At 34.6% G+C, this 57,671-nt stretch carries 50 protein-coding genes and 2 tRNA genes (2 of these 52 running past the window's edge); 22 read left to right on the top strand and 30 right to left on the bottom strand.

The genetic code is table 11. From position 1 onward, the window contains the following. Nucleotides 1-60, bottom strand: the 5' portion of a protein-coding gene (locus FOL89_RS11860) for a hypothetical protein (RefSeq protein ID WP_144283012.1). Its footprint begins 912 nt before the window's first position; the window shows 60 of its 972 coding nt (coding positions 1-60); it begins with the start codon at nt 58-60; its stop codon lies off the left edge, out of view. A 12-nt stretch (nt 61-72) separates the two neighbouring features. Next, entirely contained in the window at nt 73-1,338 is a 1,266-nt protein-coding gene (locus tag FOL89_RS11855; RefSeq protein WP_144283011.1) for a mechanosensitive ion channel family protein, read from the bottom strand. A 248-nt stretch (nt 1,339-1,586) separates the two neighbouring features. Here FOL89_RS11855 and FOL89_RS11850 point away from each other — a divergent pair, with 248 nt between their 5' ends. Next, a complete protein-coding gene (locus FOL89_RS11850) occupies nt 1,587-2,765 on the top strand; it encodes a carboxypeptidase regulatory-like domain-containing protein (RefSeq protein ID WP_144283010.1) in 1,179 nt (392 codons plus the stop codon). A gap of 72 nt (nt 2,766-2,837) precedes the next feature. On the opposite strand, the gene queG is transcribed toward FOL89_RS11850, so the two are convergent. Then, nucleotides 2,838-3,785: a tRNA epoxyqueuosine(34) reductase QueG gene (gene queG / locus FOL89_RS11845; RefSeq protein WP_144283009.1), complete on the bottom strand. Its 948-nt coding sequence runs from the start codon at nt 3,783-3,785 to the stop codon at nt 2,838-2,840. 110 nt (nt 3,786-3,895) lie between these two features. Here queG and FOL89_RS11840 point away from each other — a divergent pair, with 110 nt between their 5' ends. Together FOL89_RS11840 and FOL89_RS11835 are read left to right on the top strand one after the other, a co-directional pair. Continuing rightward, on the top strand, nt 3,896-4,174 hold the full coding sequence (locus tag FOL89_RS11840; RefSeq protein ID WP_144283008.1) for a rhodanese-like domain-containing protein: 279 nt from the start codon (nt 3,896-3,898) through the stop codon (nt 4,172-4,174). A gap of 43 nt (nt 4,175-4,217) precedes the next feature. After that, the gene (locus tag FOL89_RS11835) at nt 4,218-4,838 is read left to right on the top strand and encodes an HD domain-containing protein (RefSeq protein WP_144283007.1); all 621 of its coding nucleotides are present in this window, start codon (nt 4,218-4,220) and stop codon (nt 4,836-4,838) included. A gap of 9 nt (nt 4,839-4,847) precedes the next feature. Here the strand turns inward: FOL89_RS11835 and FOL89_RS11830 are convergent, their stop codons facing one another. Next, entirely contained in the window at nt 4,848-5,837 is a 990-nt protein-coding gene (locus tag FOL89_RS11830) for an NAD(P)H-dependent flavin oxidoreductase (protein ID WP_144283006.1), read from the bottom strand. Between the two features lie 161 nt (nt 5,838-5,998). On the opposite strand from FOL89_RS11830, the gene FOL89_RS11825 reads away from it, so the two are divergent. Continuing rightward, nucleotides 5,999-6,841: a prephenate dehydrogenase gene (locus FOL89_RS11825; RefSeq protein ID WP_144283005.1), complete on the top strand. Its 843-nt coding sequence runs from the start codon at nt 5,999-6,001 to the stop codon at nt 6,839-6,841. Here FOL89_RS11825 and FOL89_RS11820 read toward each other — a convergent pair whose 3' ends face one another. Both FOL89_RS11820 and FOL89_RS11815 read right to left on the bottom strand, forming a co-directional pair. Continuing rightward, nucleotides 6,842-7,048: a hypothetical protein gene (locus FOL89_RS11820; RefSeq protein WP_144283004.1), complete on the bottom strand. Its 207-nt coding sequence runs from the start codon at nt 7,046-7,048 to the stop codon at nt 6,842-6,844. Between the two features lie 121 nt (nt 7,049-7,169). Next, nucleotides 7,170-7,505: a hypothetical protein gene (locus tag FOL89_RS11815; RefSeq protein ID WP_144283003.1), complete on the bottom strand. Its 336-nt coding sequence runs from the start codon at nt 7,503-7,505 to the stop codon at nt 7,170-7,172. Between the two features lie 134 nt (nt 7,506-7,639). Here FOL89_RS11815 and FOL89_RS11810 point away from each other — a divergent pair, with 134 nt between their 5' ends. From FOL89_RS11810 to FOL89_RS11800, 3 genes are read left to right on the top strand one after another with little or no spacing between them, the layout of a single operon-like run. After that, a complete protein-coding gene (locus FOL89_RS11810; protein WP_144283002.1) occupies nt 7,640-7,906 on the top strand; it encodes a DUF2089 family protein in 267 nt (88 codons plus the stop codon). Nucleotides 7,907-7,911: 5 nt separating this feature from the next. Beyond that, complete coding sequence (locus tag FOL89_RS11805; protein WP_144283001.1) at nt 7,912-8,484, top strand: YIP1 family protein; 573 nt, start codon at nt 7,912-7,914, stop codon at nt 8,482-8,484. A gap of 58 nt (nt 8,485-8,542) precedes the next feature. Then, a complete protein-coding gene (locus FOL89_RS11800) occupies nt 8,543-10,189 on the top strand; it encodes a serine hydrolase domain-containing protein (protein WP_144283000.1) in 1,647 nt (548 codons plus the stop codon). A gap of 119 nt (nt 10,190-10,308) precedes the next feature. Here the strand turns inward: FOL89_RS11800 and FOL89_RS11795 are convergent, their stop codons facing one another. After that, a complete protein-coding gene (locus FOL89_RS11795; RefSeq protein WP_144282999.1) occupies nt 10,309-11,727 on the bottom strand; it encodes an L-serine ammonia-lyase in 1,419 nt (472 codons plus the stop codon). Between the two features lie 63 nt (nt 11,728-11,790). On the opposite strand from FOL89_RS11795, the gene FOL89_RS11790 reads away from it, so the two are divergent. Further along, entirely contained in the window at nt 11,791-11,979 is a 189-nt protein-coding gene (locus FOL89_RS11790) for a hypothetical protein (RefSeq protein WP_144282998.1), read from the top strand. Here FOL89_RS11790 and FOL89_RS11785 read toward each other — a convergent pair. The 6 genes from FOL89_RS11785 to FOL89_RS11760 form a co-directional block, all read right to left on the bottom strand. After that, nucleotides 11,952-13,298 carry an ammonium transporter gene (locus tag FOL89_RS11785; protein ID WP_144282997.1) on the bottom strand — a complete coding sequence of 449 codons (1,347 nt, stop codon included), beginning with the start codon at nt 13,296-13,298 and terminating at the stop codon, nt 11,952-11,954. The two genes, FOL89_RS11790 and FOL89_RS11785, sit on opposite strands and share 28 nt — an antisense overlap. An 86-nt stretch (nt 13,299-13,384) precedes the next feature. Continuing rightward, complete coding sequence (locus tag FOL89_RS11780; RefSeq protein WP_144282996.1) at nt 13,385-14,026, bottom strand: alpha/beta fold hydrolase; 642 nt, start codon at nt 14,024-14,026, stop codon at nt 13,385-13,387. Between the two features lie 83 nt (nt 14,027-14,109). Next, the gene (locus FOL89_RS11775; protein ID WP_144282995.1) at nt 14,110-14,721 is read right to left on the bottom strand and encodes a YceI family protein; all 612 of its coding nucleotides are present in this window, start codon (nt 14,719-14,721) and stop codon (nt 14,110-14,112) included. Nucleotides 14,722-14,799: 78 nt separating this feature from the next. Then, nucleotides 14,800-15,366 (bottom strand): YceI family protein, encoded by a 567-nt coding sequence (locus FOL89_RS11770; protein WP_144282994.1) that lies wholly within the window; start codon nt 15,364-15,366, stop codon nt 14,800-14,802. Nucleotides 15,367-15,469: 103 nt separating this feature from the next. Next, nucleotides 15,470-16,519: a glucokinase gene (locus FOL89_RS11765; protein ID WP_144282993.1), complete on the bottom strand. Its 1,050-nt coding sequence runs from the start codon at nt 16,517-16,519 to the stop codon at nt 15,470-15,472. A 113-nt stretch (nt 16,520-16,632) separates the two neighbouring features. Beyond that, nucleotides 16,633-17,205 carry a transporter gene (locus tag FOL89_RS11760; RefSeq protein ID WP_144282992.1) on the bottom strand — a complete coding sequence of 191 codons (573 nt, stop codon included), beginning with the start codon at nt 17,203-17,205 and terminating at the stop codon, nt 16,633-16,635. 234 nt (nt 17,206-17,439) lie between these two features. Here FOL89_RS11760 and FOL89_RS11755 point away from each other — a divergent pair, with 234 nt between their 5' ends. Together FOL89_RS11755 and FOL89_RS11750 are read left to right on the top strand one after the other, a co-directional pair. Beyond that, nucleotides 17,440-18,810 carry a DUF1800 domain-containing protein gene (locus FOL89_RS11755; protein WP_144282991.1) on the top strand — a complete coding sequence of 457 codons (1,371 nt, stop codon included), beginning with the start codon at nt 17,440-17,442 and terminating at the stop codon, nt 18,808-18,810. Nucleotides 18,811-18,857: 47 nt separating this feature from the next. Then, a complete protein-coding gene (locus FOL89_RS11750) occupies nt 18,858-20,048 on the top strand; it encodes a DUF1501 domain-containing protein (RefSeq protein ID WP_144282990.1) in 1,191 nt (396 codons plus the stop codon). A gap of 37 nt (nt 20,049-20,085) precedes the next feature. On the opposite strand, the gene FOL89_RS17765 is transcribed toward FOL89_RS11750, so the two are convergent. The 4 genes from FOL89_RS17765 to FOL89_RS11735 all read right to left on the bottom strand — a co-directional run bounded on the left by FOL89_RS17765 (nt 20,086) and on the right by FOL89_RS11735 (nt 25,719). Beyond that, nucleotides 20,086-20,214: a hypothetical protein gene (locus FOL89_RS17765; RefSeq protein ID WP_262710813.1), complete on the bottom strand. Its 129-nt coding sequence runs from the start codon at nt 20,212-20,214 to the stop codon at nt 20,086-20,088. A 57-nt stretch (nt 20,215-20,271) separates the two neighbouring features. Continuing rightward, nucleotides 20,272-21,279, bottom strand: a complete 1,008-nt coding sequence (locus FOL89_RS11745; RefSeq protein WP_144282989.1) for a helix-turn-helix transcriptional regulator — start codon at nt 21,277-21,279, stop codon at nt 20,272-20,274. A gap of 106 nt (nt 21,280-21,385) precedes the next feature. Further along, the gene (locus tag FOL89_RS11740) at nt 21,386-21,718 is read right to left on the bottom strand and encodes a HopJ type III effector protein (RefSeq protein ID WP_144282988.1); all 333 of its coding nucleotides are present in this window, start codon (nt 21,716-21,718) and stop codon (nt 21,386-21,388) included. Beyond that, nucleotides 21,715-25,719: an AAA domain-containing protein gene (locus tag FOL89_RS11735; RefSeq protein ID WP_185146973.1), complete on the bottom strand. Its 4,005-nt coding sequence runs from the start codon at nt 25,717-25,719 to the stop codon at nt 21,715-21,717. The genes FOL89_RS11740 and FOL89_RS11735 overlap by 4 nt, the downstream gene beginning before the upstream one ends. An 848-nt stretch (nt 25,720-26,567) precedes the next feature. Here FOL89_RS11735 and FOL89_RS17810 point away from each other — a divergent pair. The 5 genes from FOL89_RS17810 (at nt 26,568) to FOL89_RS11710 (ending at nt 34,487) form a co-directional block, all read left to right on the top strand. Further along, the gene (locus tag FOL89_RS17810) at nt 26,568-27,362 is read left to right on the top strand and encodes an RtcB family protein (RefSeq protein WP_394344718.1); all 795 of its coding nucleotides are present in this window, start codon (nt 26,568-26,570) and stop codon (nt 27,360-27,362) included. A gap of 87 nt (nt 27,363-27,449) precedes the next feature. Beyond that, nucleotides 27,450-31,331 carry a leucine-rich repeat domain-containing protein gene (locus FOL89_RS11725; RefSeq protein ID WP_144282986.1) on the top strand — a complete coding sequence of 1,294 codons (3,882 nt, stop codon included), beginning with the start codon at nt 27,450-27,452 and terminating at the stop codon, nt 31,329-31,331. Nucleotides 31,332-31,522: 191 nt separating this feature from the next. Continuing rightward, the gene (locus FOL89_RS11720; protein WP_144282985.1) at nt 31,523-32,245 is read left to right on the top strand and encodes a hypothetical protein; all 723 of its coding nucleotides are present in this window, start codon (nt 31,523-31,525) and stop codon (nt 32,243-32,245) included. 428 nt (nt 32,246-32,673) lie between these two features. Beyond that, entirely contained in the window at nt 32,674-33,423 is a 750-nt protein-coding gene (locus tag FOL89_RS11715; protein WP_144282984.1) for a nucleotidyltransferase domain-containing protein, read from the top strand. Nucleotides 33,424-33,428: 5 nt separating this feature from the next. Next, nucleotides 33,429-34,487 (top strand): DNA polymerase beta superfamily protein, encoded by a 1,059-nt coding sequence (locus tag FOL89_RS11710; protein ID WP_144282983.1) that lies wholly within the window; start codon nt 33,429-33,431, stop codon nt 34,485-34,487. A 49-nt stretch (nt 34,488-34,536) separates the two neighbouring features. Here the strand turns inward: FOL89_RS11710 and FOL89_RS11705 are convergent, their stop codons facing one another. From FOL89_RS11705 to FOL89_RS11685, 5 genes are all read right to left on the bottom strand, one after another. Next, a complete protein-coding gene (locus tag FOL89_RS11705; protein WP_144282982.1) occupies nt 34,537-34,977 on the bottom strand; it encodes a GreA/GreB family elongation factor in 441 nt (146 codons plus the stop codon). A 17-nt stretch (nt 34,978-34,994) separates the two neighbouring features. Then, the gene (locus FOL89_RS11700) at nt 34,995-36,341 is read right to left on the bottom strand and encodes an alpha-amylase family glycosyl hydrolase (RefSeq protein WP_144282981.1); all 1,347 of its coding nucleotides are present in this window, start codon (nt 36,339-36,341) and stop codon (nt 34,995-34,997) included. 97 nt (nt 36,342-36,438) lie between these two features. After that, on the bottom strand, nt 36,439-37,035 hold the full coding sequence (locus tag FOL89_RS11695; RefSeq protein ID WP_144282980.1) for an IS1096 element passenger TnpR family protein: 597 nt from the start codon (nt 37,033-37,035) through the stop codon (nt 36,439-36,441). Between the two features lie 131 nt (nt 37,036-37,166). Next, complete coding sequence (locus tag FOL89_RS11690; protein WP_144282979.1) at nt 37,167-38,198, bottom strand: sensor histidine kinase; 1,032 nt, start codon at nt 38,196-38,198, stop codon at nt 37,167-37,169. 46 nt (nt 38,199-38,244) lie between these two features. Then, nucleotides 38,245-38,922, bottom strand: coding sequence for a response regulator transcription factor (locus tag FOL89_RS11685; RefSeq protein ID WP_089741930.1), 678 nt, complete (start codon nt 38,920-38,922; stop codon nt 38,245-38,247). 188 nt (nt 38,923-39,110) lie between these two features. On the opposite strand from FOL89_RS11685, the gene FOL89_RS11680 reads away from it, so the two are divergent. After that, nucleotides 39,111-41,684 (top strand): TonB-dependent receptor domain-containing protein, encoded by a 2,574-nt coding sequence (locus FOL89_RS11680; protein WP_144282978.1) that lies wholly within the window; start codon nt 39,111-39,113, stop codon nt 41,682-41,684. A gap of 31 nt (nt 41,685-41,715) precedes the next feature. Then, the gene (locus FOL89_RS11675; RefSeq protein WP_144282977.1) at nt 41,716-42,873 is read left to right on the top strand and encodes a hypothetical protein; all 1,158 of its coding nucleotides are present in this window, start codon (nt 41,716-41,718) and stop codon (nt 42,871-42,873) included. Between the two features lie 154 nt (nt 42,874-43,027). Here the strand turns inward: FOL89_RS11675 and recA are convergent, their stop codons facing one another. The 6 genes from recA to FOL89_RS11645 form a co-directional block, all read right to left on the bottom strand. Next, nucleotides 43,028-44,029 (bottom strand): recombinase RecA, encoded by a 1,002-nt coding sequence (gene recA, locus FOL89_RS11670; protein ID WP_144282976.1) that lies wholly within the window; start codon nt 44,027-44,029, stop codon nt 43,028-43,030. A gap of 179 nt (nt 44,030-44,208) precedes the next feature. Then, on the bottom strand, nt 44,209-45,405 hold the full coding sequence (locus FOL89_RS11665) for an oxygenase MpaB family protein (protein WP_144282975.1): 1,197 nt from the start codon (nt 45,403-45,405) through the stop codon (nt 44,209-44,211). 78 nt (nt 45,406-45,483) lie between these two features. Continuing rightward, nucleotides 45,484-45,556, bottom strand: a tRNA-Phe gene (locus tag FOL89_RS11660). A 52-nt stretch (nt 45,557-45,608) separates the two neighbouring features. Further along, nucleotides 45,609-45,681, bottom strand: a tRNA-Phe gene (locus FOL89_RS11655). 90 nt (nt 45,682-45,771) lie between these two features. Beyond that, nucleotides 45,772-47,613, bottom strand: coding sequence for a lysophospholipid acyltransferase family protein (locus FOL89_RS11650; RefSeq protein ID WP_144282974.1), 1,842 nt, complete (start codon nt 47,611-47,613; stop codon nt 45,772-45,774). A 22-nt stretch (nt 47,614-47,635) separates the two neighbouring features. Beyond that, nucleotides 47,636-48,874 carry an aspartate kinase gene (locus FOL89_RS11645; RefSeq protein ID WP_144282973.1) on the bottom strand — a complete coding sequence of 413 codons (1,239 nt, stop codon included), beginning with the start codon at nt 48,872-48,874 and terminating at the stop codon, nt 47,636-47,638. Between the two features lie 314 nt (nt 48,875-49,188). Here FOL89_RS11645 and fbp point away from each other — a divergent pair, with 314 nt between their 5' ends. From fbp to FOL89_RS11625, 4 genes are all read left to right on the top strand, one after another. Further along, the gene (fbp, locus tag FOL89_RS11640; protein WP_144282972.1) at nt 49,189-50,205 is read left to right on the top strand and encodes a class 1 fructose-bisphosphatase; all 1,017 of its coding nucleotides are present in this window, start codon (nt 49,189-49,191) and stop codon (nt 50,203-50,205) included. Beyond that, nucleotides 50,205-51,224, top strand: a complete 1,020-nt coding sequence (locus FOL89_RS11635; RefSeq protein WP_144282971.1) for an o-succinylbenzoate synthase — start codon at nt 50,205-50,207, stop codon at nt 51,222-51,224. The genes fbp and FOL89_RS11635 overlap by 1 nt, the downstream gene beginning before the upstream one ends. A 232-nt stretch (nt 51,225-51,456) precedes the next feature. After that, the gene (locus FOL89_RS11630) at nt 51,457-53,130 is read left to right on the top strand and encodes a glutamine--tRNA ligase/YqeY domain fusion protein (RefSeq protein ID WP_144282970.1); all 1,674 of its coding nucleotides are present in this window, start codon (nt 51,457-51,459) and stop codon (nt 53,128-53,130) included. Between the two features lie 162 nt (nt 53,131-53,292). Continuing rightward, entirely contained in the window at nt 53,293-54,453 is a 1,161-nt protein-coding gene (locus tag FOL89_RS11625) for an MFS transporter (protein WP_144283070.1), read from the top strand. 67 nt (nt 54,454-54,520) lie between these two features. Here the strand turns inward: FOL89_RS11625 and FOL89_RS11620 are convergent, their stop codons facing one another. Beyond that, nucleotides 54,521-55,351, bottom strand: a complete 831-nt coding sequence (locus tag FOL89_RS11620; protein WP_144282969.1) for a CPBP family intramembrane glutamic endopeptidase — start codon at nt 55,349-55,351, stop codon at nt 54,521-54,523. A 156-nt stretch (nt 55,352-55,507) separates the two neighbouring features. Between FOL89_RS11620 and FOL89_RS11615 the strand changes: the two genes are divergently transcribed. Next, nucleotides 55,508-57,103, top strand: a complete 1,596-nt coding sequence (locus FOL89_RS11615; protein ID WP_144282968.1) for a peptide chain release factor 3 — start codon at nt 55,508-55,510, stop codon at nt 57,101-57,103. Nucleotides 57,104-57,190: 87 nt separating this feature from the next. Here the strand turns inward: FOL89_RS11615 and FOL89_RS11610 are convergent, their stop codons facing one another. Next, nucleotides 57,191-57,671, bottom strand: partial view of an OmpP1/FadL family transporter gene (locus tag FOL89_RS11610; RefSeq protein ID WP_144282967.1) — the 3' end only. It continues 947 nt past the right edge of the window; only the last 481 of its 1,428 coding nucleotides appear in the window; the start codon falls outside the window, past its right edge — the gene reads right to left on this strand; it ends in the stop codon at nt 57,191-57,193.

The raw sequence follows: 57,671 nt of genomic DNA, 5'->3' as shown, positions 1-57,671 counted from the left end.
CAATAAAATCATCATAAAATTTATTTTCTCGGCATTTTGAATGGAGGCAGTATTATTCATAATAATAAAAATCTAAACTTTAAGACCAATCTGCATAATCTGCAAATCAAACTCTTTGGAAGCTACCAGCAAATGATCAAAAATATCGGCCTGAATTTCTTCAAAATGTTCCCATTTTGAATCATTGGCAAAACAGTAAATTTCCAAAGGTAAACCTTGTGTTGTAATTTCAAGCTGTCTTACCATCAAATGACTGCTTTGATCAACATCTGGATTATTCTCAAGAAATTTCTGAGCGTAATATCTAAAAACACCAATATTAGTCAATTGTCTTCCATTGACAATTTTATCCCGATGTTCGATAGACTCTTTTTCCTTATTAATCTCTGATGTTTTTTTATTGAGATAATCTGAAATAAGATTGATTTCTTTTAGCCTTTCAATTTCCTGATCATTTAAAAATTTAAAAGATGTAATATTAAAAACGATAGATTTTTTTATTCTTCTGGTATTGGATTCAGACATTACCTGAAGATTTTTAATTTCCGTTGTAAGCAAATCATAAGTAGGAATTGAAGAAATGGTTTTATCGAAATTAGCAATTTTTGTAGTTAAAAGACTTATATCTAAAATATTTCCTTCAATATTATATTTCGGAATCCCAATCCAGTCGCCTACTTTCAAGCTTTTTGAAGTTGCCACGTGAATACCGGTAACAAATCCCAGAATTGTATCTCTGAATACCAAAACCAACACTGCGGTAATGGCTCCCAAGCTTCCGACGATGGTAGTTCCTTTAATTCCGAAAATCACACAGATGCCAACCACAGAAAAAACAAAAATTCCCAAAATTTTGATCGTCTCTGAAACCGCATTGATTGCCATTACTTTATAATAATCCTGCTTTATGGTAAAATAATATCTGAAGCCTGTAAGTGCTCTGTAAAGCATTCCTGCCAAAATAAACACCAATCCGAGATTGACCGATCTGATAATAAAAATGGTGGTCTGCCTCAATGCTCCTGCAAAAATAGATTCATGAATGCTTCCTATAAAGGCTAAAGCAATAAAATGCGCTACAGAATTGGTAATTCTTGACCGGTATATAGATTTAATAATCGGATATTTATTTTCATTGCTGAAAAATCTAAAAATATAATTAATGATAATTTTAAAAAGAAAATCAAGAAAAAGAAAAATGGCTATGAGAAGCCCAAGTTTTACAATTATATGGAATATCCAGGAAACACCATCTGGAGTAACTTTAGTAATATATACATAAAGCTGATCACTCATCTCCTGAAAAAAACTCTTGGTATCTTTTATTTCGTCTTTCATCCTAAAAATAATTTATCGAGATACAACACCCATAATCATACCTTTCATATAATAAAATGAAAAAAAATAATTCTGAATATTTCCCTATACAAAACTAATAAATTACAAGCCAGCAAACATCAGCAAACAAGCATTATTACTAACAAAAACTCAAAATAATTAACTTAATAGTAAAAAAATGATTGCAAAATTAACAACTTAACAAAAAATTAACTAATTTAGTACTCCTAACCTAAAAACTTCTATTTATGAAAAAACTCAATCTTCTTTTTCTACTAATTTTAATGTTGACGGTATCTTCATGTCGCTCGGAATCCGAGACAGCTGTAGAAACTGTTGTAGAAAATACAGTAAAGACCGGAAAAATATCAGGAAGAGTAATGTCACAAAATGCGAACAAACCCATTGGTGGTGCTTCTGTTTTTACTTTTGACGACAAATACAAAATCTATCATACTACTTCCGATGCAGACGGAAATTTTATATTGGATGCTCCTTCAGGAAACCATACTATTTACATTCAGACCGGTGATGGGAGTAATTTCCGCACAGAGATTTCTGCAACCATTAAAGAAAATGAGACTTTAAGCCTGAATGCCACTCAAACTAAGCTCAATCAGGTTGCTAAAATTGCTTATGTAAAAGGCAGCTACGATAAAATTGAAGATATCATTCAGAATCTCGGGTATACAGCAACAGAAATTACCAATGCAGATCTTGCCAATATGCTTATTATTGCACAGTATGATATTATTTTCCTTAACTGCGGATCCAGAAAATACAGCACCAATGCTTCTCTTTACCCGGTAATTGACAACAACTTAGCAATTTTTGTGGCAAACGGAGGAAGTATTTATGCTTCAGACTGGGATGTTTCCTATCTTGTAGGAGGGAATGATAATACCAATAATTGTGCACTTCCGGGAGGTTTTGTTCCTGATTCTAAACTTTGTTCTAAAAATACCGGTTCATCAGGAACGCTTGCAGCTTCAGTTAATAATACAGGATTGTCAACAGCTTTAGGTTTCAACAATCTGAATATTGATTATGATTTGGGAACATGGCAAAAAATCATTAATTATGATGCAAGTTATTGGGAAGTTCTGGTAAAAGATGCAGGAAATAACGATGCATTAATGTTAAGAACCAACCAATTTACAGCAACCGGACTTCCAAATACTCCCATTGGAAACGCTTCCAACTCCACATTTACTACAGTTTGCATAACGCTTCCTGGTAATATTCAGATCAGCGTTTCTGTTCCTCAAGCTGCTGTGCCTTATCTTGTAGCTTTAGGTGCTACAGTAGGTTCTTGCAACGGAACTACCAATAGCGGATATATTTATTATACTACTTTCCACAATCACGCTACCGGAAATATCGGTAATGCTGGTGTTATCTTGCAGTATGTAATTTTAAATCTTTAAAAAATTTAGAAAAATTCAGAATAATTACTAATAACCAAGAACCGGGAGAAATTTTCTTCCGGTTTTTTTGAGTTAAATTATCGGTTTTTCGAACTGAGTAAGAAAATTTATATTTCTTTTTAATCCTGAAAATTTGGTTCTTTTTACCGGAGATTTCCTGAATATTTCTGAAAACATATCTTGCGTCAGTTCTTCCCACTCACCTTTTCTGAAACTCCTAAGCTTATCGTTCGGTTTAAATTTATCCTGAAAATTCGGTCTTGAAAAACGATTCCATGGGCATACATCCTGACAAATATCGCAGCCAAACATCCAATCCTCCATTTTATTTCTAAAATGATCCGGAATTTCATTTTTCAGCTCAATGGTTGCATAAGAAATACATTTGCTTCCGTCTACAATCTTATCTGAAACAATTGCATCTGTAGGACACGCATCAATACATTTTCGGCAAGTTCCGCAATGATCTGTAGTCTCATAATCTGCAATTAATTCCAGATCACAGATAATTTCAGCCAGAAAATAAAATGAGCCGCTTTGCTTCGTAATCAGGTTAGCGTTTTTTCCTACCCATCCTATTCCCGATTTTTTTGCCCAGCTTCTTTCCATTACAGGCGCAGAATCTACAAAAACCCTGAACGAGAATTCACCGATTTCTTTCCGGAGTTCTGCAACCATGTCTCTCAGGATATCTTTTATCACTTCATGATAATCTTCTGCATAAGCATATTTGGATATTTTAAAATTGTCCAGAGACGGAATTTTTTCTTCTGGAAAATAATTGTAAGAAAGAGAAATAACAGACTTGGAACCTTCTACCAGCAGTCTTGGATCAAGTCTTTTGTCGAAATGATTTTCCATGTATTTCATTTCACCGTGATAATTGTTTTTAAGCCAGTTCTCGAGTTGTCTTGCATCTTCTTCCAAAAAATCGGCTTTTGAAATTCCACAATTCTGAAATCCAAAACTTTTGGCTTTGGTTTTTATGAGTTGTGAATATGTTTCGGCTTTTGAATTCATAGATTTCGCATTGCAAAACTAAGATTATTTTATAAATTTGTTTGAATTTGAATTTCATTAAATAATCAGTCATTCAAAATCATTAATTTTAATAAAAAAAATAAAGCATTATGTCATTAGCAGAGGTATTACAATCAGGAAATTATGAATTAATCGATGTTCGTGAACCTATGGAATTGGAAATGGACGGAAATATAGAAGGGGCAAAAAATATTCCGCTCGGAGAAGTAGAAGACAGAAAAGATGAGATTTTATCTATCGAAAAGCCTGTAGTCCTATTCTGCAGAAGCGGAAACAGAAGCGGAAAAGCTTTGGAATATCTGAATTCACAAGGTCTGAAAGAGGGATATAACGGCGGAGGCTGGGCAGAATTAAAATCTCAATTGTAAATATTAAAGGAACTTTGAGTTCCTTTTTTTGTAAAACAGTAATATGATTTTAGAACAAATATTTAAAAATCTTTGCTTCAATTATTCTGATGATCAGAAATTTATAAAAAATTCATGGACAGAGATTGACAAAAAGTATTCTGAAAAAACAAGATATTATCACAATCTACTGCATATCCAAAATCTTTTTGAAGAAATTGAGCAGGTGAAAGAAAATATAAAAAATTTTGAAATTGTTTCCTTTTCAGTTTTTTATCATGATATAATCTACAGTGCAACTTCAAAATCTAACGAAGAAAAAAGTGCAGATTATGCAGCAAAAAAACTGACTGGTTTAAACTTAAACAAAAATGATATTAAAACAGTCTGTAACCAGATTTTAGCAACAAAATCTCATCAAAAATCGGATGACTCAGATACTAATTATCTTTTGGATGCTGATTTGTCTATTCTTGGAAAAAACTTCCAAATCTACAGCCAATATATTCAACAAATAAGAAAAGAATATTCAATCTATCCCGACTTCGTGTACAAACCGGGGAGAAAGAAGGTTTTACAGCATTTTCTTGATTTGGAAAACATTTACAAAACAGAATTTTTCCGTGAAAAGTACGAAGCAACTGCAAGGAAAAACCTGATAGCTGAACTGGAAAATTTAAACTAAAAACCCTATTTACAAAACAGGATTTTTAATCTCATTAAACTCTTTCAGAAGATTTTCAAAAACTTTCTCAACGGGTAATATTTCATTAATCAAAGCGGAGACCTGCCCAATTTCCAGTTCACCATCTTCCATATCTCCCTCAAACATTCCTTTTTTTGCACGCGCTCTTCCTAAAGATGCCATTAATGCTTCTGCATTTCTTCCTGTATTGTAAATTTCTTCCAGCTCATTGAAAAACTTATTCTTCACCATTCTCACAGGAGCTAATTCTTTGAGCGTAAGGTGAGTATCCCCTTCGTTAAGTTCGGTAATTTTCTTTTTCCAATTGTCATGTGAACTTGCTTCCACGGTCGCTGCAAAACGGCTTCCAATCTGTACTCCGTCTGCTCCGAGAATCATGGCAGCTTTCATTTGAGAACCCAATGCAATACCTCCAGCTGCAATCAATGGTTTAGAAACATGTTTCCTTACATTGGGAATCAGACAAAGCGTAGTAGTTTCATCTCTTCCATTGTGTCCGCCAGCTTCAAATCCCTCTGCAACAATAGCATCCACACCCGCATCTTCACATTTTATGGCAAATTTTGTCGAAGAAACCACATGAGCTACCTTTATTCCTTCTTTCTGTAAAATTTCAGTGTATGTTTTAGGATTTCCGGCAGATGTAAAAACAATTTTTATTTTTTCCTCCAAAATAATATTGATAATCTCTTCAAGATTAGGATAAAGCATCGGAACATTCACGGCAAAAGGCAGATCTGTAGCTTTTTTATATTTCTGAATATTTTCACGTAAAATATCGGGATACATGCTTCCTGCACCAATCATTCCTAATCCTCCACAATTGGAAACCGCAGAAGCTAAACGCCATCCGGAATGCCAGATCATTCCACCCTGAATGATAGGATATTGTATTTTAAAAAGTTCGGTAAGCCTGTTTTTACTTTCCTGCCTATCGTGAAGCTTTTTAGCTGCATTAAAATCTATAAAATTACTCATAGCGTAAAAATATTAAAATTTTATTGATGTTAAAAAACAAAAAACTTTTTTGGCGGAGTTTATTTTTTTAATTTTAAATAATGAAATGGTCATGATCGGAAAATTCAGGCTTCAAGAAGAAATAAAATTTGACATGACAAATAAAACATAGACATTTATATATGAAAATAAGCATTATTGGCGTAGGATTGATTGGCGGTTCGATTGCATTAAAATTAAAACAGAAAAACAAAGTAGATTACATTTACGGAATAGACAACAATACTGAAAATCTCAACGAAGCCTTATCTTTAAATATTATTAACGAAAAAACTGATTTTGAAACAGGAATAAAAAATTCAGACCTGATTATTATTGCAATTCCTGTGGATTCGGCAAGAAAAATTTTGCCGGAAGTTTTAAGTTTAATTTCAGATCAACAAACGGTAATGGATGTTGGCTCTACTAAATCCGGAATCGTAAATTCGGTAAAAAATCATCCGAAAAGATCACGATTTGTAGCTTTCCACCCGATGTGGGGAACAGAAAATAACGGTCCGAAATCAGCCGTTGCAGAGAGTTTTTCAGGCAAAGCTGGCGTAATCTGTAACCGTGAAGAGTCTGCAGATGACGCTTTACAAATTGCAGAAAATATTGTGAAAGATCTTGATATGCACCCTATTTATATGAACGCAGAAGATCATGACGTACACACCGCCTATATTTCGCATATTTCACATATCACTTCTTATGCTTTGGCCAATACGGTTCTGGAAAAAGAAAAAGAAGAGGAGACCATTTTCCAACTGGCGAGTTCGGGTTTTTCGAGTACTGTTCGTCTGGCAAAATCCCATCCTGAAATGTGGGTTCCGATCTTCAAACAAAATAAAGAGAATGTCTTAGATGTTCTGAACGAACATATTTCCCAGCTTCGAAAATTCAAATCTGCTTTGGAAAAAGAAAATTTTGAATATCTGGAAGAACTGATCGTCAATGCTAACAGAATAAGGGAAATTTTAAAATAATTAAAACTTCATCAATACTCCTACTCCATTTTGGTCATTAAGTACATAATATACGGGAACAAATTTTTTTGAATCTGAATATCTGTAAGCTCTTACAGCTTTATTCATTTGAGAGTGTCCTGCAATTTTCATAATAATACCTGCTCCTGCTCCCAGCATACCTATAATTAAAGGTACAGAAGAACCTCTCCTTTTCTCTTCTGTCATACTTACCGTATTTGCAGAAGATAAATTTATAAGACCGCCCGTTACAAAGCAGGTAGCACCACCTACAACAAAGGCAGTACCTAAATTGTTGAGTGATTTTCCGCTTTTATATTGTGAGTTATTAATGCTTATCCAGAAAATCTTTAATATCTCTTTTATCTGTAAGTTTTATTTCTTTTGATTTTTCAGAAAGCTTCTCTATATCAGAAACTTGTGTGTGCAAAGATTGTTCTCCTTCCTCAATACTTTTTAGGGAATTTTCATACAAAAACTCCAAAACATTATTTTCAGCGTTTACATAGGTGATTTTTCCGTTTGCATATTTTAGATTTCTATATTCAATTTTTTCGTTGGTTTGAGTAATTAAGATTCCTTTATCAGAAGTTTTAGGAATAATGATTTGTGAATATGCTGCAATGGTTATTAATCCGAAAATGAAGGTTATTATTTTTTTCATCAATATTATTTTCAGCAAAAATATTAATAAAATGTGTTGTAGAAAATATTTTTTTGAAAATATATTTTTCAATTTTATTAAAATAAATATTAACATTATTAAAAATAATATTACATTTGTAAAAATATATTTTAATGAAGCTTCCAATATTTTGTCCCAGTTGCGACCATACTCTCAACGTAAGTCAGATGAAATGTCCTGACTGCGGAACTCATGTGAATGGAGATTACGAGCTTCCGGTTCTTTTGAAACTCAACAGAGATGAGCAGGATTTTATCCTTAATTTCTTTCTTTCCAGCGGGAGCATCAAAGAAATGGCAAAACAGGCTGCACTCTCTTATCCGACCATGAGAAATAAAATGGACGATCTTATTCAGAAAATTAATCAACTAAAAAAATAAAACTCATGAACTGGAAAATTCTTTTGAATCCCTTCTCAAAATTCAGTGAAGTACAGCTGCTTATTGCGGGGCTTATTTTTATGATGATAAATTTTGCAGTAACCTATTTTTTAGGATTTCAAATGGATAGTATTTTTCATTACGGATATATCGGGGAAAATGATCCTCTATTGAAAACGGTGTTTATCACTTTGAAAAGCTACCTAATCGCTATTGCTGTTCTTTTCGTTCTGGGAAAGATTTTTAACAAAAAGACAAGACTTATTGACATTATCAATACCGTAATTATTGCCCAAATTCCAGTTCTACTGCTTATTTTGATCGGAGAAATTCCATTTGTAGACCGGGCTATAATGACAATCGCAGAGCTTACAAAAGATAAAACTCCTCAAATTCCCATTTCGGATCTCATCATTCTTTGCTTTTTTGCATTCTTTGCGTTAATTACGATTGCCCACGGATTCGCTTTGCTTTTCAATGGTTTTAAAACCGCTACCAATATTAAAGATGTAAAAAAAATTTTACTTTTTGCTTTTGTAGTCATTATAACCATTACATTTTCTCAATTTTTAGTCTGAAAAATTTAGTATCCTGAAAATCAATCATTAACCCTTAAAAAAACTATAAAATCTACATATGAAAATAAAACTTTCAATATTTCTGGTGCTGCTCTGCTTCACATCATTTTTTTCACAGGAAATTATTGGTTCGTGGAAGGGTGAACTCAACTTTCAGGGTGCAAAACTTCCGTTGATCTTTAACATCAAAAAAGATAAAGATGGTTATAAATCTACTGCAGACAGCCCATTACAGCAAGTAAAAGACATTCCTGTCGACAAAACTGTTTTTGAAAAAAATAAGTTAACACTTGAGATTTCAGCTATCGGAGGAACTTACACAGGCACGCTGGAAGGAAAAAAAATTACGGGAACATTCAGTCAAAATGGTATATCGCTTCCGCTAATATTACAACCTTCAAGCGAAAAAGACAATTCTGTTGCGAAAAACGAAACTTTGCAGCTACCGCAAAATCTCAATGAGAGTATTAAAAGAATTGATGATTTCATTTCTTATCTTGAAAAAAACAATGCAGAAGCCGGAGAAGTTTCTTTATTCAAAAATGGTAAAGAAATTTACAAAAGAAATTTCGGACAGCAGAATCTTCCTTTCAGGTCTGGAAAATATTCTGCTTTTCAGATTGGTTCTGTGACCAAAACCATGACAGCTTCCATGATCTTTAAACTGATAGAAAAAAAACAGCTGAACCTGAATGATAAACTCTCAAAGTTTTTTCCGGAGGCTCCTAATGCAGAAAAAATTACCATCAGCCAGATGTTGAATCACACTTCAGGTCTGGGAGATTATGTGCAGGGAAAAGATGATATGATGTGGCTCATCAATAAATCTGATGATTCAAAAATAATGGCTCATATCAAAGAACAAGGTTCTATTTTTGAGCCGGGTACAGACAAAAGATATTCAAATACAGGATATTATCTTCTGGCTAAAATTTTAGAAAAGATCACCAAAAAAACCTATGCTGAAAATCTGAAAGAAACATTTGTGACCCCTTTACAATTAAATAATTTTTATACCGCAAGTCAAAATCCTACCAATGTTTATCTGCCTTATGATTTTAGTGGAAAATGGAACAGCAAAGAAGATTTTGATTTTAATAATGTAGTGGGCGTTGGAGATATTGCCACCGACCCTACAACTCTGAACATCATCATTAATCATCTTTTTGAAGGCAAAATTGTTTCCAAAACCTCACTTTCCGAAATGATGCCTAAAGGAAATGACAATTTTGGAAAAGGAATTATAACAGTTCCTTTTTTCTCCAAAAAATACTACGGGCACAGTGGAGGTACTTACGGAACCAATTCTCTGATGGTCTATAATCCCGAAGATCAAATTTCTTTTTCGTATTCCCTAAATGCAGACCGGATTGGTGCTAATAATTTTGCAATTGGTATTCTGAGTCTGCTATACAACAAAGAATATGAATATCCAAAGTTGAGCAATGAAAAAATATCCGCTTCTGATTTGCAAAAATATGTAGGTGAGTACAGCTCTAAAGAAATTCCATTAGGTTTAAAAATTTTTATTGAAGATGAAAGTCTTTTCGCCCAGGGAACGGATCAACCCGCATTCCCTCTGGAATATGTTGAAAAAGATCAGTTTAAATTTGATAATGCCGGTGTAAAAATAATTTTCACACCGGAAAAGAAACAACTTACCCTGATTCAAAACGGAAATACAATTGTTTTCGACAAGCAATAATCTATTGTAAAAAAAGATACGGATGTTTTTGTTAAAACGTACGCATCTTTTACTAAAAACGTACGCATCTTTTGTTTAAAAGATGCGCACGTTTATATAATATGTTGTTTATTTTTATTTTAACACTCCGGAACATTGACCGCAATCGCCAAACCACCTTCCGAAGTTTCCTTGAAACGGTCATTCATCGACAAAGCCGTTTCCCACATCGTCTGGATTACCTGATCTAAACTTACTTTTGCTTTTGAAGGATCACTTTCCAGAGCAATATTTGCAGCGGTAATCGCCTTTATAGCTCCCATTGTATTTCTTTCAATGCAAGGAATCTGTACTAATCCTTTAATCGGATCACAGGTTAATCCTAAATGATGTTCCATAGCAATTTCTGCCGCCATTAAAACCTGACCAACGCTGCCGCCCAAAATCTCTGTTAAGCCTGCTGCAGCCATTGCTGAAGAAACTCCCACTTCCGCCTGACAACCGCCCATTGCTGCCGAAATCGTAGCGTTCTTCTTAAATAAAGTTCCGATTTCTCCTGCAACTAAAATAAATCTTGCAATATCATCATCAGTTGTTGCATGGGTAAAAGCCTGAGCATACATCAAAACAGCCGGAATTACTCCGCTCGCTCCGTTGGTGGGTGCCGTAATAATTCTCCCGAAACTTGCGTTTTCCTCATTCACAGCCAGTGCAAAACAGGAAATCCATTTGTTGATATTGGTGAAATTTTCTTCTGCATCAACCACCAGCTGAAACCATTCGTCTTTATTCTTATAAATTTTTTCGCCTAAAAGTTTTCTGTTGATCCCTGCCGCACGACGGGTCACGTTCAATCCACCTGGCAAAACACCCTCTTTATTCACCCCTTTGTAAATACATTCTTTAATCTGATCCCAGATGTAAAGAGCTTCTTTTCTGGTTTCATTCTGTGTTCTCCAGCTTTCTTCGTTAATTAGTATTAAATCTGAAATCTTTTCAAATCCTAATTTGTCGCAGTATTTTACAATATCCGAAGATTTATGACACGGATATAAAGTACGTACGCAATGCTTATCAATAGATTTTTTTTCCTGACTCATAATGAAACCTCCGCCCACAGAATAAAAATCCTGCACAAGCTCTGTTCCATCTTCAAAAATTGCTTTAAAAATCATGCCGTTGGGATGATACTCTAAAGTTTCAGACATATTGAGAACGAGATGATGACCGTAAACAAAGGGAATTTGTTTTTCGCCACCTAAATTTAGGATCTCAGATTTTTTAATATGCTCTATTTTGTCACTAATTCTGGTTGTATCAATCGTTTTGAAATCTTCACCGCTCAAGCCCAGCATTCCTGCAATATCGGTTCCGTGACCAATTCCTGTTTTTGCCAACGAACCGAAAAATTCCAGAAAAACTTCTTTTACTTCAGCAACAGATCTTTCACGATTGATGATCCTGATAAATGCTGCGGCGGCATTCCACGGTCCCATCGTATGAGAACTCGAAGGACCTATTCCAACTTTTATAATTTCAAATACAGATATTGATTCCATATATTTTTTCCATTTTCAAGAAAAGCAAATATACACGGAAAATTTAAGAAATGGAGCTTAACAATGATTTACAAAGAATCTTTGATAATAGATCTCACTTTAGCTGATTACAAATTGCAGCCCGACTTGAACGGAGCTCTTTTTGTGAAGCAAAGCGGAACAAAAAAGCGGGAGTGGAAGGCGGATAAAGCTGCCCAAAAACTTTTATCAACAGAAAATAAAAATTACCATTTGAGACTTTCTCCATGCTGAGAAACATCAAGACCCATTTCTTCCGAATCTTCTTTAACTCTTAGGGTAATAATCTTATCTGTAATTTTATACAAAAGCATTGAACCGAAAAAGGTAAAAAAAGAAACCAAAATAAGAGCAACCATGTGATGAGCAAAAACTCCGAAGCCTCCATGAAGAAGACTTGCATTTTCACCATGAGCAAAAATGGCTGTGAGAATCATTCCCATAATTCCACCAACGCCATGACAGGCAAAAACATCAAGCGTATCATCAATTTTTTTGAGAAATTTCCAGTTCATCATGATGTTGGAAACAATTGCAGAAATAAATCCTATAAAAATACTTTCCTGAACCGAAACAAAACCACAGCCCGGAGTAATTGCCACCAAACCTACAACCGCGCCTATGCACGCACCCAATGCAGATACTTTTCTTCCGTTGATCCTATCAAAAAAGATCCACGTCATCATTGCAGAAGCTGAAGCAACCGTTGTGGTTCCGAAAGCGATAGCAGCAGTCGCATTGGCACTTAATGCAGAGCCGGCATTAAAACCGAACCACCCAAACCAAAGCATGCCTGTCCCTAGAATCACGTAAGGAATATTTGACGGCTCATGATGCGGCTTCTTTCTTCTTCCTAAAATAATTGCGCCGGCTAAAGCTGCAAAACCTGCACTCATGTGTACCACTGTTCCTCCAGCAAAATCTTTTATTCCGAAAAATTTATTCAAAAGTCCTTCGGGATGCCAAACCATGTGACACAAAGGCGCATAAATAAACAGACTGAAAAGCACCATAAAGAATAAATAGGAAATAAATCTTACTCTTTCGGCAAAAGAACCTGTAATCAGTGCAGGCGTAATCACCGCAAATTTCATCTGGAACAATGCAAACAGAATAAAAGGAATTGTAGACGCCATGGTTTTGTGCGGATAAATACTTACATGGTTAAAAAACGGATAAGTAAAAGGATTTCCTATAATTCCGTAGTGAGCTCCATCTATTTCAAATCCAATCGAATCACCAAAAGACAGAGAAAAGCCTACCATAATCCACAAAATAGAAATAATTCCCAATGCGATAAAACTCTGAAGCATTGTAGAAATCACATTTTTCTTGCCCACCATTCCGCCATAAAAGAAAGATAACCCGGGAGTCATCAGGAGAACCAAGCCCGCCGCAGCCAAAATCCATGCGACATCTGATCCCACAATTTCTTTTTCACTCAGAAAATTACCGGTATTTGGAATATCAACATCCGGTCTGAAAAATAATCCGCCAATAGCAATGATACAAATGATAACAAATGAAACTTTCCACTTTAGACCAACTTTCATAAAATTTATTTTTAACCCTATCAAAATTATAAATAAATTTTATAAAAATCCATTTTTTATAAAAATACCCCTGCTAAATTTAACGTCTACTCAAAAATTTTATTTAAAATAAGCGAAACCTCCTTATGCTTTGTTGCGGGAAAAAGATGAGTTCCACCTTTTATCACATAATCCGGATTGCAGTTTTTGATGGGAAAAACAATATCACGGTCTCCTAAAATCTGAATAACTTTCGGATTTTCATCAAATTTCCACTCTGAAATTCTTTCTACAGACCATTTAAGATAATAAGGATCCCGAACCTGAAAATACTGAATGACTTTCGGGTTTTTCGGATCTATCATTTTTCGGAGCCGTGTGTAAAGAACTGACGTTTTTTCGCTGAAAAAGCCTACAGGAAGAAATTTAGGAATTTTGGTAATTTCTCCCATTTTAATAAGACGTGATTTTTCTTTGTCGGATTTTATACTGCCTAAAATAACCACTTTCTGAGCCGGCTTGATACGATTGATTTCCTGCACCATAATGCCTCCAAAAGAATAGCCTAAAAGGTAAAAAGGCTCAGATTCATCAATTACTGCACTCATACGCTGTACATAATCGGAAAAACTTTCATCAGCTTCTGGAATTAACCAGCTGATAAAAACAACTTTATGATGTTTTGGAAACTGAAGCCTTTCCAGAACTTTAAAATCTGCACCAAGACCACTTACCACATAAATTTTCATGCAAAACTGCTTTTTAATTAGCTAAAATAAAAAAAGGACTGCTCAATAAAAAGCAGCCCTTAATTTTTATCATAAGTTTAACCTTATCTTGATCTTTCGTTATCAACTTTTTCTGTAGAAAGCTTAAACTGGATCTCCATCTCATCTTTAATAAAATAATCTTTTACAGAGCTTTGATAAAATACTTTAAAATCTCTTCTGTTTAAAGAAAATTTTGAAGATTCAATCTCTACGGTAAATTGGGTAATATGTGCATTAGCCGGGAAAGAAATTGTTTTTCTCACTCCTTTTATGGTAATATCACCTACAATTGTTGAGTTGTAGTCTTCATTCGCCAATGGAATAATTCTTTTTAAATGAAATTTAGCTGTTGGAAATTTTTTAACATCGAAAAATGTAGGTCCTTTGAGATCATTGGTAAGCTTTTTTTGGTCATCCCCAGATAAATCTGCCACCATAAGACTTCTCATATCAATGATAAACTCACCATCCACAAGCACAGTTTTATCAAAATTAAATTTACCGCTTTTCAGTTTTACTGTACCGTAATGTGATGTAGCCTTAGTTTTTACCACTTTGTGACCCCACCATTTTATCTCAGAAGTTATTACCTTAGAAACTTTATCTCCCTTTTTCTGGGCAAAAACCAATGATATGCATGAACACATCATAACAAACAATAGTAATCTTTTCATTATATTTTATTTACAATTCAACAAAAATAAAAAAAAGTGTAGAACTTCTACACTTTTAACAATTTTTTTTTAAATAAATTATTTTGCAGTAAGCTTTACAGTCATATCTACTTCATCTTTCACAAATACATCTTTCATGGAAGATTTGTATGCTACATCAAATTTTTGCCTGTCAAATGAAAACTTATCTGAAGTAAGAGAAACCAATCCGTCTTTTACAATAATATTCGCAGGAAAAGAAACAGAATTTGTTTTCCCTTTTACGGTAAGATCTCCGGTTACGATACGGTTGTAAGTCTTATCTTTATTCTTCTTGACGGAAGTGATTTTAAAATTAGCCGCAGGATATTTTTCAACCTCAAAAAAATCACCATTTTTCAGATGTCCGTTCAGTTTGCCCTGCATTTCTCCGGAAACATCAGTAGCATTAATGGAAGTCATATCCAAAACAAAATTACCTCCCACCACTTCGTTTCCTTTCATGACAAGATTTCCTGATTTAACATTCACCGTACCATCGTGTGAACTTGCTGCTGACTTAGCTACTTTATAGCCCCACCAATGTACATCAGAACTTACTACTTTTTTAGTCTGTCCAAAAGACAGTCCGCTAGCCAAAACAGCCAATAATATTAATTTTCTCATATTTAGATAAATTTTACTGATGCAAAGATAATCATCTTTGTATGACGTTGATATTGATGTACATCAATAAATTAAAAAGCTCCGAAAAAACGGAGCTTTGGTTTTATTCTGTAAAATAAGCAGTGTACAGTGCAGCACCATTAATGCTTATATTATCAGTATTAATCAGGTAGATAGGAATATTCTTGAGCATATCTTCCATCTTATCACTGATTTTGAATTTTTCGTAAAACTTATCTTTGTCAATATAATTTCTTACAATCTGTGTAATATCACCCGCAATTAGAAGTCCGCCGGTAGCTTTTAGTTTAAGAGTAAGATTATTGGCTTCTCTTGCTAAAAATTCTAAAAATGTATCTAATGCAATTTTACAGATCATTACATCTTCTTCCATTGCAGCTTTATAGATTTCTTCTGTGAAATTTCCATTAGCAAGCCTTTCAGAAAGCCATTCAGGTTCAGGATGTCTTTTCACATCCCTCAAAAATCTGTAAATGTTGAATAGTCCTGCTTTTGAAAGTACAGTTTCCCAACTTACAATTCCATAAATATTATTCAAGAACTGATAGAACTCTACCTCAACATTGGTTCTTGGTGAGAATTCAGAATGCCCGCCTTCGGTAGCGAAAGGTCTCAGATATTTTCCGTCAAAGAAATATCCCGCTTCTCCCAAACCATTCCCGGGTGCTAAAATGGCAACATTTCCTTTCTCAAGGTGTCCGCTTGTATAAATCGCATCCAATTCAGAATCTTCCAAAAGTGCAATTCCATACGCAGCCGCCTCCTGATCATTCAGCATATATACTTTTTCAAACCCAAATCTTTCATGATATTCAGCAATATCAAGATTCCAGTTAAGTCTTGCCGGATTACTTCTTCCGTTGATGACAGGACCGGGAACAGAAATCCCTAGTCTTTTCACATTTTCAAGCTGTGATTCCTGCATAAACTGTGCAAGCACATCAGAAAAAGATGAATATTCTTTAGTAATGTATGTTTTTTTAAACTGAAGTTCTACTCCTGCATTCCTCGAAAGATAATATCCTATAGTAGTTGTATCTTCTCGAAGGTTTGCCCCAATAATAGAGACATGGTCGTTATTGCTGTTCTTCACCCCTGGTAAATAGAGAGGAAATTTTGGATTTAGGTTCATAATCGCAAATTTTATCAAATATAATAATTGTTTTGGTATATTTTGTATCCTAAGAAAAAACCTTTTCAAAAAGTCGAAAAGGTTTGGTTAATAATCGGTTATATCTTGAGTGATTACTTCCCTAAAGGAATATTGTATGAAAATCCTGCTCCGATGCTTCCCACATTGTAGTCCTGTGAAACCGGACCGGCAATATCACCATCGCTTCCTGCAAAAACTTTCTGATATTGTAAGAAGAAATTCCAGTCTCTGTTGTGGTATCCGATTTCAGGTTTCAGATAAAAGCCACCACTCGGTCTGCTTACTGTAGAATTACTTGCTACTTTATCATCTCCAACCAAAAATCCGTATCCCAGATCTGCTCCGAAATAAAATCCCGTCTGCTTAGGATAAACTCTGAAAAGAGCTGCTACAGGAACTACTCCAACATCGTTGTTTTTATAGCCATTGTTATCTTTCGCAAAATAATGCGTATATCCTGTTGCAATACCCAGTCCGAATCCGGGAGTAATAAGATTTTGATAAGCCACATCTACTCCTATTGCCGCAGAAAGATTATCTGCCGGAACTGCCAAACCTGCTGTAGCCCCTACTTTGATCATGTTATTCATACTTGCATCCTGCGCACTTACTAACCCTGCAGTTAAAATTCCTGCTGCTAAAATGGTTTGTTTAATCATTTTCATAACTCTGATTTTAAATTTTACATTTTGCTAGATGTAAATATCATGCCAATAAAAAATACCATATTCATCAGTATATTTAAAAAAATCATTAAAATTTTGATAAACAATAATTTAACAGTAAAATATTATACTCATTGTTTTGTCTTTATTTCTTTTTTAAAACTTACTATATTAAAGATTGTTAATATGATTTAACCCGAATAACCTTTTCCCGTCTAAAAAAGAAAAGTTACAATGGCCTCATTATTAAATAATAAACATCTTATTTCACGAGCAGGTTTCGGAATAAGCATTGATCAGTTAGGTAATATTAATGATTGGACTCTCCAAAAATTCAGTGCAAACTTATTTCAAGAATATCCTTTTGCTGAAATACTGTATAAAACGCCCGATTTTGTAAAAACAGAATCTCATGAACCCAAAACAAGTGCAGAACAGAGAAGACAGCAGCAAAAAGTTAATCAGAAACAAAATGAAGAACTCAACCTGAATTTCCTCTTCAGCATGGCTTATAACAAAGACCAGCTTAGTGAAAAAATGGCCTTTTTCTGGCACGGACACTTTGCTACAAGGATTAATAATCCGCAGTTTAATCAACAGTTACTGAATTTTATAAGAAAAAATGCATTAGGAAGCTTTAGAAACCTGCTTATAGGAGTGAGCAAATCTCCTGCAATGCTCAGCTTCCTCAATAATCAGCAAAATAAGAAAGATCATCCCAACGAAAACTTTGCCCGTGAAGTGATGGAACTTTTTACAATGGGAAGAGGCAATTATACAGAAACTGACATTAAGGAACTTGCGAGAGCTTTTACAGGATGGGCTTACGATAAAGAGGGAAATTTCAAAGAAAGAAAAAACCAACATGACGAAGGAGAGAAAATTTTTCAGGGTAAAAAAGGAAATTTTAATGGAGATGATGCTTTGGAAATTATTCTGGAACAAAAGATTACAGCAAAGTTTATTACAGAAAAAATATATGGTTTCTTTGTGAATGAAATTCCTGATCAATCCATTATCAGGAAACTCAGTAAAGATTTCTATGAATCGGATTACGATATTAAATCTTTAATGAAAAACATATTTACCAGCACCTGGTTTTATGATCAGAAAAATATTGGCAATCGAATAAAATCACCCACCGAACTTATGGTTGGAATGATGCGGATATTACCGATGCAAATTCAAAATCCTGAAAATATTGTAATATATCAGAAATTGTTAGGACAAATGCTTTTGTATCCTCCGAATGTTTCAGGATGGCCAAATGGTAAATCCTGGATAGACAGCTCCACACTTATGCTGCGAATGCAGATTCCACAGATATGGTCAGGCATAAGAACCATTGAGTATTCTGCCAGAGAAGACGATGATGTTGATATGGGAATGAAATCCAGAGAAGCTTTAAATAAAGCTTATAAAAATCCTAATATTAAGATAGACTGGTCAGCGGTAGAAAATATTTTCAGAAATAAAAACCCTCATGACTATCTCATTATTAATTCAGACTCTCTAAATATGAATATCGTTAAAGAGTTTTCCGATATTCATCAAACAAAGCCAATCATTAATATCATGTCGACTCCCGAATACCAATTAATGTAAACAAGATTATAGACTTTCCCTGAATATTCATCTTAATACTCCACATTATGCTTATCAAACGAAGAGAGTTTTTAAAAATAAGTTCATTGGCAAGTGCATCACTTTTAATGCCTGGATTTCTAAAGTCAATGACTTTGAATGATGCACTCAATCCAACACAGAAAAAGCTGATTGTTCTGCAGTTCACAGGAGGAAATGATGGATTAAATACCATTATTCCGATAAGAAATGATATTTATTTCAAAGAAAGAAAGAGGATCGCCATTCAGAATTCGCTAAAACTTGATGACGAGACAGGAATTAACCCCGCTCTCTCCTACTTCAAAGAATTGTATGACAATGGAAACCTATCTGTATTAAACAATGTTGGCTATCCTAATCCCGACAAATCCCATTTCAGAAGTATGGATATTTGGCACTCAGCCAGCAAAAGTGATGAATATCTGGAAACAGGATGGATTGGCAGATTCCTTGATGAAGAATGCTACCGCTGTCAACACCCTACTCAGGCTTTAGAAGTTGACGACATGCTGAGCCTGGCTCTGAAAGGTGAAAATAACAAAGCCTTCGCATTTAAAGATCCTAAAAAACTGTATCAGACCAGTCAGGAGAAATATTTTAAATCAATCTACGATAATCATCATACCCATGATGACGAAACGGTATCTTATCTCTATCAGACTTTGGGGTCTACCATTAATAATGCTGGCTATATTTTTGAAAAAAGCAAATCAAAAAAAACAACAGAAGATTACCCGAATACCAAATTGGGAAAAGACTTCAAAACTATTGCATCACTCATAAAATCTGACATTAACACTCAAGTTTACTATCTCTCAATCGGAAGCTTCGATACCCATGTCAATCAGAATGAGAGACAACGAAAATTATTTGACGAAATTAACAGCGCAGTAAAATCTTTTGTGAATGATATGAAGAAAAATGGTTTATTTGATGATATTTTGCTGATGACTTTTTCAGAATTCGGAAGAAGAGTTGCCCAGAATGCAAGCAATGGAACCGATCATGGAACTGCCAATCAGATGTTTTTTATAAGTGGCGGATTAAAAAAGAAAGGAATGCTGAATGATATGCCCAATCTTGAAAATCTCAATGACGGAGATCTTGTTTACACTGAAGATTTTAGAAAAGTCTACGCTACCATTCTCAAGAAATGGCTAAACGCAGATTCTACCAAAATACTTGGCTGGAAAAACGGAATCTATGATTTTATATAGAAAAACCTCACATAAGTAAGGTTTTTGTAATTAAATTTTAATGAGGTGACGGGATCTGCTTATTTGTATTTTTCACCTCTCTCTTTCCTGTAATTTTTTTAATAACAAATTCTATCACAATAGGTGCCAGAAGCGTCAGAGCCATTTTTAAGATTCTTGATTTCATAATTTTTTAAATTTCAAAAAAACATTACAATAAGCAAGCCAATATTAAAAAGCATAATCATCCATTATTGTCCGAATAATTCTGAACAGCCTCTTTGAGGCTTTTGTAGATTCTTTTCTTCAATTTATCCGGCTTCAGGACGGTGATGAACTCTCCCATTCCTAAAATCATCCGCTCCAGCTCAAAATTCAGCTGAACACAAATCTTAAATGTCGTTCCCGATTCATCCTCTTTGATGATCTCCTGACTGTGGTGGAAGGGCTTTGTCTTCACATAAGGCGCGTGTTTTCTGGTGATAAAAAAAACAACATTCTGCGGACGCTGCGTTTCGGAAACCGTTGCACCGATTACTTCATCGAAGTAGCGGTCTGCATTGAAATCTTTATCAACATACACCATTTTTTCTTCAATACAGATTTCTTCCATCCTATCCAGAGCAAGATTCATAATGTTTTTTTTACACCAGCAAATCAGAAACCAGCGGTTGTTATACTCCTTCAGTAATTGCGGATGAACGATGTAACTGTTAGACTCCCTCGCTTTGAAACTTTTGTACAGAATCTTCAATACTTTTTTATTCATGATACTTTCGTACAGAATATCAATATGTTCCAGACCTTTAAGCTGTTCATTTTTATCCAGGTGAATGATCGATTTCTGGTTGGTCGAATAAATAGAATCTTCCAGCTTCTGAATCACCCCGTTCATTTCCCGGAACATCGAAAAGTCTTTGAACTGTTTCAGAATCTGCACCGCATTATTCATTGCTTTCAGATCACTTTCGTTCACCGAAATGTTATGAATGCTGTATTCCGGGTCACTATAGCGGTAATATTTCCGGTCATAAACTTCAATTGGTGCCTCATACCCAAATTTCTCGCTCCGCATATTCTGCAAATCCAACTGAACCGTCCGTTTACTTACAAAAGATTCCTTGCCTTCAAACTCAAACAGCGCTTCAGAACATTCGTCCATCAAATCTTCCAAAGTATACTGCTTATACTTGTTTTTGAGGCATTTATCTAAAGTTTTATACCGGATAAGAGCGTTTTTATTCGATGACATAAATTAGTTGCTAAAATCATGTTAAATATTGAAACGGTAAAAATCTCCTCTTTCACAGAAGTGGATAAAATTCGCAGAGTTTTTGACAGGGTGGTAAATAAAAAAATTACTTTTTATTCAAAGCCTCTCCTTCAAAAGAAATTCCTTCCCAGCCAGACTCCATAAAATTTCGGATATTCTGATGATCATCACCTTCAGGATTTCGCAGAACGTCTTTCCTGTAAAAATCACCGAATAAAGCTAAAGTTTCTTCTTCAGACAATTGATTCATCTTTGCAAAGCTGAAAACCTTACATGAGCCGTTATTCTGATTCGCCTCATTCACTGCATTTCCGTTGATGAATTTCGTTGGTGTGAAATTATAATGTTCGTCAATAAAAGCAATGATCTCTTTAAAATCAATACTTCCCGGCGAATTTTTAAGCTGTTTTAAAATCATATTATTTTCTTTTTAATTTTTTCCAATTCCGCATCCAGATTCTGCCATGCATTCTGGCTCCAGATTCTCACATAATCAAATCCTGAATTCACCAACACTTTTTCTTTATGCAGATCTTCCAGATAGCCCAGATTTCCTGAATATTTCTCTTTGCTCATACACTCAGCGATGATCGGTTTTCCATTTTTATTTTCTATCATGATATCAAATTCATAACCTCCAAAATGGTGATTTTTAAATACGGTCAACGCCGGAAAACGTTCCGTCAACCGGTTGTAAATCTCATCAATAAAAATATTAGATGCATTTTCTTTTGCCGCTTCATTCTTATTCCCATATACATCTAAAGTCTGTAGGATTTCCTGTCTCTGTGTTTCATTTTCCTCGCTCACAGCTTTGCAATAGGCGAGATAGGCGTAGAAAACCGCCTTTCTGTTGTTAGAGCCCTCTGTTTCCAGCGCTTCTTTATAGTTGGTAAAAATATCCTGCGGAATAGAATTACAGACATAGATTTTCTCTTTGGCTCTCGTGATAATTACATTCAGCAACTTGTATCCTTTGGTATGATTCACCGGACCAAAACTCTGAATAAATTTCCCGCCCGGTTTTCTTCCGTAAGTCGTGGAAATAATGATGATATCACGCTCGTCTCCCTGGATGTTCTCAAGATTTTTAATAAAAAAACCAGCACTTTCCAACGCCTGAATTTTATTTCTAAACGCTTCATTTTCCGGTTCAGTGGCTTTTTGCAGAATCTGTCGCTTAATGTAATTTCGCTGTGTGATATTAAATGTGGCAATTCCCACGGAAGGAAAGCTTCCATTCTTTTTAGGACTAATATTTTCAAGGATCTCAATTACCTTTTCAGCTTCTTGTTTATTCGTGTGCTCGTCAAAAACACCGTCAATCTGAAAAAATTCGATCGGCTTCTGTTCCGATTTCGAAGGAAGCGGTTTCAGTCTGGAATGGTAAAAGGCGTGGTTGGAAAAATCAATCAGATACGGATGTCTGGATCGGTAATGGAAATCAAGATGATTCTTCTCAAACTGATTTTCCATCGCAAAATCCAGCAGTGACTCGATGTTCAGCATTGCATTTTTATAGGTGATGACTTCGTTTTCAGATTCAAGATCATCCTCATCTTCTATCGCACCATCGAAAACCTTGCTGAAATAATTGGAAGGCGGCATCTGATGTTCATCTCCGGCAATGATGATGTTTTTCGCTTTCAGCATTGCAGGCAGGTTATCCTCCAGTTTCAGTTGGCTCGCTTCATCGAAAACCACATTGTCAAAATAGAAATTTCTCCCCTGAAAAAGATTGCTGCAAGCATCCGGCGTGGTAAAAATCACAGGAAAAAAATTGGTAAATAAATCTATATCTTTTTGCACAATTTGTCTAAGAGTCAGCTTTTTAAAATTAATACTGCTTCTTTTGTTATAAAGATTAGCAACCGTAATGTCTTTATTATTTTTCTCAAAAGACTTTACAGCTTCCTGCTGAGAAATATTCCAAAAATATTGAATAAATGATTTCTGAAAAGTTCCAAATTGCTTTATCTTTTTACTGATTTCTTCATAATTTTTCTCATTAAAATTAAGCCCGGCATCAGAATAATGATTGAGTAACAATGGAAAATAGGATGAAAAGAACGATGATTCCCAATCACTGACAGGATAAAGTTTTTCCACAATTTTTTTCTGAAACTCCGAAAGCGGAAGATAGAATAAAAACCAGTTGTATATTTTAAGAAGAGGATTCTCAGGGTTATTTCGATAAGTTTTATAACCTTCGAAAATAGTATTAAGATATTGTTCAAAAGCTTGGTAAGAATTCCCGGAATCAGTTTGTTTCAGCCATTCTTCATTGTAGATGTTTCGTTTTAATTGCTGGATTCGTTGCGAGATCACTTCGGTTTCCTTCCCGGAAATTACCGAATCAAAAACATTATTAAAATCTATGTTTCCAAACTGCTTCTCCAATTCTGAGTCGATTCCGAACGAAATATTCTGAACTTTCTGACGATAATTAATGATTTCATTCTTGTTGTTCCAAAGATTGTCGGACAATTCAATGGACGGGAAAAATTCGGTAAGGCTGATTTTTTTCACCAAAGCACTGATGTCCGTCAGTCGCTTTTGAGTGCTGATTTTCTTTTTCCTGGATGATGAAAATAATGTCGTGAATTTATAGAAAAAACCGTTTGTGATCTCCGGGTGAAATTCCTCAGAATTCTGGTTCAGGACAGCTGTTGTAATTTCCGTTTCATCCATCAAAGCATTGAGTTGGCTAAGATTTTCCGCAAAAAATTTTTTCTTTTTCGATTCAAATATAGGTTTGAATTCCGAAATCAATTTCTGAATCTCCTGCCAATCTTTTTCATAATTCTGAAATGATGCGTCAAGATCCTGCAGACTTCTGTGAAAATCCGAACGAATCAGTTTTTCCGGATTGAGAAAAGAAGCCGAAGAAAATGCTTTATAATCCTGATAGCAGTCGTTCCCATTTCTGAGAATATGGTCGATCGCACGAAATTCCTCTTCCGAAAACAAAAACTGAAGATCACTCAGGTCAATACTTTCTTTAGAATCCTGATAAGAGAGAAGATTTCCCACAATTTCCGTCCTGTTTTTTTTGGGAAGCAACTCGCTATTGAGGAGATGATGAACCGAATTGATGGTCTGCTTATGCAGCGAAATCTCCGAAAGCTGACTTTCGAGAGAATGTATAGAATATGGCTGAATCTGCTTTTTGAAATCGGCAGCGTCTATAATGTTCCGCACTGCATCCACCACCAATCGCCTGTCAGTCGCAGAATCTTTTATCATAATGCCGTAACGCTCCAAACCGAGCTTTTGCAAGGCATTGTAAAGCACTTCGAGTGCGGTTTGCTTCTCGCAAACGACAATGGTTTTCTGCCTGTTTTCCAGTGCATTGAGCAAAACGGCTGTTAAAGTCTGGCTTTTCCCGGTTCCCGGCGGACCCTGAATCAGGATTTTGGATTGTGACTTCAAAGATTCCAGAATTTCCTGCTGAGAAGGATCGGTTTCTACAGAAGTAATCGTCTGGAAAGGTTTTTTAGGAAGGATTTCCATCAGATTGAAGTTTTCTTTCAGGCTCTCGTAATCGTTGATGATGTTCTGCTTCTGAACCTCAAAAATCGAGAACAGACCGGATTTGATGATAATAGCATCACCTTTTTCAGTAATCTGACTTTCGTAGGCTGATTTTGATTTGATGAATGGAATTTCTTCATAATTATTCAGAATAAAATCCAGATTTTGTGTGATTTTAAGTTGGTCAAGAAGTTTCTGACATATTTTGAGAAGTTCGGGTTTGTCGATTTTTCCATCTGTGAGCATTTCTTCAGGAATCGGTTCCAGCGTAATCCCGGAATCGTTCTGAAGATGATTGACCAAAACTTCGTTCATATAAATCGGATCATCTTCTGTTCTGCTGATTTCCCAGGTATTAAGCTCATTGACAGGCTTCATCTGTACAGACCAGATCAAAATGGGTGCAGCAGTCATTTGTCCGTCCAGATCTCTGCGAATGAGCAAAGGAAAGCCAAATCCCAAAGAATTGATGCCTTTTTCCGACTGAATAACATCGTTCTGAAAAATAAGATTCTCAAGACTTGTGGAAAGCTTTTCCAGGATTTTTGTCCGGCTGTTTTCCTTGATGCTTTCGGGACTGGCGGTGGTATTTTCTTCAGGAGGCACATTCTCATCTTCATAAAGATAGATACTGTCCTTTTTAGGGATTTCGGGAGCAGGTTCCTGTTTTTTATTGAGAACGGTAAACCTGAAACTGATATTTTTCTGCGTAAGAAGGTCTATAATGAAATGCTCCGGAAGGCTTTTCTGAATTTCAGACAGCCGAGCCAAATCAAACTTATATCTGGAATTTCCGGGAATAGCATTGAGATGAACGCCTCTTCTATTGCCGGTTTTCAGCTTGGTTTGAAAGGCCTGGAATATTTCTGGACTCAAATGGTTCATTCTGCGTTTTTAAAAAATTTTCATTAAATGTATAAAAAAATATCACAACGCAAAAACATTGCGCACTTACACTATTACTTTGCATCATCAAACAAGGGAAATTGAACAGCGAATTGCTCGCAGCCCGGCCTGAGTGGAGCTCTTTTTGTGGAGCGAAGCGGAACAAAAAAGCGGGAACGGAGGACGGATAAAGCTGCCAAAACCTAACGACATAGTTTGAAGTAGTCAAGTAAAAATAAAGAATTAAAAAAATAAAAAAAATGGAAAATAAATTTACAGGAGACGATTTAATCGCTTTAGGGTACAGACCGGGAAAATGGTTTGCGGAGGCTTTGGAATTTATCAACGAAAATCAATTGGACGAAAATGAAATGTTAGAATATCTGAAGCAATTCAAATCGCCGGAACCGATTTCTTTATTGGAAAATCCCGCAGAATTTATCATCAACATCCGCGCAGAACACGAAAGTGAAAATGATAATGTGGAAAAAGTCATCAATACAATGAATGTCCTAATGAAAACACCGACATTAATTAATGGCGCAATTATGCCCGATGCCTGTCCGACTGGTCCGGAAGGTCATATTCCGGTTGGCGGTGTTGTGGTGGCGAAAAATGCGATTCACCCGGGATTTCATTCGGCAGATATTTGTTGCTCAGTAATGTTGACAGATTTTGGAAAAATCAATCCGAAAGAAGTTTTGGATGCAGCGCATTCTATCACGCATTTCGGTTACGGGGGAAGACCAAGAGGCGAACAAATGCCGATGTCTCAGGATTTGATGGATGCTTTTAGAAAAAACCTTTTTCTAAATGATGAAAACCTGATCAGCATTGCCCGTTCGCATATGGGAACTCAGGGCGACGGAAACCATTTCTTGTTTGTTGGGATTTCGAAAAACACAGGAAATACGATGTTGGTAACCCATCACGGTTCCAGAGCGCCTGGTGCAAAATTGTACGACAAAGGAATGAAAGTCGCCAACCGTTTCAGAATGGAACTTTCGCCCGAAACGTTGAAAGAAAATGCGTGGATTCCGTATGAAACTGAAGAAGGAGAACAATATTGGGAAGCCTTGCAGCTCATCAGAAAATGGACGAAAGAAAACCACGAATCTATTCACAATGCGACTTTGGAAAAATTAAACACCGAGAAACTAAACAGATATTGGAACGAACATAATTTTGTATTCAGAGATGGAGATCTATTCTACCATGCGAAAGGAGCAACGCCGCTGGACGACAAATTTTTGCCGGATATTACAGGTCCGAGACTGATTCCTCTGAATATGGCGGAACCTGTACTGATTGTCCAAGGGACAACCAACGACAGAAATTTAGGCTTTGCTCCTCACGGAGCCGGGAGAAACTTCAGCAGAAGTTTTCATAAAAAATCTCTCGCCCATAAAACCATTGATGAAGTTTTTGCTGAGGAAACGCAAGGTCTGGATGTGAGATTTTTTACCAACGAAATTGATATTTCTGAGCTTCCAACCGCTTATAAAAGTGCCAAAAATGTAAGAGCGCAAATTGAAGAATACGGATTGTGTGAAGTTCTGGATGAAGTAATGCCGTACGGATGTATTATGGCGGGTGATGTGGGGAAGAATGCGCCTTGGAAAAAGAAGAAGTTTAGAAAATAATGAGAAGATTATGGGTTACCGTAATCTTTTTTCTATTTATAATAGTATTTTTGTTAGAGTGCTACTAGTTCCGAATAACTTCAAACCATGAATACAAAAATTACGAATATTGAATACTACTATAATATAAAGCTTGAAAAAATCGAAGAAAATGAGAATTTTTATTCAAAAACAGAATTTTATAAGAATAGAAACTATTATAGTGAAAACCTTAAAGGTGAAGTTTTAAAATTAAATATTAGCGAAAATTCCATTTATGATTTACAGGGCTTGATTCCAATTGCTAATACTCTTACACATCTAAAGATTGATAGAAATGAACTATCTGAAATTAATGATATTTCTAGTTTCAAGGCATTGGAATTTTTAGATTTATCGGCAAATAACATTTCAGATATATCACCTATTTCTAAACTAGAAAATCTTTTAAATCTCTATCTAGATGGTAACAATATAAGTTTTATACCAAAATTACATTTACCAAAATTAAGTGAATTGTGGTTATACGGTAATAAAATTAATGAGATAGAAAATATCTCTACATTAAAAAATTTAATCGTTCTAAACTTATCAAATAATTTTTTAAGAGATTTGAAGCCTCTATTTTCATTTAAAAAACTAAGCAGATTAGACTTAGGTAATAACAAAATAGAAAACATTGATGGATTAGAAAATTTGAAAAATCTTAGAAGTGTTTCAATAGATAAAAATAGTTTAAGCGACATATCAGTATTTTCTAAAATTGCCGAATTAGATAGTTTAAATATATCTGACAATCAAATAGAAGATATTTCTCCTCTTCAACATATCAAAATAAATGAAGAATTATTAATTGGTCAAAACAAAATTATTGATTTAGGACCTTTATATCCATCATTAAAAAACAAAAAAATAAACTTTGTTAATGCTTTTGAAAATCCTCTAATTTTTCCGCCCCAAGACGTTTATTTTAATGGTGAAGAATATGTAGTTAAATGGTTCGAAATGGTTGCTGAAAACGTTAAAATTTGTAAAAAAAACATAGAGAAGGCAAGAATTAATAACGAAACAAAGCTCGATTTGGGTATGATGGGATTAACAAATCTTGACTTTATTCCTGAATTATTTGAACTTGAAAAATTAGAGGAATTAATCTTAAGTAATCATTATGCAGAATATAATGAAAAGTCTGAAAACTGGGATAAAGTTTATAGTGATAATAATTTTTATCCAAATAATCTAGAATATATCCCATTGGACATTAAAAAACTTACTAATCTAAAGAAACTGATTATTGGAGGAGATTGGAAGAATGAAAATCTATGGAATAGATGGAGAATAAAAGACATAGCACATATTTTTTCATTAAAAAATTTAGAATATCTAAATGTAAGTAATAACAATATTGAAAAAATATTAGTAAAGAATAGTCAAAAACTGCCTAACTTAAAAATAATTCATCTAAACAATAATAAATTAACAACATTCAATACCTTAACGAAATTCCCAAACCTGCAAGAATTATATCTAAGCAATAATAAGTTAAATACTGTAACCAATCTAAAAAATATTCTTTCTCTTAAAACTATAGATTTACATACAAATAAAATTAAAAGTATTAAACCTTTACTTAATCTCTTAGAAAAAACAGACATAGATATTACCAATTCTAAATGGTTAAAAAAAACTATAAACATCAGAGATAATCCTTTAAAAGAACCTAATTATGAAACAATAAATACTGGTAAAGAAGCGGTAATTAGATATTTTGAAAGTGAATGGAAAACTGTAGTAAACAAAGAACTGAAATTGGTATTAGTTGGTAACAGCGAAGCTGGCAAAACAACACTAGTAAATTATTTAGCAGGTGAAAAAGATTTGAATAAACCTCACGATGCAACACATTGGATGGTTGAAAGGGATATTCCTAGTAAGGAAGTTATAAAAAAAATCGGTGAGAAATGTAATATGAGAGTATTTGACTTTGGTGGTCAAGACTATTATCATGATACTCATCAAATTTTTTTCACCAAGAATACAATTTATTTTATACTATGGGAAAAAAAAACTAACAATTTAGAAACAAGACAACTGTATCAAAAAGTTAATGGTTCAGAAAAAAATATTGAAACACAAGATTATCCCGTAGAATATTGGTTAGAATCAATTAAGCATTTTATAAAAGAAAAGTCTAATATAGTCGTAAATGATAAAATCAGTTATGAGTTTGACAGCAGCGTTTTAACTATACAAAATAAAGTTTCCAAAGCAAACGACATAGAACATCTCAATAATTCAGAACTAAAGAGTGAAAAAAAATATCCTTTTATATATGATTTTATTAATGTTGATATATTAGATAGGAGAAATTTAAATCATTTTGATTTTTTACTATCTGAAATTATAAATGACATGAAAACAATTGGTAGTAATATACTAGAGTATCAACATATAATAAGAACTAAACTTAATAATTATAATGAAAAGCAAATATTAACTTTTAAGGAATTTATAAACTATTGTAATAAAAATCTTGCCAAGAATATTTCAGAAGATGAAGCAAAAGATTTATGTAGCTATTTAAAACAGTTAGGTTTAATCTTTCATTTACATGATTACAGTAAGGTATACTTAAACAAAGAATGGGTTTTTACAAGCATTTACAAAATTCTTGATGGACTTTTTGATTTTAATGGTGAATTTGATAGAAAATACATAAGTGATTTGTTGGGTTTGGATTCTGAAAATGAATTAATAGTGGGTTTACTACAATTAATGGAAGAATTTAAAATTATTTTTACCAATCCAATTAATAATAAATATATTGCTCCTTTATATCTACCTAAAGAACCATCTGACGGAGTTAGTCTATTTTTACTTGAAAATAGACTCCCATATCGTAGATTTGACTACAATGGCTTTATACACAAAACATTTATTCTTGATTTTTTTAATAGATATGGTAAGAAAACTATAGGAGATGGAAAAAAATTCTATTATTGGAAGGATGGGTTAATCATTAAAGATGATATAACCGAACAAATTCTTCATATTAAATTTAAAAATGGTAAAAATAATGATAAGCAGAAAAGTAATGCATGTATAGATATTTTTAAATTAAATAATTCAGATAAAGAAAATATCTTTGTTTCAGAAGTAATTGATTACATAAAGGAAATCAATAATAAATTTTTTAAATTAGAGCAGAAAGATATTGAAGAAAAGAAAATAAACATTGAAGATTACTATGAGGAAATGGTAACAGTCAACAATGTAGATTTTGTTTCTTTAAAATTATTGAATGAAAACGCAGAAAAAAAGAAATTTGTTTTTAGTGAAAGAAAAATTGTAGATAAAAAAGAAGAAAAAAATCTCTCACATAAAGATATTAGAGTAATTGATTACAAACAATATTTAGAAAATAAAAATATGATCAACAAATTATTTATATCCTACAGTAAAAAAGATTTAGTAATGGTAAACAGATTCCAAGATCATTTATCTGCTTTGGAGAGAGACAAATTATTGAATACTTGGTACTGTACAGAATTAAGGGCAGGTGAAAAATGGGATGAAAATATTCAAAATCATTTTGATGAATCAAATATAATATGTTTCATGATTAGCCCAAACTTTATGAAAACGAATTATATTTTTGAATACGAAGTAAAAAAAGCAATAGAGAGAAAGAAAAAAGATAAGGATTTTATTATTATTCCAATTATAATGGACTTTTGTATTTGGGATTCAGAAATTGAAGATTTTAATCTGAGTACTTACACAGCATTACCTTATACAGCCAAACCAATTGCAGATTTTGAAAATGAAAATGCTGCGTGGCTAATAGTTACAGAATGTCTAAAAACTACATTAAAAAATAAACAACAACCTAAGGGTGACTTATTTTTTGATGAAAAAAAATACTATAATAACAATAGATTAAGAGAGCTTTTTGAAAGATTAATAAAGGGGGAATTAAATAAAAAATAACCCTATTGCTAAAATTGTCTCGCTCGTACATCTTGCCAGACGTTTGCGAAAAAAAGACCAGAAGCAATTCCGGTCTTTTTAATTACGTCAACTTAACATAACACCCTAACAATCAAAATACCCAAACAAAATCTACCACACATTCAAAATAATTTTTATATTTGAATCATTAACAATAAAACACATTTGATATGTCAAGCACATCAGAAGTAGGTCACGCAAAAAATGTAGCGAACCTTCAAAAAATTACCCAACAAGTTTCTGCGTACAGCCTTTACAATCCACCGATTGCCGATATTACAGTGGCAAGTCTACAGAATTTATACAATGATGCCAATGCAAAACTAACAGAAGTTGGAGACAAACGAAACGCTAATAAAAACGCCATCGTTGCCCGTCAGACCGCTTTCAAAAATTTGAGTTCTACCTGTACCAGCATTATCAATCTATTGGAAATTGTGGGCTTACCGCAGGGAACACTAGATCAGGCAAGATCTTTAGTACAGACAATTCATGGCAGTTCAAGGAAGAATAATGCACCGGTTGAGGAAGGCAAAGAAGCTCCTAAAACCTCATCCACTTCCCGACAGTCTTTCACCTCAAAAGCTGAAAATTTCGGTCTTCTTTTACAGATGCTTTCCACCCTACCCGCTTATGCTCCCAATGAAGACAACATCAAATTACAAAACCTAAACACCTATCACGAGTCATTAAAGGCGGCAACCTTAGCTGTAGACCAGACCGAGTCTGAGCTGAACACCAAAATTATAGAACGTGACAGGATTCTTTATGCAGAAGAAACCGGACTGTACGCCATCTCCCTCAAAATTAAGAAATACGTAAAAAGTTTGTATGGAGCCACCTCCCCTGAATATGCCACTGTCTCCGCAATAGAATTTACGAACAGAAAATAATTTGTGATTACATCTGAATAATATTGAAACTTAGTAATCCCATATTTTATTAAAGTAAAGTTGCATTTTTATGATGTAACTTTATTTTTTTGCAATGTATTTTTATTTTTTTTCGATGTTATTCTACATTGGCATGATGCAGTTTCACATTCATCTGATGTAATATTACTTTTCACATTGTTACTTTACTTTGTCCTGATGTAGCTTTACATTTTTGCCTTGTAAGTTTGTATTTTTGCGATTCCACATTCTTGCTTAGTAAAATTCTATTCTCGTATGACAAAACCTTTTGGATATTTTTCTTTTTCTAAAACAGATTCGGACTTTGATTGTTCTTTGGAAAATCTCGAAAAAGATAGTTGTATCAAACATACTGCGTAAAAAGACTGCGCAGGTAATTAATTATTTTGCATTATAAATTAAAAACAATGACACCAAAAATACTGGAAAAACTAAAAGAAATAGAAGCCAAAAGAAACATAGAAATATTGCTTGCCGTAGAATCGGGAAGCCGCGCATGGGGATTTGCGTCTCCAGACAGCGATTATGATATACGCTTCATATACCGACACGAAAAAGACTGGTATCTTTCGCCGTGGGATAAAGATGAAACCATAGAATTTATGACCGTAGACGATCTGGATGGTTCCGGATGGGATTTGAGAAAGACTTTTCATTTGCTTTTAAAATCAAACGCAGCTTTGCTGAGTTGGTTCTACTCCCCTATCGTTTATGTGAAAAATGAAAAATTCTACGAACTTTTCAAACCTTTGGCAGAAGAATGTTTTTCTCCGATAGCCGTTTCTTACCATTATCTGAGTATGAGTAAAAAATATCTGGAAGCCTGCCGAACCGATGAAGTGAAACTAAAATCTTATTTTTACTGTCTTAGAACAACTTTAACCGGAAAATGGATCATAGAAAAAGGAACAGTTCCGCCTGTTTTATTCAGTGAATTGCTGGTTTTGGTAGATGATTTTACAAGAGCGAAAATAGAAAATTTAATCGCATTAAAAGCTACAAAAGGAGAATCTTATCATCATCCGAATGACTGGGAATTGTTTGGATTTTTGGAGAAAATGATACTGGATAATGAGGAAAAGTCTAAAACACTTTCTTCCGGAAATTCGGATAAGAATGAGATGGAGAGGGTTTTTAGAGAGATATTAATATATTAGAAATTATGAAAATAGAAGATCTAAAATCCCGCAACCTTCTCCTATTCGAAGTCATTTCCGGAAGCCGCTCTTTCGGTCTGGCAACAGAAAACTCAGATACCGATATAAAAGGAGTATATTATTTACCGAAAGAAGATTTTTTCGGACTGAATTATATTCCGCAGATTTCTAATGAAACCAATGATATTACGTATTACGAAATCGGACGGTTCACCGAACTTTTGCTGAAAAATAATCCCAATATTCTGGAAATTCTCGCCACTCCCGAAGATTGTATTTTGTACAAAAATCCTTTGATGGATCTTTATCAGCAGGAAAATTTTCTTTCAAAATTGTGTAAAGATACTTTTGGCGGATATGCTTCTGCCCAAATTCAAAAAGCGAGAGGGCTGAATAAAAAAATTGTCAATCCGGTTGAAAAAGAACGAAAAGGAATTCTGGATTTTTGTGTGATTCTGGAAAATTCAAATTCCATTCCTGCAAAAAACTGGCTGGAAAAAAGGAATTTCCTACAAGAGCTTTGTGGTCTGGTAAAAATGCCTCACTCTAAAGGTCTTTTTGCGTTGTTTTATGACAAAACAGGAAACAAAAACTACAAAGGAATTTTCAAAAGTGAAGATTCCAACGAGGTGAGTTTATCTTCTATTGCTAAAGGTGAAAAATCAGATGCTTATTTGTTTTTCAATCAGGATGCCTATTCTACATATTGCAAAAATTATAAAGAATACTGGGATTGGGTTGCCCAACGAAACGAAGACCGATACAACACCAATCAACAGCATGGAAAGAACTACGACAGCAAAAACATGATGCACACGATTCGCCTGTTGCAGTCCGCAGTTAATATTTTCAGGAATAATCGGCTCGAAATCCGGGTAAAAAATCGGGAAGAATTGCTAGACATCAAAGCCGGAAAATGGGATTATGATGATTTGTTGCTGCTTGCAGACCGACTGATCGAAGAATTACATTTGTTGTCAGAAAGTTCTATTTTGCAAGATTTTCCCGACAAAGAAAAAGCAGAAAAACTTTTAATTGAAATCAGGACGCAGCTATACAAATAACTCCATCAAAAAGCTTGATGGAGTTTTGCTTAAGTTATTATTAAAAAAATTATTCGATATTAATAATCTTTTGAGCTACATTATTTAAAGTAAAAACATCATTAACTGACTTGCCGTTCATTGCTTTAGCCAAAGGGGACTCGGGAGAAATACACATCAACTTATGCTCATTGATTGCAATTTCACCCAAAGAAACAGAAATAAAAAACACTCCTTTTTCTGTACTGACAACTGCTCCTTTTTCTACTTTTTGGGAAGGCTTCGCAACGATACTTTTAACAAATATCTGTTGCTTCATTGCTTCATTCAGCTGAATCTGAAGATTGTTGATCTGCTGTTGCAGCATTTCTCTTCCTGTTTCGTATTTGTCTCCCATTGAACTTTTGGTATCGTTGTTGGAAGCACGGGTTTCAGCAATGAGCTTTTCCAGACCCTGTATTTTCTCTGCTGTTTTTTGATGCAAGACATCAATAATCTCCTGTTTATTCATTCTTCAATTTCAATCATTTACTTTTCAAAAACAGCATAATCAGAAACTTTAAAACTGAAATTTTTACCGTTACTAAAATCTCTTTTAGTCCCATCAAACACATTTTTAAAGGTTCCTGAAACATGATCATCTTCAATGCTGAATTCTACGGGTTGTTTTGAGAAATTTAAAACTGTAAGAACTTCATTTTCACCGTTTTTTCTGATGTAGGCAAAAATTTTGTCGTTGGCTGTAGTGTTAAGCAGATAGGTGGAAACAGTCGGATCTCCTCCACGCAAAGCCGGATTGGAAGATTTCAGCTCGAGCAGTGTTCTGTAGAAATCTGCCATTTTATAATTATTGGTCCATGCAATAGGATCTTTTTCAAAAAACTCCAGCCTTTTGAGATTAGGCAGCTCCTGACCGGAATACAAAAGCGGAATGCCGTTCCATGTTACCGAAAAAACAGCCATTGGTAAAGCAATATCACCGTATTTTTCGTATTCTGTTCCGTTCCACGAGTTTTCATCATGATTAGACGTAAACCAGGCTCTCATGGATGAATCTCCTATCTGCGAGTATTGTCTCAGCAAATCTGTGAGCTCATGAATAGGCTCATTGTTTTTATAAAAATCTGCCGATTTGTGCATCCATTTCCAGGAATAGCTTGCATCAAATACTTTTCCATAATCAGGATTTTCCAGTTCATCAAATTCACCGATCCAGAAAAGAGGCTTTATTTTTTCCACTTCGGGTCTTGCCTGCTGCCAGAAATCTACTTCTACCCAGGATGCTAAATCGCATCTGAATCCATCAATATCTGTTTCTCTGATCCAGAATTTCATGGCTTCAATCATTTCTTTGCGCATTTCGGGATTTTGATAATCTAATTCGATGATATCATCCATTCCGGAGGCTATTTTAAAATTGCCGGTTTCGTCTTTCAGGTAAAATTCAGGATGCGTTTTTGTCCACACATGATCCCAGCCTGTATGATTGGCAACCCAGTCTATAATCACTTTTAAACCTAAACGATGGGCTTTTTTCACCAATCTTTTGAAATCATCCATTGTTCCGAATTCCGGATTAATGGAAACATAATCTGCGGCTGCATATTGACTTCCCAGACTTCCTTTTTTATTTTTCTGCGCAATTGGCGTAACCGGCATAAACCACAAAGTTTCTATGCCCATATTTTTGAGCCGCGGCATTTCTTTTTCAAAAGCCTGAAAGGTTCCTTCCTGAGTATATTGTCTTACATTGACTTCATAAATATTGGTGGTGTGTTTCCAGTTTTGTGGTAAATTCATCTTTTTTAGATTTGTTTTTGTAGTGCAGGAGATTAATCCCAAACTAATTATTCCGGCAAAAATAACTCTTCGCATAATCGTATTTTGAAACAAAAATACTAATAAGATTTTTGCTGGCTTAAATTTAAGAATAAAAAAAGCCCTGAAAATTTCAGGGCTGTATATTTACTGGTTATCTTTCGTTATCATCATCGTCATCATCGTCAAAAACATCATCATCGAAATCGTCGTCGTCATCTTCAAAATCGTCATCTTCATCTATAAAATTACTACTTCCGCTGAAGTCATCGTCAAAATTAAAATCATCGTCCAACAAAGGCATTGCAGATTTTTTGTTTTTTGAACTGGAAGAACTTCCGCTTTTTACAGGAGCTTTAAGAGGTGCATTTCCAAATCTGTAGGTTGTTATAGGATAATTTACTCCTTTTGTCTCTTCATTAATCTCAATAAGCTCACAGAAAAACTCCCAAAGATCTAAAAGACCGTATTGAAACTGAGCCTTGTCGCCAATAGATTCAAATGCTTCATCAATGTAAACGTCTGACATAATTTCGCCATCGCCATCATCACTCATGTCCTCAAGAGGCACACTTTTTACCACAGTACCGTCTTCTTCCAGAAGATTAAAAGTAGATAACTCATCTCCGCTGAGATTGAATGCACTTTTAATACCCAAATGTAAGTTCCAGAGTGTTTGTTTTCCTTTGATTTCTACATCACGGAAAATGTCTTCTTTCGTATCTAATATTACCCGGATTTTGTAAACCATATCAGTATTTCAATTACTTTTTGCCTTATTTATTATGATAAATTCTTGTTGCAAATATATAATAATTGATATTTCGTCAAAAATATTTACGCTTTTTTTTAGAAAGTTTTTTTTCTTACATTTCCCCGAAATCATTTGCTTTTTTCGAGCATAAAACTGAATTTAGTTCCTTCAAGATAGACGCTTTCTACAGTGATATTTTCGTTGTGTGCTTCCAGAATGTGTTTTACGATTGCCAATCCCAGACCAGAACCGCCCTGTCTTCTGCTGCGGCTGCTTTCTACCCGGTAAAATCTTTCAAAAATTCTTGGTAAAAGCTCAGCCTTTATCCCCATTCCGTTATCAATAACTTCAATGAGTACTTTATTTCGCAAAACACTGGTTTTTACAATTACTTTGGCTTCCTGCCTGTTGGCATAATGAATGGCATTTGAAATTAAGTTGATGAAAACCTGCGATATTTTCTGTTTATCAGCTTCTACAAAAATTTGTGGCTGCAAAGTCTGAATCTGCAGCATGGTATTATTTTTTTCTGCTTCAAGATCAAGAAGATCAAAAATTTCCTTGATTAAAATATTGACATCAAATCTTGAGATATTGAGATTAATTTCCCCTGCTTCAAGTCTGTTGATCATATCCAGATCATTGACAATGGCAATAAGTCTTTCTACCGAATTGCCAATTCTTTCCAGATATTTATCTCTGATTTTTAAGTTTTCCACACCTCCATCCATAAGTGTTTCTACATATCCCTGTATTGAAAAAAGTGGTGTTTTCAGCTCGTGGGAAACATTTCCGATGTATTCTTTACGGTAGCTTTCCATTTCCTTCATCATGTCCATTTCTGTGACTTTCTGCTGATTGAAATCCGAGAATCTTTCACCCAGTTCTTTCAGGGTTATATTGTTCTGGTCGCTGTAAATAATCTCCTCAGGAAGAATTTTAGATATTTTTCTGACCTGCTTTTTAGCATAATAATTAAATAACAGCTCCAAAATCACATAATTGATGAAAAACATCAGAATAACTCCCAAAATAAGACCTATCGTAAACTTGGAAGTTGGATAGTAAATATCTTTTAAGGTGTCGAAAGTGATGACCAATATAAACATTGCCATCGTTAAAAGACATGAAGAAACGAAAGTAAGCCTGTAAAACTTCAATTTTACAATATTTTTGGATTAGGTGTAAATGTAAAGAATTTAAAACTTAAACAATAAGCTTATATCCTATTCCTTTTAACGTCTGAATGGTATTGATGCCCAGTTTCTCGCGCAGTCTTCTGATGTGTACATCAATAGTTCTTTCGCCAACAATCACATCATTTCCCCAAACTTTTTCAAGGATTTCTTCTCTTTTGAATACTTTTTCGGTATTTGATGCCAAAAGATACAATAGATCAAACTCTTTTTTTGGTAATAAAAACTGCTGTCCGCTTTTTGAAACTCTGAAGTTGTCTTTATCAATCACCAAATCTCCTATTTCTATTAGTTTGGAATTATCTGACACTTGTGAAGTAAGCTGCAGCAAAGCATTTACTTTAGAAATAAGAATTTTCGGCTTGATTAATTTCACCACATAATCATTAGCTCCCGCCTGAAAACCAGCCAATTGAGAAAACTCCTCGCTTCTTGCAGAAAGAAATACGATAAGGGTTTTCTGAAGCTCTTTTACTTTACGAAGTTCCTGACAGGTTTCTATCCCGTCTTTTTCCGGCATCATGACATCCAGCAAAATAAGATCAGGAATGATCTCCTTTGCTTTTTCAATTCCCTCGTTACCATTTGTTGCGGTATAGATATCATATCCTTCTTTCTCAAGATTGTAAGACAGAATTTCCAAGATATCCAGCTCGTCATCTATCAGAAGTATTTTCTTTTGATTCATTTTCAATTTTTACGTTTTCAAAGTTAACAAATTTTGAATGATGAATTAATGTAATGTTTATCGTTCATATAAAGTTAACAATAATGTCGTTTTCGTAATATTTAGTTAAGAAAAAATTAAATTTTACTAAACCAATTACAAGACTAAACTTTTATTCCTTTGCACCGAAAGTAATTAGTAAAAAGAAAATGAATTTTAGAAAACTGAGTATCGCTGCATTATTCCTTACTACATCCGGAACATTGTTTTACGCTCAACAAAAAAATGACACTGTAAAAAACGAAAAAAATATTGAAGGGGTTGTAATCCGCGGAAATACAAAGAAAGGCAGTGAGTCTAACATTATCAGCATTCAGAAAAAATCTGTTGAAGTAATTGAAAGAGTTGGTTCTGTACAGCTGGAAAAACAAGGTGTAGGTGATGTATCTGTAGCAGTAACCAAAGCTACCGGCTCACAAAAACAAGAAGGAAGCGGGCAAATTTTCATCCGTGGATTGGGAGACCGTAATAACTCTACAACGATTAACGGACTTCAGGTACCCTCTAACGACCCATTGTACAAAAATATTGACTTGAGTATCATTAAGACTGATATGATTGATTACATTGGTCTGGAAAAAGTTTACAACCCAAGAATCTGGGGAGATATGTCAGGAGCCAATGTTGATATTGTATCTAAAGTGTATACAGGGAAACCTTATTTCAAAATAAACCTGGGATCTTCAGTTAATTTTAATGCAATTCAGAAAAACAACTTTTTCTTACAGGACGGACCTAATTATTTTGGATTTACAAAAATAGAACAGCCTTCTAAAAATGCTATTGCAAACAACGGATATGTTTTTAAAACCTCATGGAAGGATAGAGAAGTGAATAATCCGTTTAACTCAAATCTGAGTTTTGATTTTGGAACTAACTTTAAAATAGGACAACAAGGGAAGTTAAGCATTTTCGGATACGGAGGATTTGATAACAGCTATGAATACTTTTCCGGAACTACCGGAGGATCTTATGGCGCTCAGGATGACCCCCTAAGAATGTACAGTAAGGCAGAAGAATTCAAATATACTACCAACACAACAGGTTTGGTAAATATTAATTATAAACTGAACCCAAATCACAATATCAATTTATCATCCAATTATATCCATACCTCTGAGCAGACTTTAGGAAATTATGCCGGATTTAACAGGGATTATTATGATAACGATGCTAATCAGGAAAGATTTGTCACACAACAACGAAGAGCTACCTACAGAATAAATGATTTAATTGTTAATCAGCTAAGAGGAGAACATAGTATTTCTGAACCTTTAAAAATCACCTGGAATTTAGGCTACAACAGACTTGACAGCAGAAGACCAGACAGACAGCAAAACGTCACTGTATATGACAAGATTCAAGACTACAGCTTCTTTGCGAGCAGTAACCCCGGAGCAAACAACAGGTATTTTGATCAGCTTTTAGAAAATGATTTTGTAGGTGACATCCATGCTGATTACAAATGGGGCGAAAACGCAAAAATTACCTTGGGATATAGTGGAAGATATAAAGAAAGTGATTTTAAGGCAACACAATATAACTTCAGAATCTTACCTGTACAGGGGAGTTATTATGTAGATCCTAAAAACTATGATTCTTTCTTTAATGTAGGAAATTATCAGACAGGAGCATTTTTTGACATTGTAACATTCAGAGGAGATGTGAAGTATAGCCCGGATCAGGCTTTGATCCCGCAAACCTTTACCTCAGAAATGACCAATAATGCAGGATATGTAAATGTGGATTATAAATTCAGTGAGAAATTCACAGCTCAAATAGGTGTAAGGTATGAAAACCTGATGCAAAAACTGAAATATAATACAGCTCTTTTGGAAGGAAAACAGGACAGGGATTATGATAAAATTTTACCCGCTTTCAATTTGAAATACAGCTTAAATGACAGAAATAATATAAGATTAGCCGGATCTAAAACCTACACTTCCCCACTACTCCTTGAAATTGCACCATTTGAATATGAAAATGTAGATGAAAGTACTTTAGGTAATCCTTCAAACTATCTTGCAGATAATTATAATGTAGACTTAAAATGGGAATGGTTTCCTAAAAAAAGTGAACTGATTTCATTAACGGCATTTGGAAAATATATCCAAAATCCGCTTGCAAGAGTTACAATTAATTCATCTTCAAACTCTACCTCTGTGATGAACGTAGGCGACACTGGGAGAGTTTTCGGATTAGAAGCAGAAGTTCGAAAAGATATTTACGATTCAGGAAAAACAAGACTTTATACATTTCTGAATGGTACTTATCTAAACACAGAACAAGAACTTGATAACCCAAAAGTTGCCAAAGAAAATTCGGGATCAGGAAAGTCTAATTACTCTACCAATTTCAATGTAACTAAAGACAAAATGCAGGGTGCTTCCGATTTCCTTGCGAACGTAAACTTAGGGCTTGAACACAAATGGGGAAATAAAAACACGGCAGATTTTGTAATTTCTTATTCTTATATATCTGATAATATCTACTCTCTGGGTACTCAAAACAGAGGAAATTTGGTAGATAAAGCATTTAGCACTCTAGATGCGACATTGAAATTTAAATTATCAAACGGAATGGGATTTTCTTTAACAGGTAGAAATCTGATCAATCCATACTTTACAAGAGTTCAGGATAACCCACTTACCGGAAACGAACTGGTATCTAAAAAATATAAAAGAGGATCTGCTGTAGGAGCCAGCATTTCTTATGAATTCTAAATCCAAAAAAATAAATATAAAAATTGTAAAAATGAAAAAGAACACTTTAAAATTATTAGCCGCAGCATTAATCTTATCAACTACCACTGTAGTATTTCACTCTTGTAGTGATAATGATGATGAAGAAATTGTTGTAACAGGAATCGCTTCAGATCCCAACAACTTCAAAGGAGAGGTAAAATCTGGTGAAACAGTTACGCTTAATCCTGCTAAAGTATATAAGCTTACAGGTGCTGTTGCAGTGAAAGCAGGTGGGGTTTTGGTAATTCCTGCAGGTACAAGAATTGAAGCTACAGGTGGTACTTCTGCATATATTACAGTTGAACAAGATGGTAAGATCTTTGCAAATGGTACTGCTTCTTCACCCATCGTATTCACTTCTCCAGTTGCTACACCTGGAAGCTGGGGCGGTTTGGTAATCTGCGGAAAAGCACCTATCAATAAAGGAACTACAGCTACAGCAGAAGTTGGTAATGCTACGTATGGCGGAACAAACGTATCAGACAATTCAGGAACACTAAAATATGTAAGAATTGAATATGCGGGAGCAATATTTACTGCTGATAAGGAATTTAACGGTCTTTCTCTTTTCGGAGTAGGTAACGGAACTACTATTGATAATATTTCTATGATCAACGGATCTGATGATGGGATTGAATTCTTCGGAGGAACCGTAAATGTTTCTAATGTTGTATCTGTATCTAATGAAGATGATGCTTTTGACTGGACTGAAGGTTGGAATGGTACTGCAACAAACATTTATACTAAAAGAAGAGCCAATGGTGTTGGTAACAGAGGAATTGAAGCTGATAACAACTCAAATGACCATAATGCAAGCCCAAGATCTAATCCTACCATCAAGAATGCTACTTTCATAGGAGGAACAACGGGTGAAGCTGACGGAATAAAATTAAGAGTTGGTACTTATGGTACTTTTGATAATATCGTTTTGTCTAACTGGGCAACTGGTATCAACGTAGAACACGATGCTTCAGTAGCATACTTTAACGGAACCAACAAAATTACGAATGTAAAATTCGAAACAGTTAATACAAAAGCTTCTGCAAAAAGCACTGCAGGATCAGCTGTAACCGTTCTAGCTAATACATTTGTTGAAAATAACTCTGCAACAGGAGCCGGTAACGGAACAAATACTCCGACTTGGGCTACAGGATGGGCTGGTTTATAATATTCTAATATTATTTTCTTCATATTAACAAAAGAACACGCCTGAAATTCAGGCGTGTTTTTTAATGAATCATATATAATTCATTAAAATTATTTTCACTAAAAAAGGACTGCCCTTATTCGAGCAGTCCTTTAATTTATTATAAGAAAAAAACTTATTTATTTTTCAGTTCTTCTTTGATTTTACCTTCTATTTCCTCCGCCAGTTCAGGGTTGTCTTTCAAAACATCTTTTACAGAATCTCTTCCCTGTCCCAGCTTAGAATCTTCATAGCTGAACCATGATCCGCTTTTCTTTACAACACCCAGGTCAACTGCGGTATCAAGAATCTCTCCTACTTTAGAAACTCCTTCTCCGTACATGATGTCAAATTCAGCTTGTTTGAAAGGAGGAGCAACTTTATTTTTCACAATCTTTACCTTTACACGGCTTCCGACAGCTTCATCTCCGTTTTTAATAGGAGCGCTTGCCTTTCTGATATCAACTCTTACAGAAGCATAAAATTTAAGAGCATTTCCACCTGTTGTTGTTTCAGGATTTCCAAACATCACCCCTATTTTTTCTCTCAACTGGTTGATGAAAATCACAGTACATTTCGTTCTTGAGATAGTAGCTGTTAATTTTCTTAAAGCCTGTGACATCAACCTTGCATGAAGACCCATTTTAGAGTCTCCCATTTCACCTTCAATTTCAGCTTTAGGAGTCAATGCAGCCACAGAGTCAATGACTACAATATCAATAGCTCCGGAACGGATAAGATTATCTGCAATTTCCAAAGCCTGCTCTCCGTTATCCGGCTGTGAAATGATCAGATTTTCCAGATCAATCCCCAATTTCGAAGCATAAGATCTGTCAAAAGCATGTTCAGCATCAATAAAAGCAGCAATTCCGCCGGCTTTTTGAGCCTCTGCAATAGCATGAAGCGTTAAAGTTGTTTTACCTGAAGATTCAGGACCATAAATTTCAATAATTCTGCCTCTTGGATAACCTCCCACTCCTAATGCGATGTCTAATCCTAAAGAGCCTGAAGGTATTACTTCAATAGTATTGTCAACAGAATCATCTCCTAATGTCATTACCGTACCTTTTCCGTACGTTTTATCTAATTTATCAAGCACCAGTGCAAGTGCTTTTTTCTTATCGTCAATATTACTCATTCGATTAAATATAATTTATCAAAAATACGAAATTTTACTATTAAAATCTAATTTTATTTGGGTTTGAAAATGTTTGCAGATGTTAAAAAAAGTATAATTTTTCACTGATGCGATGATTAAAACAAAAGTCTCTGAATATTTTGAGCAGATAAAATTCGGATCAAAAAAGTCATTTGATTTTAATGAAAATTGGAATTGTTTGTAATATTCAGATAGTCTTCAAGTACTTTCATCTGATCCTTATTTCCTCTTTTAATCCTTGATTTCCGGCTTATCAGATTATTGTACATTTTGTTTATGAACTTTTTAGTGAGAGGAAATCCGCTTTTAAAAGGTACATCCGGAATTTTCAACCGTTTGCAGACCTCATCGCCCAATAAATACCATGTGCAGCAAATATGAAGATAACGGAGATTTCTGCGCTGGAACTGATATTTAAGTATCGGATTTTCTAATGATTCATTGAGCAGATAATTAGCAAGCAATACAGAATCATTATCCGAAGAGGGCTGAACAGCTGTCCAAAGATAAAAATATTCTGTTGCCTGTTTTTTGTCATCAGGAAGAATCTTTTCAGGAATCCCCAAAAGATATCCCACATATTTCCAGAGATGAAAAAGTCCTTTCTCTTCTTCGTCAGAAACAACATTTCCAAGCTTTTTCAGACTGTGCATAAAAACCAGGCTAAAGCCAATGTAGGTTGCCATCATATCCCATGAATTAATCGGCTCTCCCCAGTTTTCAGTATCCCATTCTTTGTAATTTTTTTTAATAGAAAGTCTTGCGTAAGAATGAATCAGCCTTGTTTTAATCGCAAATTCGTATCCTTTATGACGAATTTTCAACGCATTGTAACGGGTAACATTCACCCAAAAATCAAGCGTCTCCGAAAGTCTCTTCACCGCACCTTTTTTTAAGGCTTCAGTAGCCATCAGAGGTTTATTGAGGTAAGCGTAATCATAACCTCCGATCAGACAATAATCTCTTAAGGAAATAAGCGAATCAAGGTTACTTCTCATACAAAGTTCTGCTCCGCTTTTCAGAAGGTCATAATTGAGCCAGTCGGGTATTTTCTGTGTTTGTTCAAACAATTCTTTTACGCTTTCAGGTACGTTTTCATTTACAGAAACACCATTTCTGATATATTGTTCTATTTCTCTTGATGCTTCGTGAAATTTTTTTGTAAAATAAACATCCTTCACTACTTCATCACCTACTTTGTCTATATGATAGTAGAATTCAGAAAACTGGTCAAAGTCTTTAAAACTGACTTCAGCGCCGGACAAATCAATCAGCTGTTTACCATTTCCTTGTTCCCAAAAATTTTTAAAATGAGATGAATCTTTAAATCTGGGCTGTAATCTGTATTCTTTCATTGATAACAAAATTACAATATTAATATTACGTAATTAGCCAAAAAACAAAAACCACTCTGAAAAAAGAGTGGTTTTGAGTGGTTTCTCCAGGAATCGAACCAGGGACACACGGATTTTCAGTCCGTTGCTCTACCAACTGAGCTAAGAAACCTTACCATTTAAAACTTTTGAAATTAAAACCGCCTTTTTACAGGCGGTTTTTGTGGTTTCTCCAGGAATCGAACCAGGGACACACGGATTTTCAGTCCGTTGCTCTACCAACTGAGCTAAGAAACCTTACTTCGTTGTTTTAAAGTGATGCAAAAGTAGGAAGTTTTGGTATATGAAGCAAGTATTACGCAACATTTTTTTGATGAAAATAAAAACTTACTGATTTTCAGCTTGATTATTTTCCTGTTCTTTTCTTATCTGCTCGCTCATTTCCTCCAAAACCGGCTTTATCGTGCTTTCCGGAAGGTCACTTATTCTAATGTACATGAGACCATCAATCGCATCATTGAAATTTGGGTCAACATTGAAAGCAATAACCTTCGCATTCTGCTTAATATATTTTTTAATTAAAACCGGCATTCTGAGTTCAGGTTCCAGATCATCAATAAACTTATCCAGCTTGTTGAGGTCTGCATTCATTTCACTCAGAAAAAGATGTTTATCACGTTCTCTGAGTTTTACTTTAAAATCATTTTTCGGAGTAATGTATTGAGCAACTGCAGAATCATAATAATTAGAACGCATAAACTCAATCATCAATGATTTGGAAAACTCAGAAAATTTATTGGAAATGCTTACTCCGCCCATCAGAAATTTATGGTCAGGGTTCCTTAAGCATACATGAACAATTCCACGCCACAGCAAGAATAACGGAAGCGGCTTCTGCTGATATTCTTCGCAAATGTAGGCTCTCCCCATTTCTATCACTTTTTTGAAGAATGGATGGATATCCTGCTCAAATTCAAATAAAGAACTGGTGTAAAAACCTTTTATTCCAAATTTCTTCATCACATCCTTACCTAATGCCATACGGTAAGCTCCAGCAAGTTTTTCGGCGGCATTATCCCACAAAAACAAATGATGATAATGCTGATCATACTCATCCAGATCAAAAGGCAGATTGCTTCCTTCACCTACTGCACGGAAAGTAAGCTCTCTTTGTCTTCCGATCTCTCTCATTACTGAAGGAATTTCTTCGTAAGGAGTAAAATAAATCTCATAATTACCATTGCTAAAGAGCATTCTGTCTGTTCCTTTCAGCTTGGAAATGTCTTTCAGAATGTCTTCTTTTGGTGTTTCGTCTATGATATTCTGTACAATATTTTCTTCTTTTAGCAAAGGAAATTTCACATACAGATTTTTGAGATTAATAGACTGTGCGATAGATTTTCTTTTTTCGTAATAAGATTTCATCATGTAAACCTTACGCTTCAGAAACTCACCCAGCTCCTCAATGTTTTCCATTTCATCCATCACTTTTACGGTAATGGGACGTCCTATTCTTATTCTGATTGGTTTCTCACGGTCGTTCATCATCTCAGTCGGAAGCATCAGTGTCTGCAAATTGGGATGAATTTTGGCAACCTGATAAAATAAAGTACTGTTTTTAGCATGAAAATACATCGGAACTACAGGTACTTTTGCCATCCTGATCAATTTAAGAGCAGGTTTTTCCCACTCCCGATCCAAAATCTCTCCGTAAGGATTATTCTTATTGGAAACTTCCCCTGCCGGAAAAATCCCTACACAACCGCCATTTTCAAGATGCTTAAGTGTTTCGCGCATTCCCGTTGCACTATTCCTGATAGATTTTCTTCCTTCAAAAGGGTTGACAGGAATCACGTAAGGCTCCATGGGTTTTATTTTCTCCAACAGAAAATTTCCCATCACTTTAAAATCTGGTCGGATCTCTGAAAGAACTTTGCACATCAAAATTCCGTCTATTGCTCCAAGCGGATGATTGGAAATCAAAATGAATGGTCCTGTTTTCGGAATTTTAGCGAGATCTTCTTCAAATGCGATGTAGCTTAAATTTCTTTCCCGAACAAACGAATCAAAAAAATCTTTGCCTTCTTTATCTTTTAGTTTATCATAAAGCCTGTTGACTTCATTTATTTTTGTAATATTCATCACAGCAGAAGCAACAGGATTCTTTAGAAAACCTATTTTATTCAGACCGGCAGCTTGTATTAAATCGTTTTTCGAGATTAAGCTCATGTGTTTTTAGTCGAAATTAGTTTTATTGTGTTACCATTTGCAGTGTATTATTTGCAATTTGCTCCAATAATACACTTTTTCCCTGATAAAATTTGTCGATATTTTCTTTTTTTACATTCCTTACAGTAAATAAAGATACATTTTTTATAATATCTGTTTTAAACACTTTCTGCAGCTCACCATCCAGTTCACCTATATTATTAAATTTATCTTCAAGACAAAGTTCGAGAGAAATTGCCGAGTTTTGCATCAAAGAAACCTTAATTTTATATTTAGCTAAGTAATTAAAAATCAAACTCATGTGATCTTCAGCGATGAAAGAAAAGTCTCTTGTTGAAATTTTTAGTAATGTTTGGCTTTCCTTTAAAATATAAGATTCCTCATTCTGATTTTTATCTGAAATCCCCACTTTTGTTCCTGCTTTAGAAGGATCTATAAAAGATTTCACAAAGAAAGGAATATTTTTCTGCTTTAATGGTTGCAGTGTTTTAGGGTGGATTACGCTAGCTCCGTAATAAGCCATCTCAATCGCTTCTTCATAGGAAATATTGGAAAGCAGAGTAACATCTGTAAATTTTCTTGGATCTCCTGTCATCACACCGGGAACATCTTTCCAGATAGTCATTGCTTCTGCGCTCATGCAATAAGCAAAAATAGCCGCAGAATAATCTGATCCTTCTCTTCCTAAAGTGACGGTAAAATTATTCTCATCAGAACCTATAAAACCCTGCGTTACATAACATATTTCTTTGCTTAGATGTGAAATAAACTCTTCTGTTTTTTCCCAGTTTACCACCCCTTCACGGTAAGAATTATCTGTTTTCACAAAATCTCTTGCATCCAGCCATTGGTTGTTAAACTGAATTTCATTCAGATATTCGCTTACAATTTTTGTAGAAATCATTTCTCCGCAGCTGACTACCTGATCGTAAACAAAATTATAGTTTGGAGATTTATTTCGTCTTAAAAATGAATCTATATCATCAAAAAACAAATTGATCTCTGCAAATACTGCATGCTTTTCAGGGAATAAACCTTCCGCAATTTCGATGTGCTTTCGTTTTATCTTTTCAATTTCAGTTTGGTAATTTTCTTTACTAAAGTACAGTTCAACCACTTTTTCCAGTTCATTGGTTGTTTTACCCATAGCCGAAATCACCAGAAGGCATTTTTCAAATCCCTGACTTTCAAGAACCATAGATACATTTTTTACACTTGCGGCATCTTTTACTGACGCTCCACCAAACTTAAAAATTTTCATTAAATAGTTAGAAATAAAATTGTTAGATAAAAATTGACGATCGTTTTTTATGGGTCACAAAATTATAAATTTACACCGAGATATGAAATACCCTAGTATTGTAATAGGATTAAGATTTTATTAAAATTCGGAATATTCCTGAAATAATCAATTTTAACCATTGAATTAGTTTTTTATTATTAATGAAAAATTGATAACAACAACAGAAATAAAACAATAAAACATTGAATTTCAAATATTTAAATAATTACTTATTTAATTTTTTATTTGAAATAAATTTTCCGAAATTTGGAACAAATCGTAAAAAATAAAATATGTCAAATCAGCCATTACAGACCTTAGGGGAATTTCTTATTGACAAACAGGATGACTTCCAATATTCCACAGGAGAGTTTTCGCGTCTTCTGAGTGCCATAAGATTAGCATCTAAAGTTGTAAACAGGGAAGTTAATAAAGCAGGTATTGCAGATATCATCGGAAAAGCAGGAAATGAAAATGTACAGGGGGAAGAACAGCAGAAACTAGACGTAATCGCTAACGAGATTTTCATTACAGCTTTATCCCAAAGAGAAGTAGTCTGCGGAATCGCCTCTGAGGAAAATGATGATTTTATTGACATCAAATGTGGAGAAAACGGACATCTTAGCAAATATGTTGTATTAATTGATCCTCTTGACGGCTCATCAAACATTGATGTAAATGTTTCTGTAGGTACCATTTTTTCTATTTACAGAAGAGTTACAGAACCCGGAACTGCTGTGCAGCTTGAAGATTTTTTACAAAAAGGAATCAATCAGATCGCAGCCGGTTATGTGATTTACGGTTCATCAACCATGATTGTTTATACAACAGGAAACGGAGTAAATGGTTTTACACTTGACCCTTCTTTAGGAACGTACTATCTTTCTCATCCTAACATGACATTTCCGAAAACAGGAAAAATTTATTCCATCAACGAAGGAAACTACATCAAATTTCCTCAAGGAGTAAAAAATTACCTTAAATATTGCCAGATGGAAGAAGGCGACAGACCTTACACATCCAGATACATCGGCTCGCTTGTTGCAGACTTTCACAGGAATATGCTTAAAGGAGGAATTTACATCTACCCTTCTTATTCGCAGGCTCCAAACGGAAAACTAAGATTGCTGTATGAATGTAATCCGATGGCTTTTCTGGCTGAACAAGCAGGAGCAAAAGCCACAGACGGCTTTAGAAGGATTCTGGAAATTGAGCCGACAGAACTTCATCAAAGAATACCATTTTTCTGTGGATGTGTTGATATGGTAGAAAAAGCAGAAGAATTTATGCGAATTGACAGTGTAAAATAATGACAGCAAAATATTTTAAATATTTATTACAATTTAAACGCCCGAGTGGAACATCTCGCGGCGTTTTGCTTGATAAGGAGACTTATATTCTCGAAGTTTTCGACAAGGATAAAAAAGGCATCGGTGAATGTGCAATTTTTCGGGGATTGAGCTTTGATGACCGACCCGATTATGAAGAAAAACTGCAATGGCTTTGTGAAAACATCAATCACAACCCTGACTTTTTAAAGGATGAATTAAAAGAATTTCCTTCAATCTGGTTTGGTTACGAACAGGCAATGCTCAATCTCCAACATGGAAAAAACATTTATTTCCCGAGCGAGTTTACCGAAGGAAAATCAGCAATAACAATCAACGGACTGATCTGGATGGGTGATGTTGAATATATGCAGGAACAAATTACAGATAAGCTGGAAAACGGTTTTTATTGTATTAAATTAAAAATTGGTGTAGACTGGCAATCGGAATATACAATTCTTCAAGAGTTAAGAAAAACATTCACAAAAGACCAGCTTGAAATTCGGGTTGATGCTAATGGAGGTTTTACTAAAGAGGAAGCAAAGATCGTTTTGAGGCAACTAGCAGATTTAGAAATTCATTCTATAGAACAGCCTATAAAAGCAGGAAATTGGGATGACATGACAGAGTTATGCTTTGATACACCAATTCCAATTGCGCTGGATGAAGAATTAATAGGTATAACTGATTATCTTGAAAAGAAAAAGCTCCTTGAAACAATCAAACCTCAGTATATCATCCTAAAACCTGCACTAGTTGGAGGTTTTTCCGGATCAGATGAGTGGATATTCCTTGCCGAAAAAACTAATATTGGGTGGTGGATTACCTCAGCACTGGAAAGCAACATAGGTCTTAATGCTATTTCTCAGTACACTTTTACAAAGAAAAGCAATATGCCCCAAGGATTAGGAACAGGAAATTTATTTACAAATAACTTTTCCAGTTCCTTACATTTAGATGGGGATAAACTTTTCTTTGAAACAGGTATTCTTGAAAAATAGTTAAACTACACCATCAATAAAAATAGATTTTTTGATGTAATTTAAAAAGTCAGAGAATTTTTTTTTGAACTTATTCATAACGTACAGGTAATATTTATTTTTTGGTAAAGCAAAAATCGTGAAAAAGTTCCAATAGTTGTGAATTTTCTTTAAAAATCTTTATTTTTTTTTAAACATCTAAATTTACTAAATTTGCAAATTGTCGTCTGGTGCGACTTTTAAAGCGAACTTAATGGAAGAAGAAAAAAAATCACTCAATTTTATTGAGCAAATCATAGAAGAAGATCTGGCAAACGGTCTGGAAAGAGATCATATCCGTTTCCGTTTTCCGCCTGAGCCCAACGGTTATCTGCATGTAGGACATACAAAAGCGATCTGCATCAACTTTGGCTTAGGCGAAAAATACAATGCTCCCGTAAATCTCCGTTTCGACGATACAAATCCTGAAAAAGAAGAACAGGAATTTGTAGATTCAATAAAAAAAGATGTTGAATGGCTTGGTTTTAAATGGGATAAAGAGTTGTACGCTTCCGATTACTTCCAGCAGCTTTACGATTGGGCAGTTCAGCTTATTAAAGAAGGAAAAGCTTATGTAGATGAGCAGCCTTCCGAATTGATCACTGAGCAGAGAAAAAATCCTGCTGAACCGGGAATTGAATCACCATACAGAAATCGTCCTGTTGAAGAATCTTTAGATTTATTCGAAAGAATGAAAAACGGAGAATTTGAAAGCGGTTCGATGTCTCTTCGTGCAAAAATCGACATGACTTCGCCCAATATGAATATGCGTGATCCTGTCATGTACAGAATTCTGAACAAACCTCACCACAGAACAGGAACGGCGTGGAAAATTTATCCTATGTACGACTGGGCGCATGGTGAATCTGACTATATCGAACAAATTTCTCACTCACTGTGTTCTTTGGAGTTTGAAAATCACAGACCGCTTTATAACTGGTATTTAGATCAGGTTTATGAAGAAGGAAAAGTAAAAAACAAGCAGAGAGAATTTGCGAGAATGAATGTTTCTTACATGATTACTTCGAAAAGAAAACTACAGAGGCTGATTGCCGAAAAAGTAGTGAATGGTTGGGATGATCCGAGAATGCCTACGATTTCCGGAATGAGAAGAAAAGGTTTTACCCCAGTATCCATTAGAAATTTCATTGAAAAAGTAGGAGTTGCCAAAAGAGAAAACTTAATTGAAATTCAGCTATTGGAATTCTGCGTTCGTGAAGATTTGAATAAGATCGCAAAACGTGTAATGACGGTGGTAGATCCTGTGAAATTGATCATTGAAAACTATCCTGAAGGAAAAGAAGAATGGCTGGAAACAGAAAACAATCCTGAACAGGAAAATGCAGGAACAAGAGAAATTCCGTTTTCAAGAGAACTGTATATTGAGCGTGAAGACTTTAAGGAAGAAGCAAATAACAAATTTTTCAGATTAAAGTTAGGCGGTGAAGTTCGCCTGAAATCTGCTTATATCATTAAAGGAGAAAGAGTAGAAAAAGATGAAAACGGAGAAATCACGACAATTTATGCGACTTATGACGAAAAATCTAAGTCTGGAAGCGGAACTGAAGAAAGCTTAAGAAAAGTAAAAGGCACGATTCACTGGGTTTCTGCAAAACACGCAATTCCGGTGGAAGTAAGAAATTACGATAAATTATTTACAGTAGAACAGCCTGATGCAGAGAAAGATGTAGACTTCTTAAACTTCATCAATCCTGATTCTGTAACGACAATTCAGGGATTTGCTGAGCCAAGCTTAAAAGATGTTGCGATTGGAGAACCTCTTCAATTCCAGAGAATTGGCTATTTTACAAAAGACCAGGATTCTACGGATACCAATTTTGTATTCAACAGAACTGTGACATTGAAAGACTCTTATAAGCCGGAGTAAAAAAATTGTTTATTTAAATAAATAAAACAGGGCTTATTTTTTAAGTCCTGTTTTTTCGTTTTTATAAATCCGGACTATTAAATAAACTATTAAATTTTAGAAATTGTGAAACTTATACATTTATACACTAACTCCTTCAAAGGACTCTCTAAAGAAAGCTGGATGTTAGCTTTGGTTATGCTCATCAACCGTTCCGGTTCGATGGTACTTCCCTTTTTGGGTGTTTACATGACTGACCATTTAAAATTTAATATAGAAAACACGGGTATTGTACTAAGTTTCTTTGGAATCGGTTCGGTAATCGGTTCATGGTTTGGAGGTTTTATAACCGACAAATTCGGAGAATATAAAGTACAATATCTCAGCTTATTATTGAGTGTTCCGTTATTTTGTTTAATTCCATTATTTAAAACAGAAATCGGAGTGGCAGCCATCATTTTATTGCAAAGTATTGTAAGCGATTCATTTCGTCCTGCCAACTCAGTTGCTATTACCAAATATGCAAAACCTGAAAACATAACACGGGCTTTTTCTCTAAACCGAATGGCAATTAATCTGGGGTTTTCCATCGGTCCTGCTTTAGGTGGAATTTTATCGGCAATATCTTATGAGTTTTTGTTTTATTCTAATGCTCTGGCTGCGCTGTCAGCAGGTATTCTATATATTATCTTTTTTAATAAACGGAATAAATTAGCAAAATTGAAAGCAAGAAAAGTAAAAGAAGCTATTGAACTGAAAAAAGAAAACTCACCTTATAAAGATGGCAAATTTCTGATTTACTGTTTTTTGTGTATGCTTTTTTCAATATGTTTTTTTCAGCTTTTTAGTACTTTGACGATTTTTTATAAAGAAACAGCGCATATAAGCCAGCAGAATATTGGTTATCTTCTGGGTTACAGCGGTTTTATAGTTGTATTATTGGAAATGGGATTGGTTCAGGCAGCAGAAAAATACCTCAACTTAGCCAAAACTATGTTTTTGGGAACTTTTATTTGCGGACTTTCTTATACAATGCTTGGATTTGACTACAGCATGATAACGCTGATTATTTCGATGACCTTGCTATCTGTGGGAGAAATTTGGGCATTACCATTTATGTCAACAATTACGGCTCTCAGATCCGGAAAAAACAATAAAGGAGCTTATATGGGACTCAATGGGATTGCATTTTCTATTGCATTTATTATAACTCCTTACCTTGGAACTTTAATAGCTGAAAAATTTGGTTTTATGATTTTATGGATCGGAACCGGTATTCTGCTTACGGTGACCGCCACTGCTTTCTACTTTATTATTCCATGGATGATTAAGCCTAAAAATTAATAACTAAAAAAAGAATATCATGAAAATTGATATGCTTTTTTATACTTTACTCCTAAATTCACCGATGCTAATTTTCAGAATAATGTATTTTATGTTTTTTCATAAATAAGTAATAAAATAACGCAAACAATATAATTCCGATAATTAATATCATCCATTCTTCCAAACGAAAAGCCTCTGCAAAACTTTCTTTCTGGGTATAAAAAATAAGAATTGATGAAGTTAAATTATTAAAACCATGCAGCAGAATCGGCAAAAGCAATGATTTTGTTTTGTAATAAACTAATCCTAAAACCGTTCCTAGCAACGATGCTCCTACAAATTGCCAAGGATTTCCATGAATAAGACCAAATAATAAAGACGCAACTACAATTGCCTTCCAAGGCTTTACCCCGTTATTAATCATCCCTTTCTGAATGATTCCCCTGAAAATAATTTCTTCAAAAACGGGTGCCATAATCACAGCTGCTATAATCATAACGGCTGGATCATCAGTTAAACTTTTCATTACATTTTCAAAAAACCGATAAATATCTCCAAAAAAAGGTCCTGTTGTTGGAATAAGCGAGGTCGTAAATTCCCCTATCAGCATCATTCCGAACATCATAGGAAAAACGAGAAGGTAGGTAGAAAAATTTGTGGGTGAAAAATTAAAATTCAATTTCATTTTTGTAGAAGGACGCACTACAAAAAAATCGAAAAAGGCAATAATTAATGGAAATACCACAGCATTGCCAAGCATTAGAAACCAAGGCTTCTGAGCCACATCAATCTGAAAAAGAACCTTCACAATCAATATAAAAAAGCCTACCAACATACTTCCTGCAATGTAGCCTGCAAAAAGAATTAAACCTCCCACCCAATCAAAAATAAATTTCGGATATCTGTTTTTTTCCATGTCTAAAAATTACAGTAACAAAGATAATTTTTTTGTCGTTGAAAACACTTACATCAGCCTTATAATTGAACAAGTAAATGTAAGGTACTCTGTTCCGAAATATTAGATTTTCACAATCCATTAAAATTCACGATTTTTGCAACTTCAAAATACGATATGTCAGACTTAATCAAAGAAATAGAAAAAAGAAAAACATTCGGGATTATTTCTCACCCCGATGCCGGAAAAACCACTCTTACCGAAAAACTACTTCTCTTCGGAGGTGCAATTCAGGAAGCTGGCGCAGTAAAATCCAACAAAATAAAAAAAGGAGCTACTTCCGATTTCATGGAAATTGAGAGGCAGAGAGGAATTTCTGTAGCAACATCCGTTTTGGCATTTGAGTACAGAGATCACAAAATTAATATTCTTGATACTCCCGGTCACAAAGATTTTGCTGAAGATACTTACCGAACTTTAACCGCTGTAGATTCTGTTATTGTTGTGATTGATGTAGCAAAAGGGGTTGAGGAACAGACAGAAAAACTGGTTCAGGTTTGTCGTATGAGAAATATTCCTATGTTGGTTTTCATCAATAAGCTAGACCGTGAAGGTAAAGATGCATTTGATTTGCTGGATGAAGTAGAACAAAAACTGGGATTAACAGTCTGTCCGCTTTCATTACCGATTGGTATGGGAAGTGATTTTCAGGGAATATACAATATCTGGGAAAATAATATACAGCTCTTTTTGGAAGAGAAAAAACAGAAAGTTGGCGAGGCAATTAAGTTTGATGATATTAATGATACTTCTGTTGATGAGGTAATCGGTGAAAAAGCAGCAGCTACTTTAAGAGAAGAGCTAGATCTTGTACAGTCTGTTTATCCTGAATTTAGCCGTGAAGATTATATGAAAGGAGACCTTCAGCCTGTATTTTTCGGTTCAGCTTTAAACAATTTCGGAGTTCGTGAGCTTTTGGATGCGTTCATTGATATTGCACCGATGCCACAACCCAAAGAAAGTGATCTACGTATAGTAAAGCCGGAAGAAAATCAGTTCACGGGTTTTGTATTTAAGATTCATGCCAATATGGACCCTAAACACAGAGACCGTTTGGCTTTTGTGAAAATTGTTTCAGGAACATTTAAAAGAAACGAAAACTATTTATTAGTAAGGGAAGGAAAAAAAATGAAATTTTCTTCTCCCAATGCTTTCTTTGCTGATAAAAAAGAGGTGGTAGATGAAAGTTTTCCTGGTGATATTGTAGGTTTACATGATACAGGAAATTTCAGAATTGGAGATACATTGACGGGCGGCGAAAAATTGAGTTTCAAAGGAATTCCGAATTTCTCTCCTGAACATTTCAGATATATTAATAATAATGATCCTTTAAAAGCAAAACAGCTTGCTAAAGGAATTGATCAGTTGATGGATGAAGGTGTTGCCCAGCTGTTTACTCTTGAAATGAATAACAGAAAAATTATCGGAACCGTTGGAGCACTTCAGTATGAAGTAATACAATATCGTTTGGAGCATGAATATGGAGCAAAATGTACTTATGAGCCACTTTCTATGCATAAAGCCTGTTGGGTGGAAGCAGATGAGAAATCTGAAGAATTCAAGGAATTTGCCAGATTGAAACAGAGATTTTTAGCACGAGACAAATACAATCAGCTTGTATTTTTGGCAGATTCTTCTTTTACCATTCATATGACTCAGGAAAAATTTCCTAATGTGAAGCTTCATTTCATTAGTGAGTTTCAAAATTCATAATAGCAGCGTAAATTATTTTAAGTAGATTGCAACCAACAAAAAAGGCTTCAGAAAGTAATTCTGAAGCCTTTTATAAAATCAATTATTTTAAAATTTCCATCCTACAGTCAGGAAGAAATTGTTTCTTACATTTTTTACGTCTGACACGACAGAATCAGGATTTGTCACATCAAAATCCGCAGAATAATACCCTGTTCCGAAATCTTCATATCCTGCGAGGAAAGGATTTTTATAGTTTGAGGTTATATTTTGATATGATGCATCAACATAGAACTTACCAAAATCGTAGCCTAAACCAGCACCAATCGTATTTCTGTCTCCCAAAATCAGATTGCTGAAGTTTGTCTGCGAAACAGAACCTGTGTTAGTAAATGCACTTACAGTCATATTATCAAACGGGCTTGAACTATAAGCATACCCTCCTCTCAGACGGAATGACTTAATTCTATACTCAGCTCCAACTTTTATCTCAGACATATTCTTATAATTGTCACTAAAGAAAGAGTTTAATTCTGTTTCGGCATCTCCTTGAACTTTATATCTTGGTTTTGTAAGTCCCAATGTATAA

Origin of the sequence: Chryseobacterium echinoideorum (assembly GCF_007474535.1) — a bacterium.
Classification (GTDB): Bacteria; Bacteroidota; Bacteroidia; order Flavobacteriales; family Weeksellaceae; genus Chryseobacterium; species Chryseobacterium echinoideorum.
This window is presented reverse-complemented; position numbering and strand designations above follow the sequence as displayed.

What these genes read in the sequence shown, in the direction of transcription:
- FOL89_RS11720 (WP_144282985.1), top strand. Translation starts at nt 31,523, where the DNA reads ATGTCAAGCACATCAGAAGTAGGTCACGCAAAAAATGTAGCGAACCTT.
- FOL89_RS11625 (WP_144283070.1), top strand. Translation starts at nt 53,293, where the DNA reads ATGTTAGCTTTGGTTATGCTCATCAACCGTTCCGGTTCGATGGTACTT.
- FOL89_RS11645 (WP_144282973.1), bottom strand. Translation starts at nt 48,874, where the DNA reads ATGAAAATTTTTAAGTTTGGTGGAGCGTCAGTAAAAGATGCCGCAAGT.
- FOL89_RS11755 (WP_144282991.1), top strand. Translation starts at nt 17,440, where the DNA reads ATGGCCTCATTATTAAATAATAAACATCTTATTTCACGAGCAGGTTTC.
- FOL89_RS11850 (WP_144283010.1), top strand. Translation starts at nt 1,587, where the DNA reads ATGAAAAAACTCAATCTTCTTTTTCTACTAATTTTAATGTTGACGGTA.
- fbp (WP_144282972.1), top strand. Translation starts at nt 49,189, where the DNA reads ATGTCAAATCAGCCATTACAGACCTTAGGGGAATTTCTTATTGACAAA.
- FOL89_RS11635 (WP_144282971.1), top strand. Translation starts at nt 50,205, where the DNA reads ATGACAGCAAAATATTTTAAATATTTATTACAATTTAAACGCCCGAGT.
- FOL89_RS11800 (WP_144283000.1), top strand. Translation starts at nt 8,543, where the DNA reads ATGAAAATAAAACTTTCAATATTTCTGGTGCTGCTCTGCTTCACATCA.
- FOL89_RS11740 (WP_144282988.1), bottom strand. Translation starts at nt 21,718, where the DNA reads ATGATTTTAAAACAGCTTAAAAATTCGCCGGGAAGTATTGATTTTAAA.
- FOL89_RS11795 (WP_144282999.1), bottom strand. Translation starts at nt 11,727, where the DNA reads ATGGAATCAATATCTGTATTTGAAATTATAAAAGTTGGAATAGGTCCT.
- FOL89_RS11685 (WP_089741930.1), bottom strand. Translation starts at nt 38,922, where the DNA reads ATGAATCAAAAGAAAATACTTCTGATAGATGACGAGCTGGATATCTTG.
- FOL89_RS11700 (WP_144282981.1), bottom strand. Translation starts at nt 36,341, where the DNA reads ATGCGAAGAGTTATTTTTGCCGGAATAATTAGTTTGGGATTAATCTCC.
- FOL89_RS11695 (WP_144282980.1), bottom strand. Translation starts at nt 37,035, where the DNA reads ATGGTTTACAAAATCCGGGTAATATTAGATACGAAAGAAGACATTTTC.
- FOL89_RS11775 (WP_144282995.1), bottom strand. Translation starts at nt 14,721, where the DNA reads ATGAAAAGATTACTATTGTTTGTTATGATGTGTTCATGCATATCATTG.
- FOL89_RS17765 (WP_262710813.1), bottom strand. Translation starts at nt 20,214, where the DNA reads ATGAAATCAAGAATCTTAAAAATGGCTCTGACGCTTCTGGCACCTATT.
- recA (WP_144282976.1), bottom strand. Translation starts at nt 44,029, where the DNA reads ATGAGTAATATTGACGATAAGAAAAAAGCACTTGCACTGGTGCTTGAT.
- FOL89_RS11745 (WP_144282989.1), bottom strand. Translation starts at nt 21,279, where the DNA reads ATGTCATCGAATAAAAACGCTCTTATCCGGTATAAAACTTTAGATAAA.
- FOL89_RS11715 (WP_144282984.1), top strand. Translation starts at nt 32,674, where the DNA reads ATGACACCAAAAATACTGGAAAAACTAAAAGAAATAGAAGCCAAAAGA.
- FOL89_RS11785 (WP_144282997.1), bottom strand. Translation starts at nt 13,298, where the DNA reads ATGAAAGTTGGTCTAAAGTGGAAAGTTTCATTTGTTATCATTTGTATC.
- FOL89_RS11805 (WP_144283001.1), top strand. Translation starts at nt 7,912, where the DNA reads ATGAACTGGAAAATTCTTTTGAATCCCTTCTCAAAATTCAGTGAAGTA.
- FOL89_RS11650 (WP_144282974.1), bottom strand. Translation starts at nt 47,613, where the DNA reads ATGAGCTTAATCTCGAAAAACGATTTAATACAAGCTGCCGGTCTGAAT.
- FOL89_RS11620 (WP_144282969.1), bottom strand. Translation starts at nt 55,351, where the DNA reads ATGGAAAAAAACAGATATCCGAAATTTATTTTTGATTGGGTGGGAGGT.
- FOL89_RS11855 (WP_144283011.1), bottom strand. Translation starts at nt 1,338, where the DNA reads ATGAAAGACGAAATAAAAGATACCAAGAGTTTTTTTCAGGAGATGAGT.
- FOL89_RS11780 (WP_144282996.1), bottom strand. Translation starts at nt 14,026, where the DNA reads ATGAAAATTTATGTGGTAAGTGGTCTTGGTGCAGATTTTAAAGTTCTG.
- FOL89_RS11790 (WP_144282998.1), top strand. Translation starts at nt 11,791, where the DNA reads ATGATTTACAAAGAATCTTTGATAATAGATCTCACTTTAGCTGATTAC.
- FOL89_RS11840 (WP_144283008.1), top strand. Translation starts at nt 3,896, where the DNA reads ATGTCATTAGCAGAGGTATTACAATCAGGAAATTATGAATTAATCGAT.
- FOL89_RS11825 (WP_144283005.1), top strand. Translation starts at nt 5,999, where the DNA reads ATGAAAATAAGCATTATTGGCGTAGGATTGATTGGCGGTTCGATTGCA.
- FOL89_RS11675 (WP_144282977.1), top strand. Translation starts at nt 41,716, where the DNA reads ATGAAAAAGAACACTTTAAAATTATTAGCCGCAGCATTAATCTTATCA.
- FOL89_RS11760 (WP_144282992.1), bottom strand. Translation starts at nt 17,205, where the DNA reads ATGAAAATGATTAAACAAACCATTTTAGCAGCAGGAATTTTAACTGCA.
- FOL89_RS17810 (WP_394344718.1), top strand. Translation starts at nt 26,568, where the DNA reads ATGGGAACTCAGGGCGACGGAAACCATTTCTTGTTTGTTGGGATTTCG.
- FOL89_RS11710 (WP_144282983.1), top strand. Translation starts at nt 33,429, where the DNA reads ATGAAAATAGAAGATCTAAAATCCCGCAACCTTCTCCTATTCGAAGTC.
- FOL89_RS11630 (WP_144282970.1), top strand. Translation starts at nt 51,457, where the DNA reads ATGGAAGAAGAAAAAAAATCACTCAATTTTATTGAGCAAATCATAGAA.
- FOL89_RS11680 (WP_144282978.1), top strand. Translation starts at nt 39,111, where the DNA reads ATGAATTTTAGAAAACTGAGTATCGCTGCATTATTCCTTACTACATCC.
- FOL89_RS11765 (WP_144282993.1), bottom strand. Translation starts at nt 16,519, where the DNA reads ATGAACCTAAATCCAAAATTTCCTCTCTATTTACCAGGGGTGAAGAAC.
- queG (WP_144283009.1), bottom strand. Translation starts at nt 3,785, where the DNA reads ATGAATTCAAAAGCCGAAACATATTCACAACTCATAAAAACCAAAGCC.
- FOL89_RS11725 (WP_144282986.1), top strand. Translation starts at nt 27,450, where the DNA reads ATGAATACAAAAATTACGAATATTGAATACTACTATAATATAAAGCTT.
- FOL89_RS11810 (WP_144283002.1), top strand. Translation starts at nt 7,640, where the DNA reads ATGAAGCTTCCAATATTTTGTCCCAGTTGCGACCATACTCTCAACGTA.
- FOL89_RS11615 (WP_144282968.1), top strand. Translation starts at nt 55,508, where the DNA reads ATGTCAGACTTAATCAAAGAAATAGAAAAAAGAAAAACATTCGGGATT.
- FOL89_RS11830 (WP_144283006.1), bottom strand. Translation starts at nt 5,837, where the DNA reads ATGAGTAATTTTATAGATTTTAATGCAGCTAAAAAGCTTCACGATAGG.
- FOL89_RS11820 (WP_144283004.1), bottom strand. Translation starts at nt 7,048, where the DNA reads ATGACAGAAGAGAAAAGGAGAGGTTCTTCTGTACCTTTAATTATAGGT.
- FOL89_RS11750 (WP_144282990.1), top strand. Translation starts at nt 18,858, where the DNA reads ATGCTTATCAAACGAAGAGAGTTTTTAAAAATAAGTTCATTGGCAAGT.
- FOL89_RS11735 (WP_185146973.1), bottom strand. Translation starts at nt 25,719, where the DNA reads ATGAACCATTTGAGTCCAGAAATATTCCAGGCCTTTCAAACCAAGCTG.
- FOL89_RS11665 (WP_144282975.1), bottom strand. Translation starts at nt 45,405, where the DNA reads ATGAAAGAATACAGATTACAGCCCAGATTTAAAGATTCATCTCATTTT.
- FOL89_RS11705 (WP_144282982.1), bottom strand. Translation starts at nt 34,977, where the DNA reads ATGAATAAACAGGAGATTATTGATGTCTTGCATCAAAAAACAGCAGAG.
- FOL89_RS11815 (WP_144283003.1), bottom strand. Translation starts at nt 7,505, where the DNA reads ATGAAAAAAATAATAACCTTCATTTTCGGATTAATAACCATTGCAGCA.
- FOL89_RS11770 (WP_144282994.1), bottom strand. Translation starts at nt 15,366, where the DNA reads ATGAGAAAATTAATATTATTGGCTGTTTTGGCTAGCGGACTGTCTTTT.
- FOL89_RS11835 (WP_144283007.1), top strand. Translation starts at nt 4,218, where the DNA reads ATGATTTTAGAACAAATATTTAAAAATCTTTGCTTCAATTATTCTGAT.